Below are 53,488 nucleotides of genomic sequence, written 5' to 3' on the forward strand. Positions count from 1 at the left end.
CCCTGCCCGATGTGGAGGCACTTCTCATCACGGCCGGCGACGAGGTCAGATGCACAGGGGGCTTGGCGTCTCGACTCGGGTGAGCGAAAGGGCTTTTAGGGGCGCGGGGCTGTGTTGGATTTGCGGCTACCGCCGCGTGTGCGCGAACAACCCCCACCGACCCGCAGTCGGCGAACAACCGCAAGCGCCCTCTCAGTGGCCGTTCTGAGCCAACCGCAACAAGTGCTCCGCCAACGCCTGCCCCCCGGTGGGCTCCCGGCTGATCAACAGCAACGTGTCATCGCCCGCGATCGTCCCCAGAATGTCGTGCAGTTCCGCCTGATCGATGGCCGAGGCCAGGAACTGCGCGGCACCCGGAGGCGTCCGGAGAACCACCAGGTTCGCCGAAGCCTCCGCGGAGATCAGCAGCTCCTGTGAGAGCCGCCGCATCCGCTCCTCCTTCGCCGACTCCCCGAGCGGCGCACGAGGCGTGCGGAAACCGCCCTCGCTCGGCACCGCGTAGATCAGGTCGCCGTCGTTGTTGCGGATCTTCACCGCGTTCAGCTCGTCCAGGTCCCGGGAGAGCGTCGCCTGAGTGACCGTCAGCCCGTCGTCGGCGAGCAGCTTCGCCAACTGGCTCTGCGACCGCACCGGTTGCCGGTTGAGGATGTCCACGATCCGGCGGTGCCGCGCGGTCCGCGTCTGCGGCACGGCAGGCCCGGCGTGCTGTGCGTCGTCCTGCGCCTGACTCATCGTCGTCCCATTCTCCGGCTCATCCGTCCCCGTCGAGGATGCCGGGCAGCGCCCGCAGGAACGCCGCCACCTCGTCGTCGCCGAGATTCAGCGGCGGCATCAGCCGTACGACGTCGGCGGCGGGCGCGTTCACCAGGAACCCGGCCTCCTGAGCCGTCTGACGCACCCGGGGCGCGTGCGGCTCGGTGAGCACGATACCCAGGAGCAGGCCGGCGCCCCGGACATGGTCGATCAACGGGTGGCCCAGCGCCTCGATCCCGTCCCGCAGCGCCCCGCTCTGCCGCTTGACGTTCTCCAGCAGCCCGTCGTTCGCGATCGTGTCGAGCACGGCGAGCCCGGCGGCGCACGCGACCGGGTTGCCGCCGAAGGTCGTCCCGTGGTGCCCCGGCCGCAGCAGTTCGGCGGCCCGCCCGAACGCGACGGTCGCGCCCAGCGGCAGCCCGCCCCCAAGGCCCTTGGCCAGCGTCACGACGTCCGGCAGGACCCCCTCGTGCGCCTGGTACTCGAACCAGTGGCCGGTCCGCCCGATCCCGGTCTGCACCTCGTCGAGGACCAGCAGCGCACCGTTCGCGGCGGTGATCGCGCGGGCGGCCTTGAGGTAACCGGGCGGCGGGACGACGACGCCGATCTCGCCCTGGATCGGCTCCAGGATCACCAGCGCGGTCTCCTCGGTCACCGCGGCGGCCAGCGCCTGCGCGTCGCCGTAGGGCACATGCGTGACCTCGCCCGGCAGCGGCAGGAACGGCTCCCGCTTGCCCTGCTGGCCGGTCATCGCCAGCGCGCCCATGGTGCGGCCGTGGAAGCCGCCCTCGGTGGCGACCACGTGGGTGCGCCCGGTCAGCCGGCCGATCTTGAAGGCGGCCTCGTTGGCCTCGGCCCCGGAGTTGCAGAAGAAGACCCGGCCCTCACGGCCGAAGAGCGCAAGGAGCCGTTCGGCGAGGGTGACGGTCGGCTCGGCCATGAAGAAGTTGGAGATGTGCCCGAGGGACGCGATCTGCGTGCTGACGGCCTCGACGATCGCCGGGTGGGCGTGACCGAGCGCGTTGACCGCGATGCCGCCGACGAAGTCGAGGTACTCGTTGCCGTCGGCGTCCCACACCCGGGTGCCCTCGCCGCGCACGAGGGGCAGCAGCGGGGTGCCGTAGTTGTTCATGAGCGAGCCCTGCCAGCGCTGGGCGTACTCCTCGTGGGCGGTCATCCGGCATCCCCCTCTTGTCCGTCGGGCACGACCATCGTGCCGATGCCCTCGTCGGTGAAGATCTCCAGCAGGATCGAGTGCTGGACCCGGCCGTCGATGACCCGGGCGGTGGTGACGCCGTTGCGCACGGCGTGCAGACAGCCCTCCATCTTCGGCACCATGCCGGAGCTCAACTCCGGCAGCAGCTTCTCCAGTTGGGAAGCGGTGAGGCGGCTGATCACCTCGTCGCTGTTGGGCCAGTCCTCGTAAAGGCCCTCGACGTCCGTGAGGACCATGAGCGTCTCCGCTCCCAGCGCGGCAGCGAGTGCCGCAGCCGCCGTATCAGCATTGACGTTGTAGACATGTCCGTCGTCCTGGCTACGGGCGATCGACGAGACGACCGGGATCCGGCCGTCGGCGAGCAGTGCCTCGATCGCGCCCGTGTCGATCTCGGTGATCTCGCCCACCCGCCCGATGTCGACCAACTCGCCGTCGATCTCGGGCTGGTGCTTGGTGGCGGTGATGGTGTGCGCGTCCTCGCCGGTCAGTCCGACGGCGAGCGGCCCGTGCTGGTTGAGCAGGTTGACCAGCTCCCGCTGCACCTGCCCGGCCAGCACCATCCGTACGACGTCCATGGCTTCCTCGGTGGTGACGCGCAGGCCGGCCTTGAACTCGCTGACGATGCCGTGGGTTTCGAGCGCCCGGCTGATCTGCGGGCCGCCGCCGTGCACGACGACCGGTTTGAGCCCGGCGTGGTGCAGGAAGACGACGTCCTGGGCGAACGCGGCCTTCAGGTCCTCGTCGATCATGGCGTTGCCGCCGAACTTGATGACGACCGTCCTGCCGTTGTGCTTGACCAGCCAGGGCAGCGCCTCGATGAGGATCTGGGCCTTGGGGAGCGCGGTGTGCTTACGCGTGGTGCTCATGACGAATAGGCGCTGTTCTCGTGGACGTAGTCGGCGGTGAGGTCGTTGGTCCAGATGGTGGCGGTCTCGGAGCCGGCGGCGAGGTCGGCGACGATGTGCACCTCGCGGTAGCGCATGTCGACCTTCTCGCGGTCCTCGCCCACACCGCCGTTCTTGCAGACCCACACGCCGTTGATGGCGACGTTGAGCCGGTCCGGCTCGAAGGCGGCCCTGGTGGTGCCGATCGCCGACAGCACCCGCCCCCAGTTGGGGTCCTCACCGTGGATGGCGCACTTGAGGAGGTTGTTGCGGGCGATGGAGCGGCCCACCTCGACGGCGTCGTCCTCGCTCGCGGCGTTGACGACCTCGACCCTGATGTCCTTGCTGGCGCCCTCGGCGTCCCGGATCAGCTGCTGCCCGAGGTCGTCGCAGACGGCCCGCACGGCCTCGGCGAACTCCTCGTACTCCGGGGTGACTTCGGAGGAACCGCTGGCCAGCAGCAGCACCGTGTCGTTGGTGGACATGCACCCGTCGGAGTCGACGCGGTCGAACGTGACCTTGGTGGCGGCCCGAAGCGCTGTGTCCAGTACGTCGCCGTCGAGCACCGCGTCCGTGGTGAGGACGACCAGCATGGTGGCGAGGCCCGGGGCGAGCATGCCCGCGCCCTTCGCCATGCCGCCGACCGTCCAGCCGTCCTTCGTCACGACGGACGTCTTGTGGACGGTGTCGGTGGTCTTGATGGCGATGGCGGCCTTCTCGCCTCCGTGCTCGGAGAGTTGGGCGGCGGCCGCCTCGACTCCCGTCAGCAGCTTGTCCATCGGGAGCAGGACGCCGATGAGGCCGGTCGAGCAGACCGCGACCTCGATCGCGCCGCGGCCCAGCACCTCGGCGGCCTTCTCGGCGGTCGCGTGCGTGTCCTGGAAGCCCCTGGGGCCCGTACAGGCGTTGGCGCCACCGGAGTTGAGCACGACGGCGGAGACCTGGCCGCTCTTCAGGACCTGCTCGGACCACAGGACCGGCGCGGCCTTCACACGGTTGGAGGTGAAGACGCCGGCGGCGGCGCGGCGCGGACCGTTGTTGACCACGAGGGCCAGGTCCGGGTTGCCGTTCTCCTTGATCCCGGCGGCGATGCCCGCCGCCGTGAATCCCTTGGCTGCCGTGACGCTCACGGTGCGACTCCGATCGTGGAAAGCCCCGTCGTCTCGTCGAGACCCAGGGCGAGGTTCATGCTCTGGACGGCACCGCCCGCGGTGCCCTTGGTCAGGTTGTCGATCGCGCTGATCGCGATGACGCGGCCGGCGGCCTCGTCGTACGCGACCTGCACCTGAACGGCGTTGGAACCGTGGACGGACGCCGTGGCGGGCCACTGGCCCTCGGGCAGCAGGTGGACGAAGGGCTCGTCGGCGTAGGCCTTCTCGTAGGCGGCGCGGACGGACTCCGCCGTCACTCCGGCGACCGCCTTGGCGCTGCACGTGGCGAGGATGCCGCGGGACATCGGCGCGAGGGTCGGCGTGAAGGAGACCGAGACCCGCTCCCCCGCGGCCGCGCTGAGGTTCTGGACGATCTCCGGGGTGTGCCGGTGACCGCCGCCGACGCCGTACGGGGACATGGAGCCCATGACCTCGCTGCCCAGCAGATGCGGCTTGGGCGCCTTGCCGGCGCCGGAGGTGCCGGAGGCGGCGACGATCACGGCCTCGTTCTCGGCGAGGGAGGCGGCGTAGGCCGGGAAGAGGGCCAGGGTGGCGGCGGTCGGGTAGCAACCGGGCACCGCGATGCGCTTGGACCCCGTAAGCCGGGCGCGGGCGCCCGGCAGTTCGGGGAGGCCGTAGGGCCAGGTCCCGGCGTGCGCGGAGCCGTAGAACCGCTCCCAGTCGGCCGGGTCGTTCAGCCGGAAGTCGGCGCCCATGTCGACGACCAGGACGTCCGGGCCCAGTTGTTCGGCGACGGCGGCGGACTGGCCGTGGGGCAGGGCGAGGAAGACGACGTCGTGGCCGGCGAGGACGTCGGCGGTGGTCTCCTCGAGCACCCGGCCGGCCAGCGGCAGCAGGTGCGGCTGGAGCGCGCCGAGCTGCTGGCCGGCGTTGGAGTTGCCGGTCAGGGCGCCGATCTCGACCTCGGGGTGCGTGAGCAGCAGACGCAGGAGCTCTCCGCCCGCGTATCCGCTCGCCCCGGCCACCGCCGCACGTACCGCCATGTCATCCTCCTCCTGGATGGCATGACTATACGTTTCGCTGCACGTTTATGCAATCCGACTGGGCTCCGCCTCCACCAGGGCGTTCTCCGCCTTCGGCAGCATGATCCAGCGCGAGACGACGAAGGTGATCGGGATCGCCGCCATGGAGGCGATCAGCGGGGCGTACCGGCTGCCGAGGCCCAGGAGGTCGACGAGTACGTAGACCCCCACCGTGGTGACCACGAAGTTCGCGGCGTTGGTGAGGGGGAACAGCAGGAATTTCCGCCAGGTGGGCCGCGTCCGGTAGGTGAATCTCGCGTTCAGGAAAAAGGAGCCGACCATGCTGAGCGCGGTCGCCAGGATATGCGCGACAAGATAAGGGAAACGCGGGAGGAACAGCAGGTAAAAACCGTAGTACGTGCCGGTGTTCACCACGCCTATGACGGCGAAGGTCAGCATCTGCCGAGAGATCACGGAATGAGGTCTTTCGCTCGTTTCACATTGGTCGCCTTCACCAGGAAGTGCGGGCGTCCCTTGACCTCGTAGTAGATCCGCCCGGTGTACTCCCCGATCACGCCCAGCATGATCATCTGCACCCCGGCGAGTCCGGTGAGGGCCGTGATGATGGTGACATAGCCGGGCGTCGACACGCCGTTGATGATGGCCGCGCCCACGATCCACGCGGTGTACGCGGCGGCGCACAGCAGCAGGGCGAAGCCGAGGTGCAGGGCGGCGCGCAGCGGACGGTTGTTGAAGGAGATCAGTCCGTCGAGGCCGTAGTTGAGCAGGCTGCGCATGCTCCAGGAACTGCGGCCGGCCTCGCGGACGGCGTTCTCGTAGTCGAAGGTGGTGCTGGGGAAGCCGACCCAGGCGAACAGGCCCTTGGAGAAGCGGTTGTACTCGGTGAGGTCCACCACCGCGTCCACCACGCGCCGCGACAGCAGCCGGAAGTCGCCCACGCCGTCCTTGAGTTCGACGTCCACGAGACGGTTCACAAGCCGGTAGTACAGGCGCGCGGTGAGGGTGCGGGTGAAGCGGTCGCCGGTGCGGGTGCGGCGGGCGATGACCTGGTCGTAGCCCTCGGCGCGCAGCTCGAGCATGCGCTTGATGAGCTCCGGCGGGTGCTGGAGGTCGGAGTCCATGACGACCACGCAGTCGCCGGCGGCGTGGCGCAGGCCTGCGAGCAGGGCCGCCTCCTTGCCGAAGTTGCGGCTGAAGGACACGTACCGCACCCGGGCGTCGAGGTCGGCCAGCTTCTCCAGGACGAGGAGCGTGCGGTCGCGGCTGCCGTCGTCGACGTAGACGAACTCCATGTCGTGGCCGAGCGGCAGCAGGTCCTCCGCGACTTTCTGGACCGCCTCGTGGAAGCGTTCTATGACGTCTTCCTCGTTGTAGCAGGGCGCGACGATCGATATGAGCATGGGTTTCCCCCTGGGAGCGGATCAGAGTGCGCCGGACACGCGCTCGCGCGGCCGGATCGTGGCGGACGAGGAGGGCTCGGGGGTGCGCCGTCGGCGGACGGCGGTGAGGACGCCGAGCAGGGTCAGGGTCAGCAGCGAGGCCGCCCCGACGACCGTGCCGAGCCGTAGCCCGGGCGGGCGGAAGGTGCAGGTGAGACTGGTCGAGTCGGCGTCGAGCGGGACGGCGATCAGACCGTGGAACTCCTTGGCCGGTCGGGCGTCCCCGCCGCCCGCGGCGCAGCGCCAGCCCGCGATGCGGGGCGCCGCGACCACGGCGGTTCCCTTGCTGCCCGCGGGGAGTTCGGCGTGGATGGTGCCGTCGGAGACGGTGACCCGGGTGGCGCCGGTGGCCTTGAGGCGGTCAACGGCGGAGCGCAGCCGCGCGGTGTCCAGGCAGCCCACGGCGCCGTCCGGGACGAGACCGGGGCGGTTGGGGGTCAGGGTGATGCTCAGCCGCCCGGAGGAGGGGACCTGGCCGAGCGGCTCCATGGCGGCGCGGTTGCGGGGGTAGAGCGAGCGGAAGCGTGCGGTGTCCCCGCCCAGCCGCGCGGTGCCGGAGAAGCGCGGGGCCCAGAGGTAGGCCTGGCTGCCGGCCGGGCAGCGGGCCGTGATCACCGGCCTCTTCGCAGCGCTCCCGGCGCCCACCTGGCCGCCCTGGACCGGCTGACCGGCGTCGTCCCGCAGGACGATCGCGGGAACGGTGTAGACCCGGGAGCCCAGCAGCAGCTCCTGGTTGCGGTACGGCGACTCGCCGAAGCCGCCGGCGGACGCGGCGGAGGGTCGCACCGTCACCAGCGGCGGTACGTCCTCCTGGGAGACGGTCGGCGCGGTGCCGTCCTGCGGGAACCAGTCCTGGTGCGGGTCGGGCGGCGAGTGCACCCGGGCACCGATCGAGAAGATCGCGTCGGTCACGGCGTTGTCGAGGCTCTGCAGGCTGCGGCCGCGGGAGGTCCAGCCGCCGCCGAGGGCGGTGAGCGTACGGCTGAGGACGTCCGAGGTGAGGCTGCTGTAGTACTGGGCGCCCTCGCCGCCGACCAGCATCGGATCGTTGGCGACGGTCTGCTCGCGGCCCGCGTCGGTGCGGTAGGCGGGCCAGTCGTCGCTCTGCGCGATCAGCTCCGACTGGCGCTCCTGCCGCTCGCCCCAGGGCGCGTAGTTGTCCATGTGCCGCAGCCGCTGCCTCGACGCGTCGGCGGAGGTGGCCATGGCCTCTCCGAACTGGCCGCCGAACAGCAGGGCCACGGCGAGGACGGTGAACGCGGTACGAAGTCCGCGTCGGGCGGTCGGGGCGGAGACGGTGTCGGCGAGCCGCAGCAGGACCAGTCCGCCCAGCGCGCCGACGACGGCGAGTGACAGCACCACCCAGGTGAGGTGCTGCACCAGGGCACTGCGGCTCGCGACCGCGGTGATCACCGCCAGCAGACCGGTCGCCGCGCCCAGCGCACGCCAGTCCGGCGGCCCGTACGACAGCGCGTGCCAGGCGGCGACCACCATCAGGCCGCACAGGACGAACGCCTGCCGGTACGGGCTGCCCTGCGGGGTGGCGAAGGCGTGCCAGACCAGATGGGTCGGCTCCCACTGCAGCGACAGCGTCACCGCGACGACCAGCACCGTCCAGGCGACGCGCACCCGCACCGGGACCGCCCGGTGGAAGGGCAGGGCGAGGGCGAGCAGCAGGGCCGCGGTGCCCGCGTAGACCGCGGGGCTGCCGAAGGTGTACGTCGTCGGCAGCAGACGGGCCAGCAGGTCCTCCGTCGACACGGGCGTGAAGTGGACGACCCGGCCCGGGTAGGCGTGCTTGGTGCCGAAGTAGATGACCGTCACCAGCGGGGCGGCCAGGCCCACGCCGAGCGCGACGGTGGCGGCTGCGCGGCCGGCGGCCCGCAGCCGCTGACGGCGCGAGAGGTCGGAGAGCCACAGCCGGAGCAGCAGCACCAGACCGGCGGCGAGGGTGGCCATGTAGGCGGTGTAGAAGTTGGCGATCCACGCCTCCGTCACCACCAGCACGCCGAGCAGCGGCCGGCGGCGCCGCAGCGTCCACTCGCCGACCAGGCAGAACAGCGGCAGCGCGATCAGGCCGTCGAGCCACATCGGGTTGTAGGAGGCGACGGCCACGCTCCAGCCGCACAGCCCGTACGAGGCGCCCAGCAGCCCCGCCGCCCACCAGCGCCCGGAGCGCAGGCTCAGCAGCAGCCAGGCCATGGCGGCGCCGGCGGTGGCCGTCTTCAGCACGGTGATCACGTACACCGCGAGGTCGATCTCGTGCCGCGGGAAGACGCCGACGAGCAGGGCGAACGGGCTGCTGAGGTAGGTGCCGAGGTCGGGCAGGAAGCTGGAGCCGAAGCCGGACTGCCAGTTGACGAAGAGGCCGCCGTCGGCCTTGCCGTGCAGCAGGTCCCACAGATGGGCGTGGAAGGGTACGTACTGGTTGCCGAGGTCGTTGACGTCGCGGGTGCGGGGTCCGAAGGGGTAGCTGCGGGCCGCCGCGTCGGCCACGCAGAACACGGCGGTGGTGAGGACCGCCGCGAGCAGCGCGGCGGCCCCCCTGGTCCTGAAACGGCCGCTCGAAACGGCTTTGGACAGGGTCGAGCGACTCATTTCTTCGTACTCCCCGCGGGTTATCGATTCGACGGCTTAGACGGTCCGCGAATCCGTTCGGTTGTGCCGTCCGCGGAGAGTAATTATGCCGTTTCCGAATACCCGTGAGGTTTACGCGAGAAATGGTGAACGGCGGGGAAACAGGAATTTCCTGGCACGTAATTTGGTGATGAATTCAATGGTGACGTAGGGTCGGGGCCGTGGAGCGACGCGGCGGGTTGTGGCCCGTGGACGACACCCTGGGGTACCTGGCCGGGCGTTGGGGGGTGACGCGTGCGGTGCGGGACCTCGCGAGCGGGGACGCGGGACGCTTCGAGGGGACCACTGTGTTCGGATCGCTGGAGGGCGGCGGGCTGCTGCACTTCGAGTCCGGGACGTTCGTCTGGCAGGGGGTCTCCCGGCCCGCCGAGCGCACCCTGCGCCTCCTGCCGGGGAGCTCACCGGGGACGGCCGACGTGCGCTTCGCCGACGGGCGCCCCTTCCACCACCTCGATCTGACCTCCGGTCACCATGTCGCCGACCACCCCTGTGCGGCGGACCTCTACCGGGGCGAGTTCAGCGTCCTGGACGCGGACCACTGGCGGACGGTGTGGCGGGTGCGCGGTCCGGCGAAGGACCTCGTGCTGACGACCGACTACGCGCGCGTGGGCTGAGTCGGCACCCCGTCGAAGCGGAGGTTCCAGCGTCCGGCGCGGCCCGTCACGCTGGTCGTCGACAGGGGGCGGACGTCGATGTTCCAGTACGTCGACGGCGGAGCCTTCAGGACGTACACCAGGGCGGCCCGGATGACCGACGGCTCGGCCACGGCGACGATCCGGCCGCCGTCCTCGACGGGCCGGGTGTCGAGCCAGTTGCCGACGCGGGCGATGAACTCCAGCAGCGACTCGCCGCCGTGCGGGGTGGCGCGCGGGTCGGCGAGCCACAGGTCCACGGCCTCGGGCTCGCGGGCCATCGCCTCCGCCAGGGTCAGCCCGCGCCAGCGGCCCATGCCGCAGTCCCGCAGGGCGAGTTGGACCAGCGGGGTGTAGCCGAGGGCGTCCCCGGTCGCGCGGCTGCGCGGGGTGGGCGAGCAGTAGCGCAGCTCGGCCGCCGCCAGCGGGATCAGGTCGCGGACGACGCGCTGCACCTCGTCCCAGCCGGCCTGGTCGAGCGGACGGTCGTCCTCGAAGCGCTCGGCGAGCAGCGGGGAGCTGCGCGCGGCGGCGACGAATGTGACCCGAAGTGGCATGCGGCGATGGTGAGTCGCCGATGTACGCAGGTCAAGGGCTGGTGCGCGCGAGTCACCCAGGGTGGCCGAGAACTTACTTCGCGGTCAGGACCTGTCGGACACATCACGCGAAGAGGAGCGCCATCCAGCGGTCGGGATCGGTGAGCGGCGCGAAGCCGAGCTTGGCGTAGACGCCATGGGCGTCGGCGGTGGCGAGCAGGACACGGCGCACACCGAAGGCCTCCAGGTGGTCGCGGACGGCACCCACCATCGCCGTCCCGATGTTCTTGCCGCGGCCGGACCGGTCCACGTAGACGTCGCACAGCCAGGCGAAGGTCGCCCGGTCGGTGATGACCCGGGCGTACGCCACCTGAGCACCCGAAATCGTGTCGTACACCCCGAAGTTGAGCGAACCGGCGATGGCCTGTTCCTGCTTGTCGCGCGGGCGGCCCTGCGCCCAGTACGCGTCGGTGGACAGCCACTGGTGGACCCGGTCCACGTCGAGACGGTCGGGGTCGGTGGAGATCTCGTAGCCCTCGGGCAGGCTCGGGGTGTCGGTCATGGCCGGATGCTCGCAGGGCGGACCGGCTGGAGTCGAACAGTTATCCCAGCACCTCGTCGCAGGCCGCCCGCAGGCGCCGCACTCCTTCCGTGATCTCGCCGGTCCCCGCGACGGCCGCGAAGCTCAACCGGACGTGCGGGGCGGGGGGTTCGGCGCTGAAGTACGGGCGGCCCGGGGTGATGGCGACGCCCGCGCGCAGGGCGGCGGAGGTCAGGGCCGCGTCGTCGGTACCGTCGGGGAGGCGGAGCCAGAGGTGGTAGCCGCCGGACGGAATGTGCGGGAGGGCGAGTTCGGGCAGGTGGAGGCGGAGGGCCGCCGTCATGGTGTCGCGGCGGGTTCTGAGCTGGGCCGAGATCGCGCGGAGGTGGCGGGGCCAGGCCGGGGAGCCGACGAGTTCCAGGGCCGCCTCCTGGAGCGGGCGGGGGACGAAGAAGGTGTCGACGACCTGGATGGCGCGCAGGCGTTCGAGGACCGGGCCGCGGGCGGCGAGCGCGCTGACCCGGAAGCTCGGCGAGGTCGCCTTGGTCAGCGAACCGACATGGACCACGATCCCGTCGGGGTCGTCGGCGACCAGCGGACTCGGCAGGGGGCCCGCGTCCTCGTGCACGAGCCGCCGGACGAAGTCGTCCTCCACGACGAAGGCGCCGGCCTCGCGGGCGATGCGGAGCACCTCGGCGCGGCGGCCTGGGGCGAGCACCGCGCCGGTCGGGTTCTGGAACAGGGGCTGGCAGACGACGACGCGGGCGCCGGTCGCGCGGAACGCGTCCGCGAGGAGCGACGGGCGGACGCCGTCGGGGTCCACGGGAACTGGGACGGGGCGCAGCCCTGCCGATCGGGCGATCGCCAACATGCCCGGGTACGTGGGGGATTCGACGAGCACCGGGGCCCCCGGCGGGGCGAGGGCGCGCAGGGCCGTCGTGAGCGCGGACTGCCCGCCCGCCGCGACCAGCACCTCCGCCGCACCGACCCCGCCGCCGATACCGCGCGCGAACCACTCGCGCAGCTCCGGCAGCCCCTCCATCGGCGGCCGGCCCCAGGCGCCGGGCCGGCGTCCCGCGCGCGCCAGCGCGGCCGCCATCGCCCGCTCCGGCTGCAACGAGGGGTGCAGATAGCCGCCGTTGAACTCGATGACACCGGGCGGCGGCGCGGCGAGCGACACGACGACGCCGGAGGCGTCCACCGTGCGCGGCACGAGGTCGGCGGCGCCGTCCGCGCTCAGAGCGACCTCCTGCCAGGAGGTGTCACCGGCGGGCGCCGCGGTGGCTCGGGGCTCGGCACGGTACGCGCCGGCCCCGGGCCGGGTGACGACCAGCCCGTCGGCGGCCAGTTGGGCCAGGGCGCGGGAGACCGTCACCGGGCTCACCCGGAACCGCTCGACCAGGGCGCGACTCGACGGGAGCTTTCCACCCGGCGAGTAGCGGTCGAGCTCCCGCTTCAGCTGTTCCGCGAGTTCCGCGACACTGCTACGCTCTTGCATGAGAGCACAGAGTAGCGCTACTGCACCGATCCCGATAGCGGTGGGCGTTCCGCCGAGGGGGAGCACCGGGGGAACCCTCCAGGCCGCCCTCGGCGTCATCGCCTTCTCGCTCACCTTCCCGGCTACTGCGTGGGGGCTGGAGGGGTTCGGGCCCTGGTCGCTGGTCGCGGTGCGCGGTGTGCTGGCCGCGGTCATCGCGGGCGGGTGTCTGCTCGCCCTGCGGGTGCCAGTGCCCGAGCGCCGTCACCGGGCGGGGCTCGCCGTGGTGGCCGCCGGAGTCGTGGTCGGGTTCCCGCTGCTCACCACGCTCGCCTTGCGGACGTCCACCACCGCGCACGCCGCTGTCGTGGTCGGCCTGCTCCCGCTCACGACCGCGCTGCTGTCCGCGCTGCGCACGGGCACCCGGCCCTCCCGCACCTTCTGGGCGGCGGCCCTCGCGGGTGCGGCCGCGGTCGTCGCGTTCACCGTGCAGCAGAGCGGCGGGGCGCTGACGACCGCCGATCTCTACCTGTTCGGCGCGCTGCTGGTGTGCGCGGCCGGCTACACCGAGGGTGGCCGGCTGGCCCGGGTGATGCCGGGCTGGCAGGTGATCGGCTGGGCGCTGGTGCTGTGTCTGCCGGTGTCCGTGCCGGCCGCGGCGCTGGCGCTGTCGTACGAGCCCGTGCGGCTCACCGCGCACAGCGTGGCCGGGCTGCTGTGGGTGGCGGCGGGCTCGCAGTTCCTCGGCCTCGTGGTCTGGTACCGGGGCATGGCGGCGATCGGCGTGCCCAAGGCCAGCCAGTTGCAGCTGGCGCAGCCCCTGCTCACACTGGTGTGGTCGGTGCTGCTGCTGGGCGAGCACCTGACAGTGGCCGCCCCGCTGACGGCCGCGGCGGTACTCGTGTGCATCGCCGTCACGCAGCGGGCGCGGGGTTGAGGACGTTCGGCCCGCTTCCCAGGAGGCCCCCGCGCCGTAGACTCAAGGCCACGGACCGCTGCTCCCGCACTTGGTGAGGAGGCCCTACAGATGCGTGCAACCGTGGGCGACCAGCTTGTCCAGCACGGCAGGGTGGTAGGCCAGCACGACAAGATCGGCGAGATCGTCGAGATCCTGGGCCAGGAGGGCAACCCCCCGTACCGCGTCCGCTTCGAGGACGGGCACACGGGCATCTGCTCCCCCGGCCCCGACACCGAGATCCGCCACAGGGAAACGCAACGCTGATCCGCCGGTTCAGCGCGGGGGTCTCGCCGGCCGCTGGTAGTGGTCGGCGACCACCCGTGCCATCGCCCCGATCCGGTCCGTCGCCACGTCGTTCGCGGCGAAGAAGGCGTGTCCCCCAACCTGTGGGTACCGCGCGGCCAGGGTGAGGTGCCGGGACAGCTCGGCGGGGTCCTGCCAGGCGGCGGGCTGGGCCGGGTCACCGGCCTTGTAGAGCGCCTCGCCGATGTACAGCTGTGTCGGCGTGCCCTTGGCCACCTCCGCCCACCAGGGCACGAGCGTGGCGTAGTCGGCGGCGGCGAAGCCGATGTTCCAGTAGATCTGCGGGCAGATGTAGTCGATCCAGTGCTCGCGCACCCACTTGCGGGTGTCCGCGTGCAGATCGTCGTACGTCTGGACGCCCGCCCTGGTGTCCGACCCGAGCGGGTCGGTGGCGGAGTTGCGCCACACGCCGAACGGGCTGATGCCGAACTGGGTGCCGGGCCGGGTCCGCCTGATCCTGGCCGCCGTCTCGCGCACCAGCTTGTCGATGTTGTCCCGGCGCCAGGCGGCCCGGTCGGAGAAGGCGCCGCCGTAACGGTCGTAGGCCTCGTCGTCGTCGAAGGTCTGGCCGGCCACCGGGTAGGGGTAGAAGTAGTCGTCGAAGTGCACGGCGTCGACCGGGTACTTCCGCACCGCGTCGAGGATCGCGTCCTCCACGAAGGCCCGCACCCGGGGCAGTCCGGGGTTGTAGTACATCTTCCCGCCGTAGGTCACCACCCAGTCCGGGTGCCTGCGCGCGGGGTGGGAGGCGACGAGCTTCGTCGGGTCCGTGTGGTTGGCGATCCGGTACGGGTTGAACCAGGCGTGCAGTTCCAGTCCGCGGGCGTGCGCCTCCTTCACCGCCGTGCCCAGCGGGTCCCAGCCCGGTGCCTGGCCCTGCGTGCCGGTGAGGACGTTCGACCAGGGTTCGTACGGCGAGGGCCACAGCGCGTCGGCCGTCGGACGGACCTGGAAGATCACGGCGTTGAGGCGGTCCTTGACGGCCTGGTCGAGGATCGCGGTCAGCTCGGCCTTCTGCCGGTCCACGGGCAGCCCCGGCTCGGACGGCCAGTCCCGGTTGGTCACGGTCGCCACCCACACGCCCCGGAACTGACGCGACGCCTTGCGCCGGCCCGAGTCGTCCGAGTCGTCCGAGGTGCCCGAGCCGCCCGCCATCGCCGCACCGGCCGCCATCGCGCCACCCCCCGCCACGAGTGCCGACAGGGCCGTCACCGCGAACGCCCGCCGCGACAGCCGAGTCCTCCGGTGCAGCATTCCCCTACCTCCCGATGCCCAAGTGCCTGTCCGGGCGCGATTCTCGACCCGGGCCGTGTCCCGCGTCAGACTGCCACGCGGGACCCGAACGATCGATCAACGATCGCCGGAGGTAACGTGCAGGTTCGGAGCAGGAACCGGACCACGGGGAGACCCGCCGGATTCGTACACCAGCGAAGGGGACGATGTGAGCGACATCGAGCGCGTCGGAGTGGTCGGCTGCGGCCAGATGGGAGCGGGCATCGCCGAGGTGTGCGCCCGGGCCGGACTGGATGTGAAGGTCGCCGAGACCACGGGTGAGGCCCTGGAGATCGGCCGGACCCGGCTGTTCAACTCCCTGTCCAAGGCGGCCGAGCGCGGCAAGATCACCGAGGAGGAGCTGGCGACGACCCAGGCGCGGCTCAGCTTCACCACCGACCTCGGCGAGCTTGCCGACCGGGATCTGGTGATCGAGGCCGTCGTGGAGAACGAGCAGGTGAAGACGGAGATCTTCCAGGTGCTCGACCAGGTGATGACCCGGCCCGACGCGATTCTGGCCTCCAACACCTCCTCCATCCCGCTGGTGAAGCTGGCGGTCGCCACCTCGCGGCCGGACCAGATCGTCGGCATCCACTTCTTCAACCCCGCGCCGGTGCAGAAGCTCGTCGAGCTGATCCCGGCGCTCACCACGTCCGAGGGCACGCTCAGCCGCGCCCAGGCCTTCGCCGAGAAGGTCCTCGGCAAGCACGCGATCCGTGCCCAGGACCGTTCCGGTTTCGTGGTCAACGCGCTGCTCGTGCCGTATCTGCTCTCCGCGATCCGGATGTTCGAGTCGGGCATCGCGGGCCGCGAGGACATCGACAACGGCATGGAGATGGGCTGCGCCCACCCGATGGGCCCGCTGAAGCTGTCCGACCTGATCGGCCTGGACACCATCGTCTCCATCGCCAACTCGATGTACGAGGAGTACAAGGAGCCGCTGTACGCCGCTCCCCCGCTGCTGCAGCGCATGGTCGACGCGGGCCGGCTCGGCCGCAAGACCGGCTCGGGGTTCTACACCTACGGCTGACGACCGCCCGCCCGGTGCACAGTGCCCGCTCCAGGGTGCTGCTCACACAGTGCGACGAACAGGGGCCCGGCACTCTTCGGAGTGCCGGGCCCACGCCGTTCACACGCCGTGTGCGCCCCGGGCCCGCATATGCCGACCGCACACTCTCCCCACCTGCCCACCAGGCGAGTTGACTCGTCGTGCGCATGCAACTGATGAGAGACGAGCAAGGAAAGGAGCGGTTCGTGACCGCCGACCCCGAGCATTTGGTCGTCCAGACAGAACTCGCAGAGTTACGACGCCGCCTCGACGTGGCGTACGCGCGTGTCGAGGGCGGACTGGCCCTGCTCACCCATCGCACCGAGGAGACCTCCAAGGAACTGGACGAGCTGAACACCCGGCTCGTCACCCTGGAACACGCCCGCTGGCCGCTGCCCTCGATCGCGGCCGTCACGGCGGTGGGGGCCCTCGTCGTGGCGGTCTGGCAGGCACTGGGGCGCTGACCGTCAGCGCACGGTGTCCTGCCCGAGCCTGAGGTGGTGCAGGAGCAGTAACGCGGCCGCCATGTTGGCGGCCGGGACCTCACCGCGGGCGACCATGTCCGGCACCACCTTCAGGGAGACCCACTCCCGGCGGTCCGACTCGAAGTCGTCCACCGGGTGTCCGATGTACTCGCCCTCGTCCGACCAGTAGATGTGGTGCCGGGCGTCGGTGAGTCCGTTGGACGGTTCCACGGTCATGAGGTGGCGCAGGGGTCCCGGCCGCCAGCCGGTCTCCTCCTCCAGTTCCCTGGCGGCCGCGCGGGCGATGTCCTCTCCGTCCTCCACGACGCCCGCGGCGAGTTCCCAGCCCCAGCTGTCGGTGATGAAGCGATGGCGCCACAGCAGAAGGACCTCGTTGGCCTCGTTGACCACGGTCGCCACGGCCACCGGCCGCAGCCGTATCAGGAAGTGGTCGAGATGCCGGCCGTCCGGCAGCGCGACATCCGCGAGGTTGACGCTGAACCAGCGGTTTGAGTACACAGTTTGTTCGTTCTGTTTCGTCCACTGCACGGTTCTGCCACCTTCCGTCGAGTAAGTGGCAATATCGCAGCAGGGACTGTGGGATGGCGGTGCTGGGAACCGGCCTAGAGCGGCACGCGCAGCGCACCGTCGATGAGTTCGGCGGCCTCGGCGGTGCCCGCGCATCCGCTGCGCACCAGGTGTTCGCGGACCGCCCGGAGTCTGTCGCGCAGCCGCTGCGACTCCATTCCGCGCGCCTGCTCGGCCATCTGCACGGCGGTGGCCACCGCCTTGTCGGCGTTGCCCCGGCGCAGTTCGATCGTGCTGAGCATGGCGAGCCGGTGCACCCGGCCGCGGTCGTGCGCCGGGTTGTCCACGGCGGCCGCCGCGTGCTCCCCCGCCGCCACGAGTTCGCCGAGGCTGAGCAGCGCCTCCGCCACCTGGACGTTGACCAGCCCCGGCTGGACATAGCCGGTCTCGTCGGGCTCGTACCCCCGCCGGATGCGTTCGGCGGCCTGCTCCGCACGCCGGATACAGGACAGCGCGCTCGTACCGTCGCCGAGGTGCGCGTACGCCTTGGCCTGCATCGCGTACAGGTCGGAGGCGAGCGCCGGGGTGATGTGCTTGCCGGCGGCGCGCAGCGCGGCCTCCGCGAAGGCGACCGCCTGCCGGTACTCCCGCATGAACAGGGCCTGGTTGACCAGCAGCGCGATCACATAGGCGCCCAGTCCCCGGTCGCCGCTGGCCTTCGCCAGTCGCAGGGCCTGGTGGAAGTAGCGCTGGGCGAGCCCGTGCGCGTCCGAGTCGTACGCGCAGATGCCCGCGATCGCCACCAACCCGCCCGTGGCCCGGTGCAGTTGACGGCCCGTGGCGTCGGTGTAGCTGCCCCGCAGCAGCGGCGCGGCCTCGGCGTTCAGGAAGCCGACGATCCGGGTCCGGGTCGCGATGCCGCCCGCCTTGCGGTACATCTGCTCGTAGTGCGTGCGGGCGGCCCGCAGCATCTCCAGGTCGGCGGGAGTGACCCGGTGCCGCCCTCCCCGCGAGACGTCGACGTCCTCGGGCGGGTTCTCCCACTCCCACACGGGCATGACCGCGGGCGTGCCGGTCACCGCGGGGGCGCCCAGGATGTGCGGGCGCTGCTGCTCGTCGCAACGCCACAGCGCGGTGGCCCGCTCGACGAAGCCGGACAGCGAGGTGGCGTGCGGGGTGGAGGGCTCACCGGGGACGCCGAGACCGATGTCGTCGAGGGTGACCGGGCGGTGCAGCCGCCCGGCGAGCACCTCACAGATCAGGTCGGGCACCTGTCCCCGGGGCCGCTGCCCCTTCAACCACCGGGCCACAGCCGTGTGTTCGTACCGCAGCGCGAGACCGCGCGCCCGCCCCGCCTGATTGACGTGTGCCGCCAGCCCCGCGTGCGAGATCCCCGCCTCGTCCAGGATCGCGTCGAGCAGAGTGTTGGGCTGCATGGATGCCCCCCGGGAGCCTCGGTGCGGACAGAGTAGTGCGAACGGCTTCACACGGGGTGTGAACGGAGTACAGGAATCCGCAGCGTGCGCGCACTGTCGCGGAGAGTTTCCAGCCGGTTGACTGAATTGCCTCGCAAGAGGCCGGCCGGGCCGCCGGCTCCCCCTCGTACAGTGCGGCGGCCCGAATCCATGCCGTCCGCCCGGCTGCCTGCCCGACACTCCGTGGCGGGGCGGACGGCCTGCCGGCGGCACGCTGCGCTGCAAGACGCCGTTCAGCTACAGGTGGTTGGTCGGCTGCGGGTGCGTCGTGGCTGGTCGCGCCCGCGCGGCGGAGCCGCTGATGTCATCGCCCCGCGCCCCTTTGGGGCGTAGAGGCTGACGATCGTTTGTCAGTACGAGAAGTGCCACGTCGTCCGTCGGTGTACCTGCCGTGTGCCGGAGCAACGCGGTGAAGACGGAGCCGAGGACCGCCTGCGGAGCAGCCGCATGGGTATCCCGTGCGCACTGGGCCAGGACCTCGCCCAACGGAAAGAACCGGCCGCGGCTGTCGCGGGCGTCCTCCGCGCCGTCCGTGTGGAGGAACAGGGTCTCGCCGGGCAGCAGGTGACCGCGGTGTTCCGTGTCCAGTTCGGGCGGAAGGGGGAAGGGCCCGAGCGGAGGGAGGGGGTCCGCGCGGGCCAGGGGCTCGACGCGGGTTCCACTCAGCCGATACGGCCACGGGTGACCGCAGTTGAGGACACGCAGCTCGCCGTCCTGCCGGATCTCCAGGAGCAGTACGGTGACGAACTCCTCGGCGACCGGATAGTCGGGCTCGGCCCCGGCCGAGGGGTGCTCGGCACGGGCGCGCTCTCTCAAGTGCCGTGCCAGCGCCCGCTCCAGTCTGCGCAGCACGCCCCCGAGCTCCGGCTCGTCGTGCACGGCCTCCCGGAAGCTGCCGAGGACGGCGGCGGCCGTGGCGATGGCGCCGATACCGTGCCCGCGCACGTCGCCCATCACGACCCGGACGCCGTGCTCGGTGGCGATGACCTCGTACAGGTCACCGCCGATGGCCACGCCCCGGTCGGCGGAGAGCTGGGCGGCGGCCACGTTCAGCCCCTCCACCCGCGGTGGCAGCGGGCGCAGCAGCACGCTCTGGGCGGCGCCCGCGACCTTGCGCGCCTCCCTCAACTCGCGCAGCAGCGCGTGCCGTACATGGAGGACGAGCCCGGTGCCGACGGCGAAGAAGACGGCGCTGCCCACGATGCGCGCGCCCAGCCCGTTCTGCTGGGCGACCGGGCAGGCCAGCTTGTAGGTGGCGGCCGCGCCGCCCCACGCCAGGGGCAGCCCCAACGCGAGCAAGCGCTTGCGGAAAAGGGAAGCCCCAGCCCTGATGCGAATCATGCCGATGGCCCCCCATACAGGCCCCGAAAGCACAGCCGGACCGGCCTCGAAAGGCCGGTCCGATTCTGTCGACCGCATGGCCCGCCAAGCCTGGATCACCCAGAACTATCACCCAAATGAGTGACTACCCGTCAGAGCCCCGCATTTATGCACGTAGGGGGCATATGCACCGGGAATACCAGGATCCGTGGCGGGCCATGGTGGCCGGCTGTGGTGGCTAGGCCCGCAGCACCGCCCCGGTCCGCTCACCCGCGAGCGCGACAGCCGCGTCCCGAGCGGCGGTCGCCTCGTCGACGGTCAGGGTCCGGTCCGGCGCCCGGAACCGCAGCGCGTAGGCCAGGGACTTCCGGCCCTCGCCCAACTGCTCCGCGTTCTCGTACACGTCGAACAGCCGGACAGCCTCCAGCAGCTCGCCCGCGCCGTCCCGCAGCGCGGCCTCCACCTCGGCGTGCGGCACGAACTGGTCGACGACGAGGGCGACATCCTGCGTCGCCACCGGGAACGTGGAGATGCGCGGCGCGTGCGGCGTGTCGTTGCCGGCGGCCTCGACCGCGTCCAGGTCCAGTTCCATCGCACTGGTGCGGTCGGGCAGCCCCAGGGCCTTCACGACCCGCGGGTGCAGCTCGCCGGCGTGGCCCACGACCGTCTCCGTGCCGTCGGCGACCACCACCAGCTCGGCGGTCCGCCCCGGGTGCCACGGCCCGTACTGGCCCTTGCGTACGACCAGTTCGGCGCCGGCCTCGCGGGCCACGGCCCGAGCCGCCTCCACGGCGTCGGCCCAGTCCGCCGGCCGGCCCCTGCCCCACCAGCCGGCCTGCTCCCGCGCACCGGCGAGCACGGCGGCCACGTGCCGCGGCTGCACCGGCAGAGCGGCGTTCAGCCCGGCGATCTCCTCGTCCGTGGGACGCCGGTCCACCGGCAGCGCGGCGGCCGGCTTCCACTCCTCACGCGGGTGGAACACCAGCCCCGTCTCGAACAGGGCGAGGTCGTGCGAGCCCCGCCCGGCGTTGCGCCGCAGCGCGCCGAGCAGACCCGGCAGCAGCGACGTACGCAGCGCGGGCTCCTCGTCGCTGAGGGGGTTCGTCAGCTTCACCACGCGGCGGTTCGGGTCGTCCGCCTCCAGCAGCAGCTGGTCGAAGACCTGCTCACTGACGAAGGGGTAGTTCGGCGCCTCGACGTACCCGGCCCCGGCCAGCGCGCGGCCGACCCGGCGGTGCAACCGCTGGCGGTGGGTCAGACCGCGGCCCGAGGGGAGCTTGGGCAGCGTGGAGGGCAGGTTCTCGTAGCCCTCCAGACGGATGACCTCCTCCGCGAGGTCGTTCGCCTCGCCGAGGTCGGGCCGCCAGGACGGCACGGTGACGATCAGCTCGTCCTGCCCGTACACGTCACAGCCGACCTCCTGCAGCCGCCGTACGACGGTCTCGCGGCCGTAGTCGACACCGGCCACCTTGTCGGGGTGGTCGGCGGGGACGGCGATGGTGTGCGGGGCGGACGGCGCGACGATCTCGGTGACGCCCGCCTCGGCGGTGCCGCCGGCGAGCAGCACCAGCAGGTCGACCGTGCGCTGCGCCGCGGCTGCTGAGGCCTGCGGGTCGACGCCCCGCTCGAAGCGGCGGGACGCCTCGGAGGACAGCTTGTGGCGACGGGCCGTCCGCGCGATGGACACCGCGTTGAAGTGAGCGGCCTCGATCACCACGTCGGTCGTCGCGTTCTCGAGGTCCTCGTGGTCGGCGATCTCGGTGTTCGCGCCGCCCATGACGCCCGCGAGGCCGATGGGCCCGCGGTCGTCGGTGATGACCAGGTCCTCGGCGTCCAGCGTGCGCTCCACGCCGTCCAGGGTGACGAGCTTCTCGCCCGCCTCCGCCCGGCGCACACCGATGGTGCCCTGGACCAGCCTGCGGTCGTAGGCGTGCAGGGGCTGGCCGAGTTCCATCATCACGTAGTTGGTGACGTCGACGGCGAGCGAGATCGGGCGCATGCCGACCTTCTGCAGCCGGCGCTGGAGCCAGATCGGCGAGCGGGCCTCGGGGCTGAGGCCGATCACCGTGCGGGCGGTGAAGCGGTCGCAGCCGACCGGGTCGGTGACCTGGACCGGGTAGCCGAAGGCGTTCGGGCCGGGCACGTCGATCAGGGCCGGGTCGCGCAGCGGCAGGCCGTAGGCGATGGCGGTCTCGCGGGCGACGCCGCGGATGGACAGACAGTCGCCGCGGTTGGCGGTGACGGCGATGTCCAGGACCTCGTCGACCAGCTCCAGTAGCTCGACGGCGTCCTTGCCGACCTCGGTCTCCGGGGGCAGCACGATGATGCCGTGGCTGCCGTCGTCGCCCATGCCCAGCTCCTCGCCGGAGCAGATCATGCCGTGGGACGTCCTGCCGTAGGTCTTGCGGGCGGAGATCGAGAAGCCGCCGGGCAGGGTGGCGCCCGGGAGGACCACGACGACCTTGTCGCCGACGACGAAGTTCCGGGCGCCGCAGACGATCTCCTGCGGCTCACCCGTTCCGTTGGCCTGCCCGACGTCGACCGTGCAGAAGCGGATCGGCTTCTTGAAGCCCTCCAGCTCCTCGATGGTCAGCACCTGGCCCACGACGAGGGGGCCCTTGAGGTCGTGGCCGAGCTGCTCGACCGTCTCGACCTCCAGACCGGCCGAGATGAGCCTGGCCTGGACGTCACGGCCGGTCTCGGTGGCCGGCAGGTCGACGTACTCCCGCAGCCAGGAAAGCGGGACCCGCATCAGATCTCCATCCCGAAGGGCCGAGTGAACCGGACGTCACCCTCGACCATGTCTCGCATGTCCTCGACGTTGTGGCGGAACATCAGCATCCGCTCGATGCCGAACCCGAAGGCGAAGCCGCTGTACTTCTCCGGGTCGACGCCGCAGGCGGTGAGCACCCGCGGGTTGACCATGCCGCAGCCGCCCAGCTCGATCCAGCCCTCGCTGGAGCAGGTGCGGCAGGGCCGGTCGGGGTTGCCGACGGACTCGCCGCGGCAGACGTAGCACACCATGTCCATCTCGGCGGACGGCTCGGTGAAGGGGAAGAAGTTCGGCCGCAGCCGGGTCTTCATGTCCTCGCCGAACAGCGACTGGACCATGTGGTCCAGGGTGCCCTTGAGGTCGGCCATGGTCAGGCCCTCGTCGACGGCGAGCAGTTCGACCTGGCGGAAGACCGGGGTGTGCGTGGCGTCCAGCTCGTCGGTGCGGTAGACGACACCGGGGCAGATCACGTACACCGGCAGCTCGCGCTCCAGCAGCGAGCGGATCTGCACGGGCGAGGTGTGGGTGCGCAGCACGACGCCGGACTCGGTGCCGCCCTCGGGGCCGGCCACGAAGAAGGTGTCGGCCTCGCCGCGGGCCGGGTGGTCGGGGCCGATGTTCAGGGCGTCGAAGTTGAACCACTCGGCCTCGGCCTGCGGGCCCTCGGCGACCTCGTAGCCCATGGCCACGAAGACGTCCTCGATACGCTCCGACAGGGTGGTCAGCGGGTGGCGGGCGCCGGCCGGTACGCGGTCGTACGGCAGCGTGACGTCCACCGACTCCTCGACCAGCACACGCGCGTCCCGCTCGGCCTCCAGCTCGGCCTGGCGGGCGGCGAGCGCCTTGTTGACGGCGCCGCGGGCCTGGCCGACCAGCTTGCCGGCGGCGGCCTTGGCGTGCGGGGGCAGGGCGCCGATCTCGCGGTTGGCGAGGGCCAGCGGGGAGGTGCCCCCGGTGTGGGCGACCTTGGCCTCCTGGAGCGCGTCGAGGGAGTCCGCTGCGCTGAAGGCGGCGAGCGCCTCGTCCCGCATGCGCTCGATCTCTTCCGGTTTCAACGCCTCGACCTCTACAGGGTCGTACGACTTATTGGGTGCCGACATCTCTTCCCGTGCTTCCGATTGGCTGGCTGAAGGTCCCCGTCACCGACTCACGCAGAGGTCAGAGGGCCGTCCATGGGACACATGGGTGCCAAAGGCCGAGTCTAACGGGGTGGAGGTATACGAATGCGCCCGTGGGGCGCTCGCCGGCGCTCAGGTGAGGTACGCCGGGGCCGCCACGGGCAGGGTAAATCGGAACTCGGCGCCGCCCTGGGGGCCGCGGCCGACGGTGATGGTGCCGCCGTGGGCCTCGACGATGCCCTTGACGATGTAGAGCCCGAGGCCCGTGCCACCGCGCTTGCTGCCCCGCCAGAAGCGGGTGAAGACGCGGTTCATGGACTCCTCCGGGATGCCGGGCCCCTCGTCGGTCACGGTGACCGACGTGCCGGTGTCCTCGTCCTCGCGGGGGGACTCCGTGGCCGTGACGTCTATGGTGACGGTTCCCTCGCCGTGGCGCACGGCATTTTCCAGCAGGTTGCTGAGCACCTGGTCGATCTTGTCGGGGTCGGCCCACAGCGCGGGCAGCGGCTGCTCGATCCGCAGCAGGAACCGGTCGGCGGGCTGCCCGGCGGCGACGTACGCCTGGATGTGCCGGCCCACGGCCGCGCCGATGTCCACCGGCTGGCGCCTGACCTCCAGCCGTCCGCTGTCTATGCGCGAGATGTCGAGCAGCTCGGCGATGAGCCGGGTGACCCGGTCGGCGTCGGCGTCGACGGTCTCCAGCATCAGCCGCTTCTGGTCGTCCGTGAAGCGTTCCCACTTGGCCAGCAGCGTGGCGGTGAAGCCCTTGACGGAGGTGAGCGGCGAGCGCAGTTCGTGGGCGACGGTGGCTATCAGCTCCGCGTGGGAGCGCTCGGTACGGCGGCGGGCCTCGGTGTCGCGGAGGGAGACGACGACACGGCGGACCGGACCGGTGGGCTCGGCGCGCACATAGCGGGCGGAGACGAGGACCTCACGTCCACCGTGCAGGAGCAGGTTCCGCTCGGGCTGCCGCCGCCGGATGGCGAGTCCGCCGTAGGGATCGGTCAGCTGCCACCAGCGGCGCCCCTCCAGGTCCTCTAATGGGAGCGCCTTCTCCAGCCGCTGTCCCAGGGCGTCCTCGGCCGGCGTGGCGGTGATGCGCTCGGCGGCCGCGTTGAAGCAGATCACCCGGCCGTGCTCGTCGGCGATCACCAGACCGTCGGGCAGCTCGTCGGGATCGATGCCGAGTTCGGCGAGATCACCGTGCCGGGGCGCGGGCGGCCGGCGCACGTCCCGTGCCCGCAGTGCCCTGTTCGCACCGCCGGTGCCGACACCCATCCCCGAACCCCACCTCTCAGACGGCGCAGGTGGCCCCCGAGCTGGTCACCCTACTAGGCCCCGGTGACGTAGCGGCACCCCGTGGAGGCACGCTGTGCACGGGCCGAGGCATAGAGACATACGGCGGCCGCGGTGGCGAGGTTCAGGCTCTCCGCCTTCCCGTGGATCGGGACCCGCACCACGGCGTCCGCGAGTGCGCGGGTCTCCTCCGGGAGCCCCCAGGCCTCGTTTCCGAACACCCATGCGGTGGGCCCGCCCATGGTCCCCTTGTCGAGCTCGTCGTCGAGGTCGTCGGTGCCCGCTCCGTCGGCGGCGAGCACACGGACGCCGGCCCGTCTGAGCCCGGCCACGGCCTCCTCGACGGGCACGCCGACGGCGACGGGCAGATGGAAGAGGGACCCGACGGAGGCCCGCACGGCCTTCGGGTTGTACAGATCGACGGACGCGTCGGTCAGGACGACGGCCTCGGCCCCGGCGGCGTCGGCGCACCGCAGCACGGTCCCGGCGTTGCCGGGGTCGCGGACGTGCGCGAGGACCGCGACCAGCTTGGGCCGGGCCGCGAGAATCCCGGCGAAGGGGGTGTCGAGGAAGCGGCACACCCCGACCAGGCCCTGCGGGGTGACGGTGGTGGAGATGTCGGCGATGACGTCCTCGGACGCCAGGTGCACCCGGGCACCGGCGCCACGGGCCTCGCCGACGATGTCGGCGTACCGCTCCGCGGCCTCCACGGTGGCGAACAGCTCGACGAGCGTGGCGGCACCGTCCACCCGGTGCACCGCCGCCTCCCGCACGGCCTGCGGCCCCTCCGCGAGGAACAACCGCTCCTTACCCCGAAAGTTCCGCCGCGCCAGCCGCCGAGCGGCAGCGACACGAGAGGAACGGGGAGAGATCAGCTCGGGGGTCACAGGGGGCATCCAACTCACCTTCGGTACCAATTTCCCGCCGCGACGGCGATCGACCACGACGGCGGAATCCGGCGGTGCCGAACCGACGCGCACCACTCAACGCAACGGACCCGCGGGAAAACCCACGGGTCCGCACACTCACACCGGCTCAGGCCGGCGCAGCGTCACGCGGCCTTCGGCGCGTTGACGTCGCTCGGCAGCGCCTTCTGGGCCACCTCGACCAGGGCGGCGAACGCGCCCGCGTCGTTGACTGCCAGCTCCGCGAGGATCTTGCGGTCGACCTCGACGTTGGCGGCCTTCAGGCCCTGGATGAAGCGGTTGTACGTGATGCCGTTGGCGCGGGCAGCGGCGTTGATGCGCTGGATCCACAGCTGGCGGAAGTCACCCTTGCGCTTCTTGCGGTCGTTGTAGTTGTAGACCAGCGAGTGGGTGACCTGCTCCTTGGCCTTGCGGTACAGGCGCGAACGCTGACCGCGGTAGCCGGAGGCCTGCTCGAGGATCGCCCGGCGCTTCTTGTGGGCGTTGACTGCCCGCTTGACGCGTGCCACTTGTTAACTCCTTGTAGCGGGGCCGTGGTTGGACTCACACGGCCCGGAATCGATTGGGTCCCGGTCCTGACGTACGGCGCGAGGCGATCCGCTGATCACCGCGCCGCGAACGTCACTTGCCGAGAAGCTTCTTGATCTTCGCGGCGTCGCCCGGGGCCATCTCGGCGTTGCCGGTGAGGCGACGCGTCACGCGGGACGACTTGTGCTCGAGCAGGTGGCGCTTGCCGGCGCGCTCACGGAGCACCTTGCCGGAGCCGGTGACCTTGAAGCGCTTGCTGGCACCGCTGTGCGACTTGTTCTTCGGCATAGCGCCGTTCTCTCCTCGTCGGTGGCGCTCCGGTGCCCGGTCACGAAAACCGGGCACGTCGGAACGTCGCTTGTGTCGGTTACTGCTCTCCTGGGACTCGCGTCCCCGGGATCACGCCTCGGCGGAAGCCTCGGCAGGTGCCTCGGCGTCCACGACGACGCTCTGGTCGTCCACGACACCGTCGGCGTCCGCGGCGTTCTGCGAACGGCCGGGGTGGGCCTTCGCCTCAGCCTTGCGGGCTTCCTGCGCCTGGCGGGCCTCGGCCATCGCCTCGGTCTTCTTCTTGTGCGGACCGAGGACCATGATCATGTTCCGGCCGTCCTGCTTCGGGTTCGACTCGACGAAACCGAGGTCCTGGACGTCCTCCGCGAGCCGCTGCAGCAGTCGGTAGCCCAGTTCGGGCCGGGACTGCTCGCGTCCACGGAACATGATCGTGATCTTGACCTTGTCGCCCTGCTTGAGGAACCGGACGACGTGACCCTTCTTGGTGTCATAGTCGTGCGGGTCGATCTTCGGCCGGAGCTTCATCTCCTTGATGACCGTGTGCGCCTGGTTCTTGCGCGCCTCACGGGCCTTCATGGCCGACTCGTACTTGAACTTCCCGTAGTCCATGAGCTTGCACACGGGCGGACGGGCGTTCGCCGCTACCTCGACGAGGTCGAGGTCGTACTCCTGGGCAAGCTCCAGTGCCTTGGCCAGCGGGACGATGCCCACCTGCTCGCCACTGGGACCGACAAGTCGCACCTCGGGAACGCGAATCCGGTCGTTGATGCGGGGCTCGGCGCTGATGGATCCTCCTCAGTTAGCACCACACGGTTGTCTGGCGGACAGCCGCGTATGTCTCCACTTCTGTTAGACCTAACCGCGCCGAAGCATGAAAAATGCCCCGGACGATCACAGGCGGGGCCCCGAATACACTGCCGGAGCACCGCCGCGATGCCGCGGGGCGCGCTTTCGGGCGACTCCATCGTCCGTACGGAACGATGGTGGCCGCCTGACCGGGGTGACCCGCCGCCCCGGAGGACGGTCAGGTGGGAGATCGGAGCCTCCACTTGTGGGCCGGACATGTCTGTCCGGCCGGTCGTCACACAAGGTTAGCAGCTGCCCGGGGGTGGTGCGAACCGGCCTGCACCGGGGCCTATCGTGTGGGGCATGAGTGACACCCCTCCCGCGTCCGCGGAGTCCGCGGAGTCCCCCGAGTCCGCCGCCCCCGACTTCGACGAGATGACCCGCGACATCGCCGAGGTCCCCGCCGTCGAGGTGATCGTGACGGTCGCCGTCAACCTGATGAGCGCCGCCGCGGTGAAGCTCGGCCTGACCGAGGAGGGCGACAAGTACAAGGACCTGGACGAGGCCCGCAAGCTGGTCACCGCCCTGGCCGGGCTGCTGGACGCGAGCGCGACCGAGATCAGCTCCTTCCACGCGGCCCCGCTGCGCGACGGCCTGAAGTCGCTGCAGCTGGCCTTCCGCGAGGCGTCGATCGTCCCGGACGAGCCGGGCCAGGGCCCCGGCGAGAAGTACACGGGGCCGATCTACGGCTAGGCAGCGGATCTACTGCCCACGTACGAACAAGGGCTCGCCCGGAGGCGTCGCCCCGGCCGGCAGCAGTGCCAGGTCGAGGCCGCGCACCAGGCGGGCCCTCAGTGTCTCGTCGGCGGCGAGCCGCTCGGCCACGGCACGGGCGACCTCGGCGGGCGCGGCCGACTCGTCGAGTACGAGGGCGAGGGTGCCGTCGGCGTTCCCGGGCCCGAGGTGGGCACGCAGCACGGCGGGCTCGGCGGCCACCGCGTCCCGTACCGCCTGCCGCACGGCCGGGTCGGCGAGCGGGTCGGTGCTCGTCCGCCCCTCGGCGAGCGCGAGCAGGACGGGTCCCGTCAGCTCGAAGGGCACCGGCCCTGACAGGTCCAGCACGATCGTGTCGGCCTTCTCGTGCGCGGCGGCCTGCAGCGCCTGGTGCAGGGGTACGGCGACGGGGCGGGCCGCCGGGTCCCAGCGGGCCAGCGACTCGGTGGAGGTGAAGGCCGGCAGGGCGGTCCGGGATCCGGCCTTCAGGGTCGGTACGGCCATGTCGCTGGTCTTCTCGCGGCGCAGCCCGTTCGCGTCCTCCTCGACCTCGCCGAGCACGGCGACCACGGGGACCAGCAGCCGGGCGCCCTTGAGCGCCTCCAGGACCGGCTCCAGGGCGGTGCGGTCCTCGGCCCAGGCGGCGAGCGCGGTGCTCAGCCGGGGGTCGGCGGAGCCGTCGTCGTCGGAGTAGCCGGGGTCGGGAATGTTCTTGTTCGCCACGGTCACCGACCCTATCGGGGGCTTGCTGCTGGGCTTGTGCGGCCCCGGAAACAGCTGGTTCACCGCCTTCACCGCTTTCTCAGACTCCCCTGACACACATTTAACTTCCGTCCAACGGCCCGCACAGTCACCGCCCCGAGCATCGCGGGCATGGAGTCCTCCAGAGCACGCCGCAGCCGCCGCGCTCGTCCGTCCAGGACGCGTCCCCTGCTCTCCATCGCCCTCGCCACGGTCGCTGTCGTGGGCATCACGGCCGCCGGGACGGTGTACGTGAAGGCGCGGGCGCACTCCGGTACGGGCGCCGTATCGTCGGCGTCGCCGACGGACTCCCCGTCGGCGGACGGGGAGGAATCGGTGAAACCGGTGACGGAGCCGACGGTGGATCACGACGCGCGGCTGACCGAGGCGATGGAGTCGGTGCCCGTCGAGGGAAGGGCGAAGGTGTCGGCGGCGGTGCTGGACCTGGACTCCGGGGAGCGCGCCGTCTACGGCGACGGCGCGTTCGACACGGCCAGCATCGTCAAGGTGGACATCCTCGCGACGCTTCTGCTCCAGGCGCAGGACGCGGACCGCCCGCTGACGGCGACCGAGACGTCGTACGCCACGAAGATGATCGAGAACAGCGACAACACGGCCGCCTCCGCCCTGTGGGATTTCATCGGGCAGGCAGGTGGGCTGGACGCGGCGAACAAGACGTTCGGGCTGACCGGCACGCAGGGAGGTGACGGTGCGCTGTGGGGGCTGACGCAGACCACGGCGGCCGACCAACTCACCCTGCTCCAGCAGGTGTTCGGGGACGACTCGAAGCTGAGCGAGGCCTCGCGGTCGTATGCGCGGGGGCTGATGGCCGCGGTCGAGGCGGATCAGCGGTGGGGGGTGTCCGCGGCGGCCGACGGTTCGGGGTGTGCGCTGAAGAACGGCTGGCTGGCACGGAGTACGACCGGGTTGTGGGACATCAACAGCATCGGGCGCGTGACGGCGGGCGGCCAGGCGTATCTGGTGGCCGTGCTGTCCAATGGCAACGCGACGCAGGCGAAGGGGATCTCGCTGGTCGAGTCGGCGGCGAAGGCGGCGGTGTCGGTGTTCGCCGGGGACGGCTCCTCGGCGTCCTGAGCCCGGGAGACGGGCCCGCCGACGCCCTAGAAGTCGTACCGCCTCGGACGTCCGCGCCACAGAACGACCGCCACGACGAGCAGCACCCCGCCGAAACCGCCGGCGAGGGGCGCGGCCCAGTCGCTCGTGGAGCTGTCGGACTTGGCGGTGTCCGGGCCGCTGCCGAAGTACCGCTTGCCGTAGGAGGCGGCCTGCAGGCCCTCCGGTTTGAGGCGGCCGGCGGCCTTGATGGCGGCGGCCGGGTCGATCATGCCGAAGCCGCGGGAGTCGTCCCGGCCTCCGACGGGCGGGTTGCGGGCGGTGTCCTCCAGCAACTGCTTGATCTGCGCGGGGGTCAGTCCGGGGTGGGCGGCCTTGATGAGGGCCACGGCCCCCGAGACGAACGCGGAGGCGGCGCTCGTGCCCCAGCCCTCGTAGTACTTGTGGTCCGGGTCGGCGATGACGATGTCGTCGCCCGGGGCGCTGACCGTGGCGTACCAGCGGCGGGTGGAGAAGTCGGCGCGGGTGCCGTAGCGGTCGACGGCGGTGGCGGCGATGACGCCCGGGTAGGCGGCCGGGTAGGAGGTGTGGTCGCCCTTCTTTCCGCCGTTGCCGGCGGAGGCGACGACGCTGACGTCCTTCTTCAGGGCGTACTGGATCGCCTCGTCCTCGGCGGGTTCGGGGTGGGCGGAGGCGGAGTCGTCGCCGAGGGAGAGGTTGATGACGTCGGCGCCGTGGTCGGCGGCCCAGCGGATGCCCTCGGCGAGGGCGTTGCCGCGGGTGGAGCGGGCCTGACCGCGGGCGGAGTCGCCGTCCTCGAGGATCACCCTGACCGGCAGGATCTTGGCCTCGGGGGCGATGCCCATGACGCCGTCGGAGTCACCGGGTCCATGGCCGTGTCCGGCGATGATCCCCGCCATGGCGGTGCCGTGCCGGGCCCAGTTCCGGTTTCCCCGCTCGGCCCCGAAGCCGATCATGTCCTTGGCGGGCAGGACGTTGCCGACGAGGTCGGGGTGGTCGGCCTCGACGCCGGTGTCGAGGACGGCGACGGTGATGCCCCGGCCCTTGGTGGTGCGCCAGGCCTGCTGGGTGTGCATGGCGTCCAGGCCCCACTGCTGGGCGCGGATGCCGTCGGCGTGGGCTGCGGTGGCGGGGACGAGGGCGAGGGAGCCGGCGAGGAGCAGGCTCAGTGCCGCGACCCGGCGGCTGGCGTGTCTCATGAGGGCCGTTCCGTGGGCGGGCTGGTGACGTCCTTGCGCAGGGCGCGTTCGATGCGGTCGGCGATGCCCTGGGCCTCGTTGCCGAGGCCCGCCTGGGCGGGGGCGGTGGTGGCGCCGGACTGCATGGCCTGCGCGGCAGGCTGGGGGGCGTCGACGGTACGGCCGTCGGCCCAGCCGGAGACGGCGTAGACGACGACGGGGGCGTCGGTGAGCACGGAGACGGTCCAGGAGGCGCGTTGCTGGGGGCCGAAGCGGGCGGCGGGGGTGTCCTTGGCGGCGTAGGGGCGGGGCATGAGGTCGGTGCGGTTGCCGAGGCTCTCGCTCCGGAACTGTTTGGCGAGGGCGGTCATGGCGGGGGCGTCCGCCTCGGTGAACAGCAGGCCGACGGTGGTCACGAAGCTCTCGGTGGCGTCGGTGTAGCTGGCGCGCAGCAGCCGCTGGCATCCGACGGGTGCGAGCGCCTTGCTCAGCAGGGGGTCGAAGGCGCCCTTGCAGCCGCTGTCGGGCGCGACGGCGATACGGGTCCAGGTACGGTCGGCGCCTCCGGGCCCGGCGCCGAGTCCTTGCAGGGTGGGCGGGAACAGCTGATCCACCGGCACGCTGTGCCACAGCCCGCGGGCCGCGACGAAGGTCCCTTGCGCCCCCTCACCGCCATCGTCCCCGACCAGCCAACTCCCGGTGGCGGCACCCCCGATGAGCCCGAGCCCCAGCACCAGACAGGCGGCGACGGCGGCGGTACGACCCCGCACCCGCCCCAGCAGCGGCCTGGCCCTGGCCCGCTCGTCATACCCCTCCGGCTCCCCGAACGACACGACGGGCCGACTCCCACCCGGGTTCATGGGTGCACTCCAGGAAAGAGCAGGATCAGGCGCGACGACACCTCGGCCGTCGGCGGGGTGAGCGGGCGGGCCCGGCCGACGCAGGTGAACGTCATCGACTGCGCCGAATCGCTCGAACACCTCGAACACCTCGAACGCTGAACGGTCGGAGGAGAAACCGGGGTTCGGGAGCTCGCCCGGAGCACTCGCCCCAGAACGACCACCGGCGTCACCGGACGCCGGGCGGGTGAGGGGGGCGCTGGACGCCGGGCGGGTGAAGGGGTCATCGGATGCCGGGCGGGTGAGAGACTCGCCGGGCACCGGGCGGGTCCGCGGTCCGCCGGATACACGGCCGGATTGGGGATCGCCGGACGACGGGCGAGCGAGACGATCATCGGACCCCGGGCCAGGGAGGGACTCGCCGGACGCCGGGCGGGTCCGCGGTTCGCCGGATACACGGCCGGATTGGGGATCGCCGGGCCCCGGGCGCGTGCGCGATTCGCTTGATGCGGGGCGGGTGCGGGGATCGCCGGACCCCAAGCGCGTGCCCGATTCGCTGGGCACAGGGCGGGATTGGGGTTCGCCAGGCGCCGGGCGGGTCAGGCGATCACCGGACCCCGGGCGGGCAACCGCGTCGCGGGCCGCCGGGCGCGTGAGAGGTTCGCCGGACGCCTGACGAGCAGCAGGAGCGTCAGACGACAGTCCGGTCCGGGATGCGCTGGAGACGGGGCGATGTTGGGGCTCACTGGACGCCGGGCGAGTCAGTGGGTCGCCGGAGTCGGAGGGCGAGTGGGTACGCGAGTCGGCGGGCGGCACTGGGGTGGGCGGCACCGAGGGCTTGGGGGGTGTGGTCGCGCGCGTTCCGGAAACCGAATCGTCCGGCGCGGCTGCGGGGGCGTTTCGGTTCTCGGGCGCCCGGCGTGTGGGGGAATGGGCAGACACCGCGCCGGGCGCATCATCGGCTGGCGCCGGGCGGGTCGGGTGATGGGTGGGTTCCGGACCAGCGGGGCGTTCGCTCGGCACCGAGCGGTCGCGCTGATCGCCGGGCACCCGTCCGGTGAACGCGTCACCGGGCGCCGACCGAGTGGGCGGCACAGGGGGCTTCGGGGGCGTGGGTGGGCGCCGGTCGGGTGCCGTGACTGGCTGGGAGGCCTGGTCGGCGGATGTCTCCGTGGGCACGGAGGAACCGGGGTGGCGGAAGCTTTCGGCCGAGGTGGGACCGTTCGGTGCCTGCGGGGAGGCGGCCGAGTGGCGGACCGGGTCGGCCGGTGCGGGGTGGCTGGACGGCATCGGGGGCATGGGGGTAGGGCGGGCGGGCGGCACTCGGGGGGTGAACACGTCGGCATCGACATCCGCGCCCGAGGACACGGCGGAACCGGAGTTGCGGAACTCTTCGGCGCGCGGGACGCGGGGCGGCGTGGACAGGTCACGGTCGCCGGACGGCTCCGACGCGCCAGCAAACCCCGGACGACCCAAGCCCTCCGCCAGAGGAACCCGAGACGTGGACGGGTCACGGTCGCCGGACGCGTCCGACACCGCCACGAACCCCGGACGGCCCAACCCGTCCGCCAGCGGAACCCGAGACGTGGACGGGTCACGGTCGCCGGACGCGTCCGACACCGCCACGAACCCCGGACGGCCCAACCCGTCCGCCAGCGGAACCCGAGGCGTGGACAGGTCACGGTCGTCGGACGCCTCCGACGCCGCGGCAGAACCGGGACGACCCGAACCCTCCGCCGACGGGACCCGGGGGGTTACGTCGCGGTCGGCGCTCCTGTCCGACGGTGCCGCAGGGACCGTGGGACGGCGGCTCGGGTTCGGTTCGGGGGGTGTCGGTGGGCGTGGGGGTATGGGGGCCGTTGCGGGGCGGGCGTTGGACGGAGGGGCGTCCGGGAAGCGGGCCGAGGCCGGGGGTGGGGGCGGGGTTTCGGAGCCGGTGGCCCGGGGCGTGGGCGCGTGCAGGCGCGGGAAGCGGAACTGGGGCGCGTTCGAGGAACGGGGCGAGTCGTCCGTCGGCCCCGCGCCCGCGCCCACTCGGCGCTCGCCGGCCGAACCCGCGAGGCGGGCACCTGCCCCACCGGCCGTGACGTCGGCCCCTGCCGCACTGTCGGCCGAACCCTGCGCACGCTCGGGATCAGGGCGGCGTACCGCCCCCGACCCCGTGCCCTCATCCCCGGCGCCGGGGACGTCAGGCACGCGCCCCGCACCGCGGTGACCTACCGGATCCGCTCCCTCAGTACCGTTGCTCCCCGCCGCGGACGTACCCCCCACGCGCTCGGCCTCGGCAGCCGTGTCGTTCCAGGCACCCGGCGTCCGCGTACGGTCGCCGAAGGTCTCGAAGGGCTCGGCGTTGCGCCAGGGCGACCACACTCCGCTGGAACCGGCCGCTGTCGAGTTCCGTTCCCCGGCGCCCGGCGCCCAGGAACCTCCGCCCCTTCCACCGGCCGGCGTCCAGACACCCGTCGCGTTCGTGCCGTTCGGTGAGGACGACGCCCCCCGCGAACCCGAACCCGAACCCGGACCCGGTTCGGCCGGCTCCGCGTCCGCGTTCGCCCCGTCCCGCCCCACCGTCGGCGGCTGGGCCGGGCGCGGTGGCGTGGTGGGGCGTGGTGGAAAAGAGGCGTGCTGGGCTTCCGTACTCATGCACCCCCCGTTTCCTCGTGCCCCGGGCCGTCTACTGTTACGCGAACCGTCGCCCTGGCGCTCAACCGCTCGACGCCGGACCCGGCACGAGCGGTGGACCGTCCCGGCACGCATACATACCCGTACGACAGGACCGGCATCCCGCGACAGGCGGCGCCCGGCCTCCGTACGTGCGCGTCACTCTACGGCTTGCCCCGCTCGGAACGGGAACCAGTCCGCGCCCCCGGGGCATCTGCCCGGAACGTCCCCCTACCCTGCGGTAATCCTGTCTGGCAGGCTTCGTTCATGACTGCGCGCGCCGCCGACCGGGCCCGTTACGACCGGGCCACCGCCCACCTCGACGCCCCTGTGGCCATCGTGGACCTGGACGCCTTCGACGCCAACGCGGATGATCTCGTCCGACGGGCGGGAGGCAAGCCGATCCGCGTGGCCAGCAAGTCCGTCCGCTGCCGGGCCCTGCTGGAGCGGGTGCTCGCGAAGGACGGCTTCGCCGGGATCATGTCGTTCACCCTGGCCGAGTCACTGTGGCTCGTACGGAGCGGCTTCGAGGACGTGCTGCTCGCCTACCCGTCCGCCGACCGCGCCCGTTTCGCCGAACTGGCCTCCGACCCCAAGCTCGCCGCGGCCGTCACCGTCATGATCGACGACCCCGCGCAGCTCCGTTTCATCGACGAGGCCCGTGACGGCGGCCGTGAAGTCATCAGGATCTGCCTGGAGTTGGACACCTCGCTGAAGCTGCTGGGCGGCCGGGTACGGGTCGGCGCGCGCCGTTCGCCGCTGCACTCACCGGCGCAGGTCGCCGACATGGCCCGCGCGGTGGCCCGACGCCCGGGTTTCAAGGTCGTCGGGATCATGGCGTACGAGGGGCACATCGCGGGTGTCGGCGACTCCGTCGCGGGGCGGCCGCTGCGCTCGCGTGCGGTACGGCTGATGCAGGCCACCGCCCGCCGTGAACTCGCCGAGCGGCGCGGTGAGGTGGTGCGGGCGGTCCGGGCCGTCGTCCCCGATCTGGAGTTCGTCAACGGCGGCGGCACCGGCAGTGTGCAGCACACCGCCGCCGAGGACGCCGTCACCGAGATCGGCGCCGGATCCGGGCTGTACGTGCCGCGGCTGTTCGACAACTACACCTCGTTCACCGGTCGTCCGGCGGCGCTCTTCGCCCAGCCGGTCGTACGACGCCCGGGAGTCGGCGTCGTGACCGTCCTCGGCGGCGGGTATCCGGCCTCCGGCGCGCCCGGCAAGGACCGGCTCCCGGTGCCGTATCTGCCGGAGGGGCTGCGGTACGACCCCCAGGAGGGGCCCGGCGAGGTGCAGACCCCGCTGCTCGGCTCGCCCGCCGACGATCTGCTGATCGGCGACAAGGTGTGGTTCCGGCACGCCAAGGCCGGTGAGCTGTGCGAGCGTTTCGACGTGCTGCACCTGGTGGAGGGGGACGCGGTCACGGCCACCGTGCCGACCTATCGCGGGGAGGGCCACACCTTCCTCTGAGCAGCTGGACGTCCCCTCTAGTGAGCGGGGCCGATGCTGCTGCCCACTCCCCCGTCCGTCGCCGCGTCGCCGATCGGGCGGATGCCTCGGGTGATCCGGTCCATGTCGGCGAGCGGCGGCCCGTCCCGGCCCGCGTCGAAGACGAACCGGACGAGGACGGGGGACTCGGTGCCGACGCTGGAGGGGAAGGCGAGGGACTCGACGTAACCGCCGGGACCCTTGGCGGTCTTCACCCGCCAGCGCACGAAGTACCCGGCGCGGCCCGCCACCGCGATCTGGCCGGAGCCGACCTCCCGGTGGGACTCGATGCCGCCGTAGGGGCGCCGGCCGGTGAGGTCGCGGTCGTAGGCGGCGTCGGCCGCGTCGGAGACGTCCCGGCGGGCGAGGGCGCGGGGCGAGGTCTCGTCGGTGCTCGCGGCCGTACGGGAGATGACCAGGCCGTGCCGGCAGATTCCGGAGTCACCGGGGCAGTCGTAGGTGCCGTCGGTGGTCATGACGACGTCGTCCTCGCTGACGTAGCGCGGCCTGACCCAGCCGTCGGGCAGGGGCAGGGTGATGCCGTTGAGCTGGTCCACGACGACGGGCGGGTCGTCGGTGGAGGGGTGCGAGGGGGACGCGGACGGGGTGGCGCCGCCGGTCGTCGGGGCGTCGGCGGTGGCCGCGCCGGGCTCGGTCTGCACCTGGGCCGCGTGCTCGTTGCCGCGCAGGTAGACCGCTCCTGTGACGATCGCGGCCACGAGGACGGCGCCCGCGGTGACGAGCGCGACGAGCCGTGCCCGGCCCGAGCCCCCGGCCGGCGGCTGCCCGGGCTGGTTCCAGTGGTCGGTCCAGGCCGTGCCGTCCCACCAGCGCTGCAGATGGGGTGCCGACGGATCGGGGTACCAGCCGGGCGGTGGCGTCATGCTCATCCCGGACACCATAGAACGGCCTCGATGGGTCGTACACGGTGTCCGGGAACAGGCGACTAGAGAGGCGTGACGTACGCGCCGGAGATACCGCCGTCCACCAGGAAGTCGCTGGCGTTGACGAAGGAGGAGTCGTCGCTGGCCAGGAAGGCCACGGCGGCGGCGATCTCCTCGGCCTCGGCGAACCGGCCGACCGGGATGTGGACGAGGCGGCGCGCGGCGCGCTCGGGGTCCTTGGCGAACAGCTCCTGCAGCAGCGGGGTGTTGACCGGGCCCGGGCAGAGGGCGTTGACGCGGATGCCCTCGCGGGCGAACTGCACGCCCAGCTCGCGGGACATGGCGAGGACGCCGCCCTTGGAGGCCGTGTACGAGATCTGGGAGGTCGCCGCGCCCATCCGGGCCACGAAGGACGCCGTGTTGATGATGGAGCCCTTGCCCTGGCGCCGCATGTAGGGGATGGCGGCCTTGCAGCACAGGTAGACGGAGGTCAGGTTGACCTCCTGGACGCGCTTCCAGGCCTCGAGGCCGGTCTCCAGGATGGAGTCGTCGTCGGGCGGGGAGATGCCGGCGTTGTTGAAGGCGACGTCGACGCTGCCGTAGGTGTCGTAGGCCGTCTTGAACAGGGCCTCCACCTGGTCGGGGTCGGTGACGTCGACCTTCACGAAGATCCCGCCGACCTCCTCCGCGGCGGCCTTGCCGCGGGCCTCGTCGACGTCGCCGCAGACGACGTGCGCGCCTTCTGAGGCGAGGCGGCGCGCGGTGGCGAGGCCGATGCCGCTGCCGGCGCCGGTGATGACGGCGGTGCGGCCGACCAGGCGGCGGCAGATGATGTCGGTGTCCTGAGAGGTCACTGTGCGGGGCCTTCCGTGCTGATGAAGACGTTCTTGGTCTCGGTGAAGGCGGTCAGGGCGTCCGGGCCGAGCTCACGGCCGAGGCCGGACTGCTTGAAGCCGCCGAAGGGGGTCCAGTAGCGCACGCTGGAGTGGGAGTTGACGGACAGGTTGCCGGCCCGCACGCCCTGCGAGACGCGCAGCGCGCGGCCGACGTCCCGCGTCCAGATGGAGCCGGAGAGGCCGTACGGCGTCTCGTTGGCGAGGCGGATGGCGTCCTGTTCGTCCCTGAAGGGCAGGAGGACGGCGACGGGGCCGAAGATCTCCTCGCGGGCGGCGGCGGAGTCGGGCCGTTCGCCGGTGAGGACGGTCGGCGGGAACCAGAAGCCGGGGCCCTCGGGTGCGCTGCCGCGCAGGGCGGGGGCGTCCGCGGGGACGTAGCCGCGCACGCGGTCCAGTTGGCGGCGCGAGATCAGGGGGCCCATCTGGGTCTTCTCGTCGGCCGGGTCGCCCACCACGACGGCCGCGAGCGCGTCGGCGAGGAGCGCGGACACCTCGTCGTAGACCTGCTCCTGGACGAGGATGCGCGTGCGGGCGCAGCAGTCCTGGCCGGAGTTGTCGAGGAAGGAGAAGGGGTCGACGGCCGCCTTGAGGTCGGCGTCGGCGAAGACGATGTTGGGGCTCTTGCCGCCGAGTTCGAGGGTGACCCGCTTGAGCAGGGCCGAGCCCTTGGCCAGCACCTGTTTGCCCACGGCCGTCGAACCGGTGAAGACGATCTTCGCGACGCCGGGGTGCTCGACGAGCGCGGTGCCCGTGACCGGTCCGTGGCCGGGCAGCACCTGGAAGAGGCCTTCCGGCAGGCCCGCCGCCAGGGCGAGTTCGGCCAGGCGAAGGGCGGTCAGCGGGGTCGTCTCGGCCGGCTTGAGCAGGACGGCGTTGCCGGCCGCCAGAGCGGGGGCGGTGCCCCAGGCGGCGATCGGCAGGGGGAAGTTCCAGGGCGCGATGACACCGACGACGCCCAGCGGCTCCAGGATGGTGACGTCCAGGCCGCCCGCCACCGGGATCTGACGCCCCGTCAGGCGCTCGACGCCGCCCGCCGCGTAGTCGAGCAGGTCACGGACGTTGCCCGCCTCCCAGCGGGCGTTGCCGACGGTGTGCCCGGCCTCCCGCACCTCCAACTGGGCAAGCTCCTCCAGGTGTTCGTCGACGGCGACGGCGAACCGGCGCAGCAGCCGCGCCCGGTCGGCCGGCGGCAGGGCGGACCAGCGCGTCTGGGCCGCGGCGGCGCGGGAGACGGCCGCGTCCACGTCGGCCGCCGTGGAAGCCGGGACGGTCGCGACGACCTCCTCGGTGGCCGGGTTGAGGACCTGCAGCTCATGCTCGTACGAGTGCTCGTGCGACAACGAAGGACCTTTCACATGCGTTCGAAGGAGCGGCGCAGCTCCCAGTCGGTGACCGCGGCGTCGAAGGCCGCCAGTTCGACACGGGCCATGTTGCGGTAGTGCGCGACGACCTCGTCGCCGAAGGCGGCCGGGGCGATCGGGCTGTTCTCCCAGAGTTCGGCGGCCTCCCGCAGGGTGCTCGGGACGTGCTCGAACTCCGCGGTGTAGGCGTTGCCCGGGCAGGGCTCGGGCAGTTCCAGCTTCTGCTCGATGCCGTACAGCCCGGCCGCGACCAGCCCGGCGACGGCGAGGTGCGGGTTGACGTCGCCGCCCGGCAGCCGGTTCTCGAAGCGCAGGGAGCGGCCGTGGCCGACGACCCGGAGGGCGCAGGTGCGGTTGTCGTGGCCCCAGGCGACGGCGGTCGGGGCGAAGGAGCCCGGCTGGAACCGCTTGTAGGAGTTGATGTTGGGGGCGTAGAGGAGGGAGAAGTCGCGCAGGGCGGCGAGCTGTCCGGCGAGGAAGTGGCGCATGACGTCGGACATCCCGTCGGGCCCGGCCATGGCGTTGTTGCCGGCCGCGTCCGCCAAGGACAGGTGGATGTGGCAGGAGTTGCCCTCGCGCTCGTTGTACTTGGCCATGAAGGTGATCGACACGCCCTCCTGGGCGGCGATCTCCTTGGTGCCGGTCTTGTAGATCGCGTGCTGGTCGCAGGTGCGCAGCGCCTCGTCGTAGCGGAAGGCGATCTCGTGCTGGCCCGGGTTGCACTCGCCCTTGGCGGACTCGACGGTCAGGCCGGCTCCGGCCATCTCGTTGCGGATGCGGCGCAGCAGTGGTTCGATGCGCCCGGTGCCGAGGACCGAGTAGTCGATGTTGTACTGGTTCGCCGGCGTCAGCCCCCGGTAGCCCGCGTCCCAGGCCTGCTCGTAGGTGTCCTTGAAGACGATGAACTCCAGCTCGGTGCCGACCTGGGCCGTGTAGCCGAGCTCGGCCAGACGCTCCAGCTGGCGGCGCAGGATCTGGCGCGGGGCGGCGACCACGGGGGAGCCGTCGTTCCAGGCGAGGTCGGCGATCACCATGGCCGTACCGGCGTTCCAGGGCACGCGGCGCAGGGTGGACAGGTCGGGGTGCATGGCGAAGTCGCCGTAGCCGCGGTCCCAGGAGGACATCGCGTAGCCGTCGACGGTGTTCATCTCGGTGTCCACGGCGAGGAGGTAGTTGCAGCCCTCGGTGCCGTGGTGGAGGACCTCGTCGAGGAAGAAGCGGGCGGCGAACCGCTTGCCCTGGAGGCGCCCTTGCATGTCGGGGAAGGCCAGGACGACAGTGTCGATCTCTCCGCTCGCGACGAGGGCGTGCAGCTCCTCGACGCTGAGCGGGGGTGTGCGGTCTGCCACGGGAGAGCTCCTTCGGCTGCGCGTTTTTCCGACCGGGCCGGGAGCCATAAGGTATTGCGGAGAACCATTGCTTGGGAAGGGGGTGCGGCGGGTGTCGCCGGATCAGGACAGCAGCCTGGAGGACCGGTTGACGCCGGTGCTGCGGCCGGTGCGGGCGGGCAACGGCTTCGAGGAGGCGCTGGAGCAGATCCTGCAGGTGGTACGGCTGGGCCTGGTGCCGGGCGGCGAGCGGCTGCCGGCCGAGCGGGAGCTGGCGGACCGGCTGGGGATCAGCCGGGTGACCCTGCGCGAGGTGCTGAAGGTGCTGCAGGACCAGGGGCTGGTGGAGTCCCGGCGCGGCCGCTACGGCGGCACCTTCGTGCTGCCCCGCGCGGACGCGGGCGGCGAGGACGAGCTGCGGCGGCGGATCACCGAGGTCGACATCGAGGACGTGCTGCGCTTCCGGGAGGTGCTGGAGGTGGGCGCGGCGGGACTGTGCGCGGCGCACGGGCTGAGCGAGGACCAGGCGGACCGGCTGCGCGAGGCCCTGACCCGCACGCACGACGCGCCGCTCGCCGACTACCGCCGCCTGGACACCCTGCTGCACCTCACCCTGGCCGAGCTGTGCGGCTCCCCCTCGCTCACCGCCCAGTACGCGGCGGTCCGGGCCACGGTGAACGACCTGCTCGACTGCATCCCGCTGCTGGTGCGCAACCTGGAGCACTCGCAGCGCCAGCACAGCGCGCTGGTGGAGGCGGTCCTGGACGGGGACGCGGACGGGGCGCGGGAGATGATGCGGGAGCACTGCGCGGGAACGGCGGCACTGCTCAGGGGGTTCCTGGCGTGACCTTGCCCTCGCGGGGTGGGTCGGCAAAGGTATGAACGGGATCCATTGCTCCGGGTGGGAGGTCATATGACAGCCAGGCCGCTGATCGGTGTCAGCACGTATCTGGAGGCCGGGGCGCGCTGGGGCGTGTGGGAGCTGGAGGCCGCGCTGCTGCCGGTCGGCTATCCGCGTCTGGTGCAGCGGGCGGGCGGACTGGCCGCGATGCTGCCGCCGGACGACCCGGAGCAGGCGGCGGCGACCGTGGCCCGCCTGGACGCGCTGGTGATCGCCGGCGGTCCCGACGTCGATCCGGCCCGCTACCGCGCCGAGCGGGACCCCCGCACCGGACCGCCGGCCCCCGCCCGGGACACCTGGGAACTGGCGCTGATCGACGCCGCCCTCTCCGCCGGCGTCCCCGTGCTCGGCATCTGCCGGGGCATGCAGCTGCTGAACGTGGCCCTGGGCGGCACGCTGGTGCAGCACGTCGAGGGGCACGCCGAGGTCGTCGGCGTCTTCGGCCGGCACACGGTCAAGCCCGTGCCCGGGACCCGGTACGCCGAGGCGGTGCCCGAGGAGACGTCCGTGCCCGCCTATCACCATCAGGCCGTCGACCGCCTCGGCACCGGCCTGCTCCCGTCGGCGTACGCGGAGGACGGCACGGTGGAGGCCGTCGAACTGCCCGCCGCGGACGGCTGGGCGCTCGGCGTGCAGTGGCACCCGGAGATGGGCGAGGACCCGCGGGTCATGCGGGCCCTGGTGCGAGCCGTCTCCTGAGCCAGGCGAGCCCGGCCTCGCCCTGGGCGCGCTGGAAGGGGCGCAGGGTGGGCAGTCCGGGCGGGGCCGGAAGCAGCGACTGCTCGACGAAGAACCCGGTCAGCGCGGCCAGGGTGGCGGTGACACCGGCCGGATCCGCGTCCCGGCCCAGCGGATGCGCCCGGAACACCTCCTCCGGGTCGGGCCCGCCCTGGGCGCCGACGCTGGGCAGCATCAGCAGCAGGTCGAACCACGGGGCGGCGCGCACGGCGTGCGGGGACGACAGCGGCGAGGGGTTCGTGACCTCCTCGCCTGTCTCAACGTACAGCGCACCGGCGGGCTTGCGGCAAGGCCCCCGCCGACCCGCACAATCACCGGCCGAGGCCACAACCTGCGGAAACGGGGAACTCGATGACACCCGCGCGCAGATGGAACTGATGTCCACCGAGCCGGGTCCGCAGGCGGTGCGCCGGCTCTTCTCACGGCTGATGGACTTCGACGAGGTGAACCGCTTCCTGACCGAGAAGGTCACCGCGATCGAGGTCCGCTACGACGTCGGCGAGGGCGACGACCTGCTGGGCCGCCGCCTGCGGGACGTTCCCCTGAGACGGGGCCGCCTCTACGACCTCTTCCACACCGGCCACGGCGTCCTGCTGGACCAGACGGGCAGCCTGTCTGCCGCAGGTTGGGAAGACCGCGTCGGCCTCGTCCACGACACGAGCGAGGATCTGACGGCCCCGGCGATCCTGCTCCGCCCCGACGGCCACGTGGCCTGGACCGGCGACGACCAGGAGGACCTCAACAAGCACCTGGCCAGGTGGTTCGGCGCACGGCGGTCCGGGCCCCGCGCCTGACTACCCCCGCGTCAGCGACAGCAGATCCCGCGCCGGCCCCGTGGGCCGATGCCCCGTGGGCCACACCGCGCGCAGGTCCCGGGCCAGCGCGACCCCCTCCACCGGCACCCGCACCAGCCTCCGCATCCCCAGCTCCTCCCCCACGGCCAGCTCACTCAGCACCGCCGGCCCCGCCCCGCCCACCGCCGCCGCCTTCACCGCGGTCGTCGACGACAGCTCGATCAACGGCCGCGCCAGTCCCCCGAGCGCGGCGTCCAGCACCTGCCGCGTCCCCGACCCCTTCTCCCGCAGGATCAGAGGAGTCTCCGCCAGCTCGGCCGCCCCCACCGCCCGGCCCCGCCGGGCCCACGGGTGCCCCGGCGCCGTCACCACGATCAGCCGGTCGTGCGCGATGACCGCGGAGTCCAGCCCCGGCGGCACACTCACCCCCTCCACGAACCCCAGATCCGCCTCCCCCGCCAGCAACCGCTCCGCCACCGCGGCGGAGTTCCCGGCGAGCAGGGAGACCGCGGTGTCCGGCCGCTCCGCCCGAAGGGCCAGCAGCCACCCCGGCAGCAGGTACTCCGCGATCGTCATGCTCGCCGCCACCCGCAGCCGCGAGTCCCGCCGGTCGCGCAGGGCCTGCGCCCCCGCGTCGAAGGCCTCCGCCGCCTCCACGATCCGCCGCGCCCAGTCCGTCACCAGCGCCCCGGCGTCGGTCAGCCGCGACCCCCGGGGCGACCGGTCCACCAGCGCCACCCCCAGCTGCCGCTCCATCGACCGGATCCGGCTGCTCGCCGCGGGCTGGGTGATCCCCATCTCCCGCGCCGCCCCACCGAGGCTCCCCAGCCGCGCCACCGCCAGCAGCAGCTCCAGCGCCCCGAGATCCGGCACCCGATGCGCCAGCGGGCCCCCGCCCCCCGGCCGCTCCTCCGCCTCACTCATAAGACCAGCTTATGCCTCCGCCTGGCAGGCAGATACCAGCCGAGGCATCCAGACCCCTCCCTACCAGGGGCTACGCAGCGGCGAACGGCCTCCTGGGTCCACCTGGAGAACCGCCGGCCAGCCACGTCGGGTATCACGCCCGGTATCACGGCCTGGACCTGCGGGTTCTCCCCAACTCCCGTGAACGAAGCGGCAGTTGGTGTGGACTCTCGTGACTACCCACCGTAATATTTAACTACAGGCAGTCACCAACCGGTTGACCGCCTCGGAACAGGAAGAGGAAGAGACGATGGCGCAGACCGCAGCCTCCAAGACCACCGCCGCCAAGGCCACCAAGCCCGCTCCCGCCGCTGAGATCCCTGCCGCGCAGGTCGCGGACGACCTCACCGCGCTCCTCGCCCCGCAGCGCTACGAGGCGGGCAGCAGCACCGTCCCCCAGGAGGTCGCCACCTTCGTGGAGAACGCGTACGAGGCCTGGCAGAAGGACAAGAACGCGTGGCAGATCGTGACCCTCAGCAGCCCTGAGGCGGTTGAGCGCGTCTTCAAGCAGGCGCGTCGCTACTGCTTCGACCGGGAAACCAAGCTGACGTTCCAGCGTCGCCGCACCGAGAACACCAACGAGCTCGTCTACCGAGTGCGGGACAAGATCGCCGCGAAGCGCACCAAGAAGTAGCAGCCACCCCCAGAGCGGCGTGACGCGGATCAGCGCGTCACGCCGCTTCTTGTTGCGCTGAGAGGTGAGCACCGCCAGCGTGGCCGGCCTCCCTGGGGAGTGCGCGGCTCAGGGGTGGGGCGCCCTGCCTGGGCAGGCACGCACACACGCAGCGAGAGTGAGACGAGAGCGAGGCGAGAAGGAGCTGAGGCTCACGGCTTCACGCGCTGAGCGTGGTCAGGCGAGACGAGCGCGGTGACGTGGCGATGAGCGAGAAGGTGAAGCGAGTGAGCGTGGAGATCGTGAGTGTGGCGATGGCCCTGACCTCTCGCTTATAGGGCGCTGTGGTGCCAGGACACCACCAGAAAATTGCAATCCAGATCTCGGAAGATCTAATTCGTGATCAGCCTGTATCACCACGCATGAGGCGATGCGCCCCTCTCACATCTCTCTCGGTGAGCGCCCCACGCACGTAAGCGTGTCCACACGTTGCGCCTACCGCAGCGCCTCGATCGCCCGGAGAACCAGCTCCCGCGCCTCCGCCCCGTACACCGCCATGGAGCGCAGCAGCTCGAACGTCTTGACGTACAGCGCGACCTCCGACGGCTGGGTCACCTTCACCTCCGCTGAGACCAGCTCCACCGACGCCAGCTTGTCGTCGTAGACGTGGAACGACTCCTCCGGCCACTGGGTTCGCTCCCTGGTCGCCATCGGGATGATCCCCAGGGACACCGACGGCAGCGCCCCGGCGGTGAGGAGGTACCCGAGCTGGGCGGCCATCGCGTCCTCGTCGGCCATCTGGCAGCGGAGCACGTGCTCTTCGAGGACGACCACGAACCGGTGTCCCGGCTCGTTCACCACGCGGGAGCGCTCCACCCTGGCCCGCGCCGCGTCCAGGCTGTCGTCCACCGGCAGGTCCCGGAAGCGCGCGGCGGTGCGGAGGACGGCCGCCGCGTAGCCCTCCGTCTGAAGGAGGCCCGGCACGACCGTGGACGAGTAGAGACGGAACAGCTCCGTGTCGCGGTAGAACTGCGCCGCGCTGTCCTGGAGGTGCCGCAGCCCGTTGCGGACCTGGTGCCGCCACTCCCGGTACATGGACTCGGCGTTGAGGGACTGGACGATCAGGTCCTGCGCCTGGCCGGCCGCCCCGGCCGCCTCGCACCAGGCGCGGATGTCCCGGGCGGACGGCGCCGTGAGCGCGTTCTCCACGCGGGAGGTCTTCGCGTGGTGCCAGCCGCACGCGGCGGCCAGCTCCTTGACCGTCAGCCCCGCCTCCTTCCGGAGGTCGCGGAGCCGTCGGGCGACGGCCTCACGCGCGGCCTGGGCGGAGGAGGACGGGGAGACGGACATGGGTTCCTTGCCTGGCGGGCTGCTCTTACCGGATCTCGTACTGGTCGTGCGGCGTGGCGCGGGCCCAGGCTCCCTCGAAGGCGTCCGCGCACAGCTTGACCGCCGCCGGGTCCTCCGAGAACTCCTGCCCGGCCCACACCCCGTCACCGCTGAAGTGGTGCCAGCGGATCAGACGGTCGTCGAACAGCCAGAAGTCGTTGCCGGGCAACGCGAGGTCGGACGCGCGGCGACGGGGCAGCCACCGTACCCGCTCGCCCGCGGCGACGTTGACGCCGGTGGCGGCGTGCTCGTAGCGGATGTACTCGCTCACCGGCTCGGCGACGACGCGAACGCGGCGGACGGTCACGCCACGGGCGACCGCCCCGGCGATGAGCCGAACCCACGGAGCCCAGTACGCGGAGGTGGGGTCGGCGTCGCGCTGGCCGGTGCGCCGCCACTGGTCGAGGTCGGCAGCCTCCTCGTCCACGGCGTAGCTGTCGCGCATCTCCAGGTGAACGGCACCCCGTTCGCAGCCCGCGAGGAGCTCAGCGAACGTCGGCTCGCTCGACGGCATCACAGGCCTCCCTCAGAAACGGCGCCATGCGGGCGGGGATGCGGATGACCGCCTCGTCGTCGGGGATGCCGACGGCGTGGCCGGGCACCTCAAACGCGGCGACCTCCGCCTCGGTCTCCCCGCCCGGCTTGAACCCCTGGATCACGATGTCGTTGGTCTTCTCGTCGACGAACACGGTCGGACTCTTGTCCTGGCCGGTGGTCGGGTCGATGCCGATGAACCGTAGTGGCATGGTGGTCTCCCTCGCCTTAGGTGTGCAGTTGTGTGCGTCCTAGTCTCCCCTCCGTGAGAGCGCGGTCAACCCTCCATGCGTCGTCAACTTCCAGCCTGGTAGGGGGTCTTGCACACTTCTGCACATTCCTGGCTTTGACGCAGGGCGGGTTCTAGCCTCAGCAGTTCTAAGCAAGGACCCCCGCGAGGTGGTCTAGACCTCCGGGGGCGTGGCCGACGCTGATGGGAGCGCCAACATGAGTCAACGTACCGCCCAGCTATCAACCGCCCAAGGGCGAGATCACCGCCCGCTCGACCTGGCCACGATGCGCCAGGCCGTGAACCGTCTGCTCGACCCTGACGCCGTTCCCGAGACGCTGCCGCCCACCGTCGCCGAGCTGGAGACCCTCACCCTTCAGCTCCGGGGTCACCTTCAGCTGCTCATGCCTGAGCTGGAGCGGGGCGCTCGTCGCCTGCCGCGCCGTGGCGCCTGGCGGTATGACGTGCTCGCCTGCGTCGGTGACGCGCGGCTGAGGCTGACCAGGCAGACGGAGCCGGACGCGACGCACGCCCGCCACCTGGCCCGCGCTCTCAACGCCCTTCTCGTCCACCACGGCAACCTGAGCGAGGCCGGCCATGTCTCGCGTTGAGTGGCAGTGGCAAGACGCTGGGTCCGGACCCGGCCACATGCAACGCGTGGTCGTCTACGACGAGACCCCCACGGTGGACCCCGCCCTGGCCGCGTACCGCCGCCTCATCGACCACGGTCTGAGGTGCAGGACGTGCAGGACCACCGACGCGGACGGCTGGGCGAACAGCACATGTGACGAGGCGCGCTGGCTCTACCGCGCCTGGCGGGTGGCGCGAGGCGGCCCATCCGCCTCCGCTGGCTCCTCGGCACCTGAGGGGAGCCCGGCAGCGTGAGAGTTGACCGGAAGACGGCCACCATCGCATGCGTGGTGGCCTTTTGCGTGGCCAGCGTCACCTACAAGGCGATCAGCTCCCCCGACGGCAACGACGGGACGCCCAACGCTGCCCAGCATGAAACCCGTCACGCGTCACCGTCACCGTCCGCCACCCACGCGGCGGCCATGCCCAAGGCGACGCCCAGCGCGCAGCCGAGTGACCTGCCGCGCCTCGACCACCAGGGCGACGGGCTCACCGGCTGCGTCATCCGCTACCGAGCGGATGGCGGCAAGGCGGGGTGGGCGGTGTTCGCCTCCCGCCCTGGGACGGTCGAGCTGACGGCGACCACCCTGACGGGCCGCACCTACGACAAGTCCTGGTACGCCGACACGAGCGGCGGCAAGACCGTCTACGTGACGGGCATGGACGTCCCGGTGCCCTTGACCTCTCTCAAGTCCGTTGAGGGCACGCTCGTCGACGCCGACACCGCCAACACCTACCGGTGCCTCGTGGGACCGGGGGCGTAGCGGCGGAAATGACGACTGGCCGGCCTCCCCCCGTGGGAGGCCGGCCAGTTCCGTGTCGGCACCTCTCAGAAGCAGCTCTGGCGGCGGGCCCTACTGGTCTGCCCGGTCGGTCTCCTGAGCTCTGAGGAGCTCCCACGCCTTGATATTCCAGGTCTGCGGCTCGACCAGGATCGTTGGCCACACCGTGCTCGTCGTGCTGATCTCGATCCTGTGGTACGGCAGGCTCCGGTTGACGTTGACGATCTCCAGTGGCGGGAACTGATGAGACCCGCCGCTCTCCGGGAAGAAGTGAAAGCCGCCCGTATGTATGGGCACCGCCAGGCCCAGGACCGTCCCGTCACTGAGCTTCGCATCCCGGCAGTACGCAGGGGTCGGGGCGCCACTGATGCCGACGGCGCTGTCCGCCGCTACGCGACGGTTCCACGCAAACACCACGCGGTTGTGCACTCGGGTGTCCCGCACCCACCCGATCACGAGCAGCGCGACAAACGCCACCCATGAGTAGCCGTGCGTCACGTCGGCCAGTCCCCACGCGAAGGCCCCGAAGAAGATTGCAGCGCCAACGATGGGGGCGGTATCCGCACCAGCCACCTGCTGGTTGTAGGCGATTCTGTCTTTCCGGCCGCTGCGGTCTCTTGCCATGACTGCTCCTCGGGGCGCCCGCTCTTTGCGATGACAGCGGCATTGTGGCTCACACCCCGTATGCAACGGAGCGGTCCGGAAACCTCACAGACGAACGGTTCAGCAACGCTACCTACGCGGCGGCCCGCAGCTCACGGATGATGACGCTGATCTGCCCCCTGGCAGCGCGGTCCCTCAGCCCGAGCTGCGGGCCGAGGCGCCTGGCACGGGCAGCCACGGTGTCGTCGGGGTAGGCCAGCAGGTCGGCCTCAACGAGAGCCCGTCTCGCGGCCTCTGAGGCCCGCGGTTTCGCTGGCATCGTGATCTTGGCAGGCTTGGCAGCCTCTGCCAGTTCCGTGTCGACCTTCCGTGCCAGGGGGGCAACGTTCCACCGACCTCGGTCCGGTGCCACGGTGAGGATGCCGTCTCGGACGAGGCGTCCAACGAGCTGGGGCATCTTGTCCGCGGGCGGGACGTAGCCCACCACCCGCTCGTACGCGGGCCGCAGCCTGGCGGTGAACTCGGCCACGCCGTCGCCGGGTTGGAGGGTGGCGGCGACCTCCACCGCGCAGGCGGCCTGCCGTCGCCACACCTCGTCCAGCACGGCGGCCTTGAGCGCGACCAGCGGCCGGCCAGCGCGAGCGTCCTCGTCCAAGCGCCTGACGGCTGCCCGTGTGACGCTGAGCGCGGCGGACGGGGCAAGACCGAGCCGCATCTCCATGATCTCGCGGGCGAGCAGGCGCAGCTTCAGGTCGTCAGGGTCAGTCACCTCATGACACCCGGCTGCCAGCTGGCCCGCGCGAGCGCCAGCTGACTGATCGCGTGGTTTAGGGCGTCCCGCATGGCCTTGAAGTCTCGACCGTGACGGTTGAACTCCACGCTCATCGGATCCCTGGTGAACCTGAAGCTGCCGCCGTCGGGGCCGACTATCGATCCAACGGTGAGAAGCGTCAGCTTGCCACGTGAGAGGCCGCGGGACTTGTACCGGACGGCTGTGAGGCTGGCGACGGGCAGGGTGACGTCTCCCGCGCCGTGAACCATGCGAGCGAGGAGGCCGCGACGGCGGATCGTGACGGTCTGGCCGTCGAACGTGATCGTGCCGTCGGTTCCCCTCGCGGTGAGAACTTGAAGTTGCTGGGTCGTGGGCTGCCGGTTCATGGTTGCCGCCCTCTCGCTTGGCGTGGTCATGACAAACTGAAGATGTTCGGATGGCGCCGCAGTTTGCGTGAGCCGGCCTCCACGTCTTCCAACTTCGCGGAGGCCGTTCTCTCGGTGCGCCTCGGTTGCGGCTGCACTCGCCTCAGTCGCTGTCGCCCGGCTTGCCGGGCGCATACCCGTACACCCTGTTCTGGCAGAGTGAGTCATCGGGGTAGTTCTTCTGGCACCAGTTGCCGACCCGGGTCAGGCAGTCACTCAGTGCCGTGGTTCCCATGCCGTTCTGGTTCTCGGGCTTGGCGCATGACGGCGGCTCCGGGGTGGACAGGTCGACGTAGGCGCTGAAACCGAGCAGCGCCACTCCCGCGACGGCGCTCACGACTGCGGCCTTGCCCCGTCTGGTCATCCTGGTCCAGGTGTTCATGAGATGCAGTTCCCCTCCCTGTTGCGCCCCTGGCAAGCTCAACGCTCGTCAGGCTGCGTCGCCATTCTCCGGACCGCGCCCGCAGACGAAACACCGGGCCTTGCCCTCCTGGATAAGCTGGCGGCGCTCCCGCATTCCCTCCAGCCGACGCTGACGCACCGCGGGGTCTCGCCAAGAGGTGGCAACTGAGGTGGCGCGCGTGGCACTTGGGCCCGGCTTGGCCGCCTCACTAACTGGTTGGTCGTTCATGCGACTAATCGAATACTGACTCTGCGTAATCGTCCAACGTGACCTGACGAGTCGTCTGCCACGTGAGCGGCGCGCCGAGAATCCCGTTGCGGCGGGCCCGCCTCTTGCCCGCTTGGGGCACGCCGAGAGTCCCCGGAACGGGAAACCCAGGTACAGCCAGCCGCAGCCTCTCTCGGGCACTCAACCCCGCTTGTGGGCTGCCCCTGGGTTAGGCCGGCCAAGCGTAGGACGTAGGGCCAGGCCAGCCGACAGCCCTTCGCTGAATGCCTTCCTGGCTCTTACCGGTTAAACCGGGTGTCTTGAGGCATCTGAGACTGCGATGCTCTGTGGATGCATCCGCTGTTTCACGTGCCTTCCACCGAGGTCACGCTGGCCTTGGTCCAGGACTTCATCAACCTGAAGATCCGGGAAGGCCTCACGGTCGAGTACAAGCGCGCCGGTGACAAGCCGATTGAGGCGGTCGCGGCGCTAGCGAACACCTACGGCGGCCTCCTCTTCGTGGGCGTCGACGAGGGAGAGAAGGGCGTTCCCTCCGAGATCAGGGGCGTGCCTCTCGGCGAGAAGGAAAAGCTGGTCAACCAGATGGGCACGGGCTTCGACCCGCCGTGGTCGCCCGAGGTGATCGAGGTGCCCTGCAACGAGCCGGGGGACAAGGTCGTCCTGGTGGTCCGCATCGACCGGGCGACCGTCCCGCGGCCGATCGTCCTCAATGGCTCAATCTTCGTGCGGCTGGACGCCCGCAACGAGAAGGCGAACCGGCAGATGATGCGGATGCTCCTGGACGACCCGAACTCGCAGCCGGAGCCCCGGCCATCCTTGCCGACGCGGGATCTCTACAAGCACGAGTCCCCGTTCCGATTCGAGGACAACGACCCAGACTTGGTGCTGCGAGCCGCAGGCGGGCTGAGGCTGTGGCAGGGCGAGGAGCGAACGCGGTTCCCGAGCGGGTTGGCAGGGGTAGTCGCTGAGGCCTTGCAGGGCACGCGCGCCTTCCCGCTTCTGGCACACCTGGGGCTGCAACTCATGGGCGACGGCGGGGAGGTCGCCACGACGCCGTGGCAGCTCTCTGACGCTACGAGCCGCCGCGTAAAGCTGCTGATGTCCACCTGTCGCGCCGACGGGACCTTCCCTTCGCGCCCCGGCGCGCAATTGGTCTGTACGGTCTCCCTGACCGGCGAAGAGCCCTCCTCGGAGCTTGAGGTTCTGTTCGACACGGCCCTCTGGCTGCCGCCAGGCGTCCCGCTCGGCTTGGAGCTCTTCGTGCAAGTGTTCTGCGACAGCGTCCCCATCGTGGCGAACGCGGTATTGCCCCGCGTCGCTGAGGCAACGGTCGGGCTCAAGGCGATGCCAAGTCCGCTGACTGAGATTCACGTCGCGTCGCGGCACCGTCCCGACAGCTACGGTGACTTGACCCCGGTCGGCCTGGGAGCATTTCTGTCTTTGAGCTGGCTGGGCGAGAGGGCCGGGGGACGAGCAATCAACCAAGGTGGCGAGACGCTGCTGCGCAGTCTGGTCGACCCGCCGCACTGGGACGAAGCCGTGCGAGAGGCGCTGGTCACCATGGCGATGGACTGGGGCTTCCCCGACCCCAAGTTCCCCTGACGCACCCACGCTGGAGCGCCGTTGGCCGGCCAGACACGACCCTGGCCGGCCTTTGGCCTGCCGCTGGGGCTGAGTGCCCGCGAGCGGCTGCGGCCGGCCTCACCCTGGGAAACCCTCAGGCCCGCCGAGAGCGAGCCTGAGAGGAGATTGAGAGGGCTTGGCGGGCCGTCAGTTGAGCTGCGTGACGCCCGCCGGGCCGCCGTTGGCGTCGTTGTAGTTCACCACCGCGACGCTGGCGAGTGCCCTGGGGTCGGCGTCGGTGAGCGTGAGGTACGACAGGAATAGCGTGTTCGTGACACCAGGAGTGCCGCCCTCCGTGGGCACCAGCGTCGCGTACGCGGCCCCGGCCGGTGCCTGGAAGTTGTTGACCTGCTGGGTCCAGGTGGCCGCCGTCAGCGAGACGGTGTGGCTGGAGGTCGTCATGTAGGCCTGCGAGGAGTCGAACCAGTTGACGCTGAGCGACACGTTCGCCCACCCCGTCGGCGAGTACAGCCACCCCTGTGCCTCGTACCACCGGCCAGGGGCGACGCGCATCTTCTCCGACGAAGCGTAAACGGTGGCCGAGGTGCCGTTCGGTGTGAGGAGCCCCGACTCCGTGTAGCCGCCGTGCGTCTGGGCGTTGGACTGCGTCAGCGTGGCGTTCGTCGGGGTCCAGGGCGAGGTGCCGCTCACGAACGTCGGGTTCGAGTTCAACGGGTTGTTGGGGAACAGGACCGACTCCAGGTACCCGAGCAACCTGCCGTTGAAGTTCCACACGAACGTGCTGGTGCTGGCCCAGATCGTGCCGTTGCCCGACGCTGGCGTGATGGGGTCGGAGCAGAGGTGATAGGGCTGGCCGCTGTAGGCAACGAGCGGGCCGCCGATGTCGGTGTTGTAGAAGTCCACCTGAAGCGAGTAGTTCGCGAGCAACGGCCCCCAGCTATCGGCGTACTTCGCGCTCTTCAGCAGGTCATCTGCGTCAGCCAGGTACGAGATACCGAACTCAAGGTAGTCGTTGAGGTCCGCCTGCTTCTGCTGCTGGATCACGAGGTGATACGTGTTGCCGGGCGTCAGACCGGTGGCGTAGAGCGGCACCGAGATGACCGGGACCGGCACCATCGTGCCGTAGCGGTAGTCCGGCAGACCGAAGGCAAAGATGTCCCACGTCCCGCCGCCGGTGTCGAAGCCTGCGGTGACCTGGACGCCGCGAACGGGCCACTCACTGATCTCCCACCGCTCGCCGATGGTGTCGGCGGTCGTGTTGAAGACCTGAACCGCGGGTGTCTCGCTGATCGGGTTGGT

53 protein-coding genes and 2 pseudogenes (1 of these 55 only partly in view) are annotated in these 53,488 nt (G+C 71.4%); 16 read left to right on the forward strand and 39 right to left on the reverse strand.

The annotated features are described in order from the left end of the window. Positions 1-83: the 3' portion of an FAD:protein FMN transferase gene (locus MKW14_RS16880; RefSeq protein WP_276620851.1), read on the forward strand. The gene continues 655 nt to the left of window position 1, outside the view; the window shows 83 of its 738 coding nt (coding positions 656-738); the start codon falls outside the window, past its left edge; it ends in the stop codon at positions 81-83. Between the two features lie 109 nt (positions 84-192). Here MKW14_RS16880 and MKW14_RS16885 read toward each other — a convergent pair whose 3' ends face one another. The 8 genes from MKW14_RS16885 to MKW14_RS16920 are packed head-to-tail and all read right to left on the reverse strand — an operon-like array spanning position 193 to position 9,045. Then, the gene (locus MKW14_RS16885; protein ID WP_208779647.1) at positions 193-732 is read right to left on the reverse strand and encodes an arginine repressor; all 540 of its coding nucleotides are present in this window, start codon (positions 730-732) and stop codon (positions 193-195) included. 19 nt (positions 733-751) lie between these two features. Then, the gene (locus MKW14_RS16890) at positions 752-1,930 is read right to left on the reverse strand and encodes an acetylornithine transaminase (protein ID WP_240863363.1); all 1,179 of its coding nucleotides are present in this window, start codon (positions 1,928-1,930) and stop codon (positions 752-754) included. Then, on the reverse strand, positions 1,927-2,835 hold the full coding sequence (argB, locus tag MKW14_RS16895) for an acetylglutamate kinase (RefSeq protein ID WP_240863364.1): 909 nt from the start codon (positions 2,833-2,835) through the stop codon (positions 1,927-1,929). The genes MKW14_RS16890 and argB overlap by 4 nt, the downstream gene beginning before the upstream one ends. Beyond that, entirely contained in the window at positions 2,832-3,983 is a 1,152-nt protein-coding gene (gene argJ / locus MKW14_RS16900; protein ID WP_240863365.1) for a bifunctional glutamate N-acetyltransferase/amino-acid acetyltransferase ArgJ, read from the reverse strand. Before argJ ends, argB begins: the two co-directional genes overlap by 4 nt. Next, a complete protein-coding gene (argC, locus tag MKW14_RS16905; RefSeq protein ID WP_240863366.1) occupies positions 3,980-5,008 on the reverse strand; it encodes an N-acetyl-gamma-glutamyl-phosphate reductase in 1,029 nt (342 codons plus the stop codon). Before argC ends, argJ begins: the two co-directional genes overlap by 4 nt. Positions 5,009-5,053: 45 nt before the next feature. Further along, positions 5,054-5,446: a GtrA family protein gene (locus tag MKW14_RS16910; RefSeq protein ID WP_240863367.1), complete on the reverse strand. Its 393-nt coding sequence runs from the start codon at positions 5,444-5,446 to the stop codon at positions 5,054-5,056. An 11-nt stretch (positions 5,447-5,457) separates the two neighbouring features. Then, the gene (locus MKW14_RS16915; protein WP_240863368.1) at positions 5,458-6,408 is read right to left on the reverse strand and encodes a glycosyltransferase family 2 protein; all 951 of its coding nucleotides are present in this window, start codon (positions 6,406-6,408) and stop codon (positions 5,458-5,460) included. A gap of 21 nt (positions 6,409-6,429) precedes the next feature. Further along, positions 6,430-9,045 carry a YfhO family protein gene (locus MKW14_RS16920; RefSeq protein ID WP_240863369.1) on the reverse strand — a complete coding sequence of 872 codons (2,616 nt, stop codon included), beginning with the start codon at positions 9,043-9,045 and terminating at the stop codon, positions 6,430-6,432. A gap of 200 nt (positions 9,046-9,245) precedes the next feature. Between MKW14_RS16920 and MKW14_RS16925 the strand changes: the two genes are divergently transcribed. Further along, entirely contained in the window at positions 9,246-9,698 is a 453-nt protein-coding gene (locus MKW14_RS16925) for a DUF6314 family protein (protein ID WP_240863370.1), read from the forward strand. On the opposite strand, the gene MKW14_RS16930 is transcribed toward MKW14_RS16925, so the two are convergent. From MKW14_RS16930 to MKW14_RS16940, 3 genes are all read right to left on the reverse strand, one after another. After that, positions 9,680-10,273 carry a histidine phosphatase family protein gene (locus MKW14_RS16930; RefSeq protein ID WP_240863371.1) on the reverse strand — a complete coding sequence of 198 codons (594 nt, stop codon included), beginning with the start codon at positions 10,271-10,273 and terminating at the stop codon, positions 9,680-9,682. The genes MKW14_RS16925 and MKW14_RS16930 overlap by 19 nt on opposite strands. A 103-nt stretch (positions 10,274-10,376) precedes the next feature. Continuing rightward, positions 10,377-10,814: a GNAT family N-acetyltransferase gene (locus MKW14_RS16935; protein WP_240863372.1), complete on the reverse strand. Its 438-nt coding sequence runs from the start codon at positions 10,812-10,814 to the stop codon at positions 10,377-10,379. Between the two features lie 40 nt (positions 10,815-10,854). Then, positions 10,855-12,291, reverse strand: a complete 1,437-nt coding sequence (locus tag MKW14_RS16940) for an aminotransferase-like domain-containing protein (RefSeq protein WP_240863373.1) — start codon at positions 12,289-12,291, stop codon at positions 10,855-10,857. Here MKW14_RS16940 and MKW14_RS16945 point away from each other — a divergent pair. Both MKW14_RS16945 and MKW14_RS16950 read left to right on the forward strand, forming a co-directional pair. Further along, complete coding sequence (locus tag MKW14_RS16945; protein WP_240863374.1) at positions 12,290-13,207, forward strand: DMT family transporter; 918 nt, start codon at positions 12,290-12,292, stop codon at positions 13,205-13,207. The genes MKW14_RS16940 and MKW14_RS16945 overlap by 2 nt on opposite strands. Before the next feature lie 90 nt (positions 13,208-13,297). Beyond that, positions 13,298-13,492 (forward strand): DUF1918 domain-containing protein, encoded by a 195-nt coding sequence (locus tag MKW14_RS16950; RefSeq protein WP_240863375.1) that lies wholly within the window; start codon positions 13,298-13,300, stop codon positions 13,490-13,492. 9 nt (positions 13,493-13,501) lie between these two features. Here the strand turns inward: MKW14_RS16950 and MKW14_RS16955 are convergent, their stop codons facing one another. Continuing rightward, on the reverse strand, positions 13,502-14,785 hold the full coding sequence (locus MKW14_RS16955) for a glycoside hydrolase family 10-like protein (RefSeq protein ID WP_240863376.1): 1,284 nt from the start codon (positions 14,783-14,785) through the stop codon (positions 13,502-13,504). A 187-nt stretch (positions 14,786-14,972) separates the two neighbouring features. Here MKW14_RS16955 and MKW14_RS16960 point away from each other — a divergent pair, with 187 nt between their 5' ends. Both MKW14_RS16960 and MKW14_RS16965 read left to right on the forward strand, forming a co-directional pair. Further along, the gene (locus MKW14_RS16960) at positions 14,973-15,833 is read left to right on the forward strand and encodes a 3-hydroxybutyryl-CoA dehydrogenase (RefSeq protein ID WP_240863377.1); all 861 of its coding nucleotides are present in this window, start codon (positions 14,973-14,975) and stop codon (positions 15,831-15,833) included. A gap of 224 nt (positions 15,834-16,057) precedes the next feature. Further along, positions 16,058-16,315, forward strand: a complete 258-nt coding sequence (locus MKW14_RS16965; RefSeq protein ID WP_240863378.1) for a hypothetical protein — start codon at positions 16,058-16,060, stop codon at positions 16,313-16,315. A gap of 3 nt (positions 16,316-16,318) precedes the next feature. Here MKW14_RS16965 and MKW14_RS16970 read toward each other — a convergent pair whose 3' ends face one another. The 10 genes from MKW14_RS16970 to infC form a co-directional block, all read right to left on the reverse strand. Beyond that, positions 16,319-16,864, reverse strand: a complete 546-nt coding sequence (locus MKW14_RS16970; protein WP_240863379.1) for an NUDIX hydrolase — start codon at positions 16,862-16,864, stop codon at positions 16,319-16,321. A 74-nt stretch (positions 16,865-16,938) separates the two neighbouring features. Further along, a complete protein-coding gene (locus MKW14_RS16975) occupies positions 16,939-18,279 on the reverse strand; it encodes an NsdA family TPR-like regulatory protein (RefSeq protein WP_240863380.1) in 1,341 nt (446 codons plus the stop codon). Between the two features lie 276 nt (positions 18,280-18,555). Next, positions 18,556-19,659 (reverse strand): PP2C family protein-serine/threonine phosphatase, encoded by a 1,104-nt coding sequence (locus MKW14_RS16980; RefSeq protein WP_240863381.1) that lies wholly within the window; start codon positions 19,657-19,659, stop codon positions 18,556-18,558. A 217-nt stretch (positions 19,660-19,876) separates the two neighbouring features. Next, positions 19,877-22,390, reverse strand: coding sequence for a phenylalanine--tRNA ligase subunit beta (gene pheT / locus MKW14_RS16985; RefSeq protein ID WP_240863382.1), 2,514 nt, complete (start codon positions 22,388-22,390; stop codon positions 19,877-19,879). After that, positions 22,390-23,511 carry a phenylalanine--tRNA ligase subunit alpha gene (gene pheS / locus MKW14_RS16990; RefSeq protein ID WP_208779665.1) on the reverse strand — a complete coding sequence of 374 codons (1,122 nt, stop codon included), beginning with the start codon at positions 23,509-23,511 and terminating at the stop codon, positions 22,390-22,392. The genes pheT and pheS overlap by 1 nt, the downstream gene beginning before the upstream one ends. A 150-nt stretch (positions 23,512-23,661) precedes the next feature. Next, the gene (locus tag MKW14_RS16995) at positions 23,662-24,807 is read right to left on the reverse strand and encodes a sensor histidine kinase (protein ID WP_240863383.1); all 1,146 of its coding nucleotides are present in this window, start codon (positions 24,805-24,807) and stop codon (positions 23,662-23,664) included. A 53-nt stretch (positions 24,808-24,860) separates the two neighbouring features. After that, a complete protein-coding gene (locus MKW14_RS17000; RefSeq protein WP_240863384.1) occupies positions 24,861-25,721 on the reverse strand; it encodes a TrmH family RNA methyltransferase in 861 nt (286 codons plus the stop codon). 155 nt (positions 25,722-25,876) lie between these two features. Further along, positions 25,877-26,260 carry a 50S ribosomal protein L20 gene (gene rplT / locus MKW14_RS17005; protein WP_004002577.1) on the reverse strand — a complete coding sequence of 128 codons (384 nt, stop codon included), beginning with the start codon at positions 26,258-26,260 and terminating at the stop codon, positions 25,877-25,879. A 112-nt stretch (positions 26,261-26,372) separates the two neighbouring features. After that, positions 26,373-26,567 (reverse strand): 50S ribosomal protein L35, encoded by a 195-nt coding sequence (gene rpmI, locus MKW14_RS17010; RefSeq protein ID WP_004933563.1) that lies wholly within the window; start codon positions 26,565-26,567, stop codon positions 26,373-26,375. 111 nt (positions 26,568-26,678) lie between these two features. Then, complete coding sequence (infC, locus tag MKW14_RS17015) at positions 26,679-27,356, reverse strand: translation initiation factor IF-3 (RefSeq protein ID WP_240863416.1); 678 nt, start codon at positions 27,354-27,356, stop codon at positions 26,679-26,681. A gap of 363 nt (positions 27,357-27,719) precedes the next feature. Here infC and MKW14_RS17020 point away from each other — a divergent pair, with 363 nt between their 5' ends. Further along, complete coding sequence (locus MKW14_RS17020) at positions 27,720-28,109, forward strand: DUF1844 domain-containing protein (protein WP_240863385.1); 390 nt, start codon at positions 27,720-27,722, stop codon at positions 28,107-28,109. A gap of 9 nt (positions 28,110-28,118) precedes the next feature. Here the strand turns inward: MKW14_RS17020 and MKW14_RS17025 are convergent, their stop codons facing one another. Next, positions 28,119-28,853: an SseB family protein gene (locus MKW14_RS17025; RefSeq protein WP_240863386.1), complete on the reverse strand. Its 735-nt coding sequence runs from the start codon at positions 28,851-28,853 to the stop codon at positions 28,119-28,121. A gap of 150 nt (positions 28,854-29,003) precedes the next feature. Here MKW14_RS17025 and MKW14_RS17030 point away from each other — a divergent pair, with 150 nt between their 5' ends. Next, a complete protein-coding gene (locus tag MKW14_RS17030; protein WP_240863387.1) occupies positions 29,004-29,966 on the forward strand; it encodes a serine hydrolase in 963 nt (320 codons plus the stop codon). Positions 29,967-29,992: 26 nt separating this feature from the next. Here the strand turns inward: MKW14_RS17030 and mycP are convergent, their stop codons facing one another. Together mycP and MKW14_RS17040 are read right to left on the reverse strand one after the other, a co-directional pair. Further along, positions 29,993-31,165 carry a type VII secretion-associated serine protease mycosin gene (gene mycP, locus MKW14_RS17035; RefSeq protein WP_240863388.1) on the reverse strand — a complete coding sequence of 391 codons (1,173 nt, stop codon included), beginning with the start codon at positions 31,163-31,165 and terminating at the stop codon, positions 29,993-29,995. Continuing rightward, entirely contained in the window at positions 31,162-31,977 is an 816-nt protein-coding gene (locus MKW14_RS17040) for a hypothetical protein (protein WP_240863389.1), read from the reverse strand. Before MKW14_RS17040 ends, mycP begins: the two co-directional genes overlap by 4 nt. A 2,934-nt stretch (positions 31,978-34,911) precedes the next feature. Here MKW14_RS17040 and MKW14_RS17045 point away from each other — a divergent pair. Next, a complete protein-coding gene (locus MKW14_RS17045) occupies positions 34,912-36,114 on the forward strand; it encodes an amino acid deaminase/aldolase (protein ID WP_240863390.1) in 1,203 nt (400 codons plus the stop codon). Positions 36,115-36,131: 17 nt separating this feature from the next. Here the strand turns inward: MKW14_RS17045 and MKW14_RS17050 are convergent, their stop codons facing one another. The 4 genes from MKW14_RS17050 to MKW14_RS17065 all read right to left on the reverse strand — a co-directional run bounded on the left by MKW14_RS17050 (position 36,132) and on the right by MKW14_RS17065 (position 40,622). Next, positions 36,132-37,016 carry a DUF2510 domain-containing protein gene (locus MKW14_RS17050; RefSeq protein ID WP_240863417.1) on the reverse strand — a complete coding sequence of 295 codons (885 nt, stop codon included), beginning with the start codon at positions 37,014-37,016 and terminating at the stop codon, positions 36,132-36,134. Between the two features lie 62 nt (positions 37,017-37,078). Continuing rightward, positions 37,079-37,870: a 3-oxoacyl-ACP reductase gene (locus MKW14_RS17055; RefSeq protein ID WP_240863391.1), complete on the reverse strand. Its 792-nt coding sequence runs from the start codon at positions 37,868-37,870 to the stop codon at positions 37,079-37,081. Beyond that, positions 37,867-39,252: an aldehyde dehydrogenase family protein gene (locus MKW14_RS17060; RefSeq protein WP_240863392.1), complete on the reverse strand. Its 1,386-nt coding sequence runs from the start codon at positions 39,250-39,252 to the stop codon at positions 37,867-37,869. The genes MKW14_RS17055 and MKW14_RS17060 overlap by 4 nt, the downstream gene beginning before the upstream one ends. A gap of 11 nt (positions 39,253-39,263) precedes the next feature. Beyond that, a complete protein-coding gene (locus MKW14_RS17065) occupies positions 39,264-40,622 on the reverse strand; it encodes a glutamine synthetase family protein (protein ID WP_240863393.1) in 1,359 nt (452 codons plus the stop codon). Positions 40,623-40,713: 91 nt separating this feature from the next. On the opposite strand from MKW14_RS17065, the gene MKW14_RS17070 reads away from it, so the two are divergent. Further along, positions 40,714-41,448 (forward strand): FadR/GntR family transcriptional regulator, encoded by a 735-nt coding sequence (locus tag MKW14_RS17070; RefSeq protein ID WP_240863394.1) that lies wholly within the window; start codon positions 40,714-40,716, stop codon positions 41,446-41,448. Positions 41,449-41,514: 66 nt separating this feature from the next. Beyond that, positions 41,515-42,201 (forward strand): gamma-glutamyl-gamma-aminobutyrate hydrolase family protein, encoded by a 687-nt coding sequence (locus MKW14_RS17075; RefSeq protein ID WP_240863395.1) that lies wholly within the window; start codon positions 41,515-41,517, stop codon positions 42,199-42,201. Here MKW14_RS17075 and MKW14_RS17080 read toward each other — a convergent pair. Further along, a pseudogene (locus tag MKW14_RS17080) lies at positions 42,170-42,457 on the reverse strand (aminoglycoside phosphotransferase family protein); the annotation flags it as partial. The gene MKW14_RS17075 and the pseudogene MKW14_RS17080 sit on opposite strands and share 32 nt — an antisense overlap. 130 nt (positions 42,458-42,587) lie before the next feature. Here MKW14_RS17080 and MKW14_RS17085 point away from each other — a divergent pair. Beyond that, positions 42,588-43,034: pseudogene (locus MKW14_RS17085) on the forward strand (aromatic-ring hydroxylase C-terminal domain-containing protein); the annotation flags it as partial. Here MKW14_RS17085 and MKW14_RS17090 read toward each other — a convergent pair. Continuing rightward, positions 43,035-43,958 carry a LysR family transcriptional regulator gene (locus MKW14_RS17090; protein WP_240863396.1) on the reverse strand — a complete coding sequence of 308 codons (924 nt, stop codon included), beginning with the start codon at positions 43,956-43,958 and terminating at the stop codon, positions 43,035-43,037. It lies immediately after the preceding pseudogene. Between the two features lie 289 nt (positions 43,959-44,247). Between MKW14_RS17090 and MKW14_RS17095 the strand changes: the two genes are divergently transcribed. Next, a complete protein-coding gene (locus tag MKW14_RS17095) occupies positions 44,248-44,631 on the forward strand; it encodes a hypothetical protein (protein WP_240863397.1) in 384 nt (127 codons plus the stop codon). A gap of 474 nt (positions 44,632-45,105) precedes the next feature. Here the strand turns inward: MKW14_RS17095 and MKW14_RS17100 are convergent, their stop codons facing one another. From MKW14_RS17100 to MKW14_RS17110, 3 genes are read right to left on the reverse strand one after another with little or no spacing between them, the layout of a single operon-like run. Further along, positions 45,106-45,960: a helix-turn-helix domain-containing protein gene (locus MKW14_RS17100; RefSeq protein WP_240863398.1), complete on the reverse strand. Its 855-nt coding sequence runs from the start codon at positions 45,958-45,960 to the stop codon at positions 45,106-45,108. Positions 45,961-45,985: 25 nt separating this feature from the next. Next, positions 45,986-46,513 (reverse strand): DUF6879 family protein, encoded by a 528-nt coding sequence (locus tag MKW14_RS17105; RefSeq protein ID WP_240863399.1) that lies wholly within the window; start codon positions 46,511-46,513, stop codon positions 45,986-45,988. After that, positions 46,485-46,745, reverse strand: a complete 261-nt coding sequence (locus tag MKW14_RS17110; RefSeq protein ID WP_240863400.1) for a hypothetical protein — start codon at positions 46,743-46,745, stop codon at positions 46,485-46,487. The genes MKW14_RS17105 and MKW14_RS17110 overlap by 29 nt, the downstream gene beginning before the upstream one ends. A gap of 235 nt (positions 46,746-46,980) precedes the next feature. Between MKW14_RS17110 and MKW14_RS17115 the strand changes: the two genes are divergently transcribed. Beyond that, on the forward strand, positions 46,981-47,373 hold the full coding sequence (locus MKW14_RS17115) for a DUF6415 family natural product biosynthesis protein (protein ID WP_240863401.1): 393 nt from the start codon (positions 46,981-46,983) through the stop codon (positions 47,371-47,373). Between the two features lie 321 nt (positions 47,374-47,694). Then, complete coding sequence (locus MKW14_RS17120) at positions 47,695-48,156, forward strand: hypothetical protein (protein WP_240863402.1); 462 nt, start codon at positions 47,695-47,697, stop codon at positions 48,154-48,156. 90 nt (positions 48,157-48,246) lie between these two features. On the opposite strand, the gene MKW14_RS17125 is transcribed toward MKW14_RS17120, so the two are convergent. From MKW14_RS17125 to MKW14_RS17140, 4 genes are all read right to left on the reverse strand, one after another. Beyond that, a complete protein-coding gene (locus MKW14_RS17125; RefSeq protein WP_240863403.1) occupies positions 48,247-48,798 on the reverse strand; it encodes a hypothetical protein in 552 nt (183 codons plus the stop codon). Positions 48,799-48,910: 112 nt separating this feature from the next. Continuing rightward, entirely contained in the window at positions 48,911-49,546 is a 636-nt protein-coding gene (locus MKW14_RS17130) for a hypothetical protein (RefSeq protein ID WP_240863404.1), read from the reverse strand. Beyond that, a complete protein-coding gene (locus MKW14_RS17135; RefSeq protein WP_240863405.1) occupies positions 49,543-49,965 on the reverse strand; it encodes a DUF4429 domain-containing protein in 423 nt (140 codons plus the stop codon). The genes MKW14_RS17130 and MKW14_RS17135 overlap by 4 nt, the downstream gene beginning before the upstream one ends. A 112-nt stretch (positions 49,966-50,077) precedes the next feature. After that, positions 50,078-50,356 carry a hypothetical protein gene (locus tag MKW14_RS17140; protein ID WP_240863406.1) on the reverse strand — a complete coding sequence of 93 codons (279 nt, stop codon included), beginning with the start codon at positions 50,354-50,356 and terminating at the stop codon, positions 50,078-50,080. 579 nt (positions 50,357-50,935) lie between these two features. Here MKW14_RS17140 and MKW14_RS17145 point away from each other — a divergent pair. After that, complete coding sequence (locus MKW14_RS17145; RefSeq protein WP_240863407.1) at positions 50,936-52,207, forward strand: AlbA family DNA-binding domain-containing protein; 1,272 nt, start codon at positions 50,936-50,938, stop codon at positions 52,205-52,207. Positions 52,208-52,375: 168 nt separating this feature from the next. Here the strand turns inward: MKW14_RS17145 and MKW14_RS17150 are convergent. After that, positions 52,376-53,488 (reverse strand): hypothetical protein (locus MKW14_RS17150; RefSeq protein ID WP_240863408.1); only part of this gene is annotated, 1,113 nt, incomplete at its 5' end.

The organism is Streptomyces gilvus, assembly GCF_022513565.1.
GTDB lineage: Bacteria > Actinomycetota > Actinomycetes > Streptomycetales > Streptomycetaceae > Streptomyces > Streptomyces gilvus.

Bases quoted from the DNA above. Each gene is read 5' to 3' on its own strand.
- MKW14_RS16885 (WP_208779647.1), bottom strand. From the start codon at position 732: ATGAGTCAGGCGCAGGACGACGCACAGCACGCCGGGCCTGCCGTGCCG.
- MKW14_RS16890 (WP_240863363.1), bottom strand. From the start codon at position 1,930: ATGACCGCCCACGAGGAGTACGCCCAGCGCTGGCAGGGCTCGCTCATG.
- argB (WP_240863364.1), bottom strand. From the start codon at position 2,835: ATGAGCACCACGCGTAAGCACACCGCGCTCCCCAAGGCCCAGATCCTC.
- argC (WP_240863366.1), bottom strand. From the start codon at position 5,008: ATGGCGGTACGTGCGGCGGTGGCCGGGGCGAGCGGATACGCGGGCGGA.
- MKW14_RS16910 (WP_240863367.1), bottom strand. From the start codon at position 5,446: ATGCTGACCTTCGCCGTCATAGGCGTGGTGAACACCGGCACGTACTAC.
- MKW14_RS16915 (WP_240863368.1), bottom strand. From the start codon at position 6,408: ATGCTCATATCGATCGTCGCGCCCTGCTACAACGAGGAAGACGTCATA.
- MKW14_RS16920 (WP_240863369.1), bottom strand. From the start codon at position 9,045: ATGAGTCGCTCGACCCTGTCCAAAGCCGTTTCGAGCGGCCGTTTCAGG.
- MKW14_RS16930 (WP_240863371.1), bottom strand. From the start codon at position 10,273: ATGCCACTTCGGGTCACATTCGTCGCCGCCGCGCGCAGCTCCCCGCTG.
- MKW14_RS16935 (WP_240863372.1), bottom strand. From the start codon at position 10,814: ATGACCGACACCCCGAGCCTGCCCGAGGGCTACGAGATCTCCACCGAC.
- MKW14_RS16945 (WP_240863374.1), top strand. From the start codon at position 12,290: ATGAGAGCACAGAGTAGCGCTACTGCACCGATCCCGATAGCGGTGGGC.
- MKW14_RS16940 (WP_240863373.1), bottom strand. From the start codon at position 12,291: ATGCAAGAGCGTAGCAGTGTCGCGGAACTCGCGGAACAGCTGAAGCGG.
- MKW14_RS16950 (WP_240863375.1), top strand. From the start codon at position 13,298: ATGCGTGCAACCGTGGGCGACCAGCTTGTCCAGCACGGCAGGGTGGTA.
- MKW14_RS16955 (WP_240863376.1), bottom strand. From the start codon at position 14,785: ATGCTGCACCGGAGGACTCGGCTGTCGCGGCGGGCGTTCGCGGTGACG.
- MKW14_RS16975 (WP_240863380.1), bottom strand. From the start codon at position 18,279: ATGCAGCCCAACACTCTGCTCGACGCGATCCTGGACGAGGCGGGGATC.
- MKW14_RS16980 (WP_240863381.1), bottom strand. From the start codon at position 19,659: ATGATTCGCATCAGGGCTGGGGCTTCCCTTTTCCGCAAGCGCTTGCTC.
- pheT (WP_240863382.1), bottom strand. From the start codon at position 22,390: ATGCGGGTCCCGCTTTCCTGGCTGCGGGAGTACGTCGACCTGCCGGCC.
- pheS (WP_208779665.1), bottom strand. From the start codon at position 23,511: ATGTCGGCACCCAATAAGTCGTACGACCCTGTAGAGGTCGAGGCGTTG.
- MKW14_RS16995 (WP_240863383.1), bottom strand. From the start codon at position 24,807: ATGGGTGTCGGCACCGGCGGTGCGAACAGGGCACTGCGGGCACGGGAC.
- MKW14_RS17000 (WP_240863384.1), bottom strand. From the start codon at position 25,721: ATGCCCCCTGTGACCCCCGAGCTGATCTCTCCCCGTTCCTCTCGTGTC.
- rpmI (WP_004933563.1), bottom strand. From the start codon at position 26,567: ATGCCGAAGAACAAGTCGCACAGCGGTGCCAGCAAGCGCTTCAAGGTC.
- MKW14_RS17020 (WP_240863385.1), top strand. From the start codon at position 27,720: ATGAGTGACACCCCTCCCGCGTCCGCGGAGTCCGCGGAGTCCCCCGAG.
- MKW14_RS17030 (WP_240863387.1), top strand. From the start codon at position 29,004: ATGGAGTCCTCCAGAGCACGCCGCAGCCGCCGCGCTCGTCCGTCCAGG.
- mycP (WP_240863388.1), bottom strand. From the start codon at position 31,165: ATGAGACACGCCAGCCGCCGGGTCGCGGCACTGAGCCTGCTCCTCGCC.
- MKW14_RS17045 (WP_240863390.1), top strand. From the start codon at position 34,912: ATGACTGCGCGCGCCGCCGACCGGGCCCGTTACGACCGGGCCACCGCC.
- MKW14_RS17050 (WP_240863417.1), bottom strand. From the start codon at position 37,016: ATGACGCCACCGCCCGGCTGGTACCCCGATCCGTCGGCACCCCATCTG.
- MKW14_RS17075 (WP_240863395.1), top strand. From the start codon at position 41,515: ATGACAGCCAGGCCGCTGATCGGTGTCAGCACGTATCTGGAGGCCGGG.
- MKW14_RS17090 (WP_240863396.1), bottom strand. From the start codon at position 43,958: ATGAGTGAGGCGGAGGAGCGGCCGGGGGGCGGGGGCCCGCTGGCGCAT.
- MKW14_RS17095 (WP_240863397.1), top strand. From the start codon at position 44,248: ATGGCGCAGACCGCAGCCTCCAAGACCACCGCCGCCAAGGCCACCAAG.
- MKW14_RS17100 (WP_240863398.1), bottom strand. From the start codon at position 45,960: ATGTCCGTCTCCCCGTCCTCCTCCGCCCAGGCCGCGCGTGAGGCCGTC.
- MKW14_RS17105 (WP_240863399.1), bottom strand. From the start codon at position 46,513: ATGCCGTCGAGCGAGCCGACGTTCGCTGAGCTCCTCGCGGGCTGCGAA.
- MKW14_RS17110 (WP_240863400.1), bottom strand. From the start codon at position 46,745: ATGCCACTACGGTTCATCGGCATCGACCCGACCACCGGCCAGGACAAG.
- MKW14_RS17115 (WP_240863401.1), top strand. From the start codon at position 46,981: ATGAGTCAACGTACCGCCCAGCTATCAACCGCCCAAGGGCGAGATCAC.
- MKW14_RS17125 (WP_240863403.1), bottom strand. From the start codon at position 48,798: ATGGCAAGAGACCGCAGCGGCCGGAAAGACAGAATCGCCTACAACCAG.
- MKW14_RS17135 (WP_240863405.1), bottom strand. From the start codon at position 49,965: ATGACCACGCCAAGCGAGAGGGCGGCAACCATGAACCGGCAGCCCACG.
- MKW14_RS17140 (WP_240863406.1), bottom strand. From the start codon at position 50,356: ATGAACACCTGGACCAGGATGACCAGACGGGGCAAGGCCGCAGTCGTG.
- MKW14_RS17145 (WP_240863407.1), top strand. From the start codon at position 50,936: ATGCATCCGCTGTTTCACGTGCCTTCCACCGAGGTCACGCTGGCCTTG.